This is a genomic window from Flavilitoribacter nigricans DSM 23189 = NBRC 102662 (assembly GCF_002646595.1).
Lineage (GTDB): Bacteria > Bacteroidota > Bacteroidia > Chitinophagales > Saprospiraceae > Flavilitoribacter > Flavilitoribacter nigricans.
This window is the reverse complement of the sequence record NZ_PDUD01000049.1, coordinates 1-57671: the sequence shown is the minus strand read 5'-3', so window position 1 is coordinate 57671 and position 57671 is coordinate 1. Positions and strand designations below refer to the sequence as shown.

Genomic DNA, 57671 nt, shown 5'->3' with positions numbered 1-57671 from the left:
ACCTGCTCATTAGCCTCCAGCCCCAGAAAGGGAATGTGGCGTTGCCCCAATCGCTCCGGAGCACCTACCAGAAAGAAATCCACGAAGTTGTCTTTGGGGTTCCAGATATAGCCCGCAAAAGTCCGAAACACGATGGAAGCCTTGCTGTGCACCGGAATAAAGCTGTTAAGCTGCAGACTCAGCTTGAAGTAGGGATCAAAACTAAAAAGTGTATCCGGGTTAAACGGGATATTCACATTGGGTTCAGTCAGGCGAAAACGGCTGTTGTTCACCAGTTTGCCCCGGGCCTGCATTTGCACGCCCCTACGGGGAAAGATATTGCGATCCAGCGAATTGATGTCCAGACCGCCGTATACCAGATGATTCGTAAAGACCAGTTTTCTGAAGCCCGGATCAATCCCGGAACGGGGTTGAAACACCAGACGTTCCCGCTGCACACCGGTGGAAAAAAGTACATTGTGCCCAAATCGATACTGCCAGCCCACATCGAAAACGGATTCCGTCAATTTAAATTCCTGCACGGTGATGCCTTTCTGGTAGAAGGGTAGTTCATCGCGATTGACGCGAAACTCCGCCGCCAGGGAGGCCCGTTGGTTGCGGCTGACGTACTTCAGGTAATTTGCGTTGAGGCGGTAGTTGTCCGCCAGTTTGGTCACCACCACCAAACGGGATGCCGGCAGCCAGAGGTTGCGGCGGATGAGCCCCAGCAGAAAGCCGGCCTCGTGGTAACTGTCGTAATTGATCGCTGCCTTGAGAATGGCCTGGGATTTCTCCTGTACATCGAGGGTCAGAAAATTTCGATCCCCTTCCCGTTGCACCCGGTAAGTCACCTTTTCGAAGGCATTGGTCCCGAACAGCCGGTCGATCCCCGCGTCGATATCGTCTACGGTGATCGGTTTGGCCATCCGGATATCGAAGCGGCCGGTGATCTCATATCCGGTGAGGCGTTCGTTTCCCTGTACATCCACCCGGTGGATGACCAGAGGATCAGGAGATTCCAGAGCGGGGACCTCCGACGGAATTGCATATTGCCGCAGCGAATCGGCCAGTTGCCGCAACTGCGGCAACGCCCGGCGGGCCGCCAGTTCGCCCATGTACATAATGGAATCGGCCTCGTAAAACTGGGAGGCGCTATAGTTGCGTAGGTCCGGTTCGATGTAGATATCGATCAGATCCATTTGTTTTTCCGCATCCTCGATGCCCATCAGAAAGAAGGACTGCAACAGTACATCGGACAAGCCGTCCATGTGTTCCGGAGCCGCTTTCTGCCGGCCGGTATAAACGCCGATCACAATATCCGCTCCCATGTCCACGATCTCGCGCACGGCAAAATTGTGCACCAGGCCACCGTCGACCAGCACCTGTTCCTCACTCCGGATGGGGGTGAAAACGGTCGGGATCGCCATACTGGTCCGCATGGCTTTCGCCAGGTCTCCTTCTTCCAGGACCACCGATTTACCACTGATCATATCCGACCCGTTGCACACAAAAGGAATGGGGAATTTCCGAAAATCTGACTCTTCCATGGCCGGCAGGGTCAGGCGGCTCAGTAGCTTGGAGATCTGCTGCCCCTGGTTGAGGCCGCTGGGCACCTTAAATTGCCAGTTGCCGATATCGAATTCGGCCAGCTGATTTTCAAAAAAGGGTTTTTCTTCGAAGATGACATTCTGCAGAGGCATGCGGTCACTCAGTACCTCGGACCAGTTTTGGTCCAGGATCAGACGCTCCAGGCTATCCGCCCGGTAGCCGATCGCGTAGAGGCCACCAATGATACTTCCCATGCTGGTGCCGGTAATAAAATCCGGCCGGATCCCTACTTCCTCCAGCACTTTCAGCACGCCGATGTGGGCCATTCCCTTGGCGCCGCCACCACTGAGTACCAGGCCGATCCTGGGTCGCTCCGGGGTCCGGAGCGTAGTATCAGGAGTTTGGGCCCGCAGTACAGGTGTTAAATAAAATGGCAGGAAGCCCCATAGGAAGAAGAATAACAGGCGATATTTCATCGGTAATCTGAAATGCGTAGGTGTTCTCCAAAAATACATAAAAGATCAAAGGAAGAACAGCGTCTTTTCGAGCAACGTCCCGATTACCGGGACCAAAAAAATAAGCCGATCAACCAAGGCTGACCGGCTATTATTTTCAATTTGCTAAAACTTCAGATTAACACTGGAGGTCATCCAGACTATCCCGTGCATCTTCGATAGCTGCATCGTACGCAGCCTGATCCGCCGCCGGTACACAGAAATCAATGTCCTCGGCTGCATCCAGGTAATCCTGATAGGCATCCTTATAGGTATTGCAATTTTCTGTAGTCGGGTCCTGTGCGTAGGCCTGGGCAGCGTTGCTCAGAACGTTTGCCTCATCCTGCAATTCCACGGTCCAGTTAAAATTAGCGGCACAACCGCCGGGCCCCGGATTGTCCTTACTGCAGGCAGTGCTCAGGGTGATAGTAAAAGTGATCAATAAGAAAGCGGAAAACTTCAAAAATGAAGACATTTAGAATATGGGTTTTTGAGTTAAATAAAATGTATATACTTTTATACTACCAGAAACCGATAGGTTACTGACAAAACCGTAATTTTTGGAAATGCTAAAAAAGATTTCCTTTATAACGCTGTCTCTGTTTTTGATCTGGCAGTCCTACAAGCTGGTTGGCCATCTGGGACAGGTAAGCATCAATTCCTTTCTGCTGACCATTTTTCTGGCGTGGATAATCAATATGTTTATTACGGGAATATTTGCTTTTCCCGGATTTGTGCTTCCTACCCAAAATCTATTACCGGAAGCTTATTACCAGATCCACTCTCCCGATGTTTTGAAGTCCTGGTTCGATCGTTTAGGCGTGGAGACTTTCCGAAAAATCTTATTGGCCACACTGTGGCGCAATCAGGAACAGCGTAAAGGTTATTTTAATGGCAGAAAAGAAGGGATGGATCAGCTTTGGACAAAAAGCAAGAAATCCGAATTTGGTCACCTTTTGCCCTTCATCATTCTAAATGGTGTAGCCGTTTTCTTTTTATTCCGTGAGCATTATCTTTTGGCGATCGCTACCGCATCTATCAATTTTCTAGGAAATTTTTATCCAATTCTTCTGCAACGACACCATCGAATGCGCCTTACTAAATTGAGGAAATTAAGCGTTTAAGATATCAATTTCAAATTGCTCCTCCGTTTTTCACCTTGATCAGCTCGGCAATAATGCTCAGGGCGATCTCCCGGGCGGAGCGGGCGCTGATATTGACGCCAATGGGCCCGTGTATCCGGGCGATCGCATCTTCACTGAAACCGGCTTTCTGCAGGCGGGCCACCCGCTTGGCGTGGGTACGGCTGCTCCCCAACGCGCCGATATAGGCAATATCCGAATCCAGCAGCAAATGTAGCGCCTGATCGTCGATCTTCGGATCGTGGCTCAGCAAAACGGCGTAGGTATAGGCATCGAAATCGTAATTCGGAAGCACCTCCGCGGGCCAGTCCCGGATCAATTCCTTCGGAGGCGTGCTGAAAACCGTCCGGTCGGTGAAGATACCGCGCGGATCGATCACGATGGGTTCGAACCCAAAATAATGCGCCAGGTGGACCAGATCCACCGCAATGTGCGCCGCACCAATGATGAGCAGGCGGCTCGGACGCGGATAGATCCGAATGAACCAATTGCCCGATCCCAGCTCGGCCTGCCGGCTTTTTCGGCTGCGGTAGGCATCCAGGGCTTCTTCCGCCACTTCTTCCGGCACGGTGCTTCCCATTTGGCTGCCGTCGGGAAAGACCAGACTACGCTCCAGCTTTTCGTTCTGCAGGTGACTGACGAGGATACAGGGCTCGTGCCCTTCCAGACAGGAAAAAAGCTTTTGATTAAGTGCTTGCTGGCGACTTACCGGTTCCAGAAAAACGGTCACCTTACCGCCGCAGGTCAGACCTACCGACCAGGCCTGATCGTTGCTCACACCGAAGGCCAGAGTCTTCGGCCGACCGCTTTCCATCACACTTTTTGCTTCCTTAACCACAGCACCTTCCACGCAACCGCCGCTCACACTACCGGCCATATCCAGGTTCTCGGAAATAGCCATCACTGAACCTACCGGACGGGGAGCGGAGCCCCAGGTTTGAATAACGGTGGCCACGGCATAATCCAGCCCTTGCTTTTCCCAGGAGCGTATGGTATCCAGTATTTCTTCCATTGCAAGTATGTTTTATATTTGGTTAGTTATCATTGGCAACAGTAGCGCCCCGCCAACAGTTTAGCTACTTTGCGGATATTTCCGGGCCAGACGAAGGATTCGTCACGCTTCCGGTAGAATGTAGGTTTCCAACACCGCGATCAGTCCGTAGATCGAAACCGTCAGGACGGACACCCACCAGATCCAGAGCGGCCGTTCGGGGTATAGCCATACCGCCAAAAATACACTGATCAGGCATAATATGGTATTGATTAAAATCACCCATTTGAACCGGCGGGCCCGACTGGGATAGGCGAATTTGATGGGCACAAAATGTAATATGGCAAAAGCCAGAATGAGTATGGCATTGCCCCAGGGAGAAAAATCAAAGATGAAATACAGAAAAAGGACCACCATGTTCCACATCACCGGAAAGCCGACGAAATGCATGCCGTCGGAAACCATACCGTCCAGACCGTAGTACAGGGCCGATACGAGTAAGATGGCAAAAGTGAGATAGAGGTCCCAGGGAGCCGGCACCAGTTCGGCACTGTAAAAAAAGTAGGCCGGGATAATGGCGTAGGTCGCAAAATCGATCACGTAGTCGATCGTTTGTCCTTTTACGTGAGGCAACACCTCCGTCACCCGAAACATTCTGGCAAAAGTACCGTCTACTCCATCGATGAGCAGACACAAAAAGAGCCACAACATGGCTTCCCGGAAATTGCCCGCATCGATCGCTATTATGGCCATAAAGGCCGAAAGTAAACCGCTGGCCGTGAATACATGTACACTCCAAGCTAAGATTTTTGCCATCATTGTTATTTTGCTGTCCGGCTCGAATTTAAGGAAAGCTTGTAACTTCACGCTATGAATTTGAAAAATCCATCTATCTGGCGCCCGATGCTCGGGCTGTTTGGTCTCTTTATACTCATCGCGCTCTACCTCGTCCTCAGCGACACGCAGGATATTTTCTGGCCCGGTTTCCTGGCCATGGCGTTCTTTTACGCCCTGGTCTTCCTGCTGGGTGCCTACGCGGCCAGTTTGCGTAAAGACGAAGGGATCAACGGCATGATGCTGGCCGACCGCTCCGTACCGCTCTGGCTGGCCATCTTTACCATGAGCGCTACCTGGGTAGGTGGAGGTTATATCAACGGTACGGCGGAATATACGGCCTCCAGCGGGCTCGTCTGGGTGCAGGCCCCCTGGGGTTACGCTCTGAGCCTGATCATCGGCGGCCTGTTCTTTGCCCGCAAAATGCGCCGGTACCGCTTTCGCACCATGCTCGATCCATTGGAACAGCGATTCGGAAAAAGGATTGCCGGACTGCTTTTCCTGCCCGCTCTTTCCGGAGAGATATTTTGGACGGCGGCCATCCTGACCGCGCTGGGTACTACTTTCGGTACCGTGCTTGGACTGGATACGACCACGTCCATCATCCTTTCCGCGCTCATCGCCATTGCCTATACCGCACTCGGCGGGCTGTGGGCTGTGGCTATTACCGATCTGTTGCAAATGATCATCCTTTTCGGCGGTTTGTTCCTGGTTCTGCCGTTTGCGTTGAACACGGTCGGTGGCTGGTCCAAAATATGGGGCGACTATCAGGAAAGTTTCGGGGCGGCCGCCAGTCTGCTTCCGAGTCGGGAAGCCCTCGGCTCCTATTATTGGAACTGGTGGGACTTTGCGCTGCTGCTCATGTTTGGCGGTATTCCCTGGCAGGTTTACTTCCAGCGGGTACTGTCCTCCAAAGACGAGCGCATCGCCCAACGCCTGTCGATCATGGCGGGCCTGGTTTGCCTCCTGGCGGCCGTTCCGCCCATCGTGATCGGAGTGATCGGTCAACAGGCAGACTGGGTGGCCATGGGACTGAATCCGCCGCCTGATGCCGCCACTACCCTACCCTGGGTGATCCGCTACCTGACCAATCCCTGGATCGCTACCATCGGCCTGGGAGCCATTGCCGCCGCGGTGATGTCTTCGGTGGATTCTTCCATCCTTTCGGCCTCTTCGATGCTTTCCTGGAATGTCTACCGGCCGCTCATCCGGCCGAACCTTTCCGAGTTTCAGTTGAAGAAAGTCATCCAGCGCTCCATCTGGATCATCGGTATTGCCGCCCTCTTGCTGGCCCTGCAGGTGAAGAGTGTATACGAGTTGTGGTTCCTGTGCAGTGATTTTGTCTATTGCCTGTTGTTCCCGGCGCTGGTCTGCTCGCTGTTCGACCCGAAAGCAAATGCGCCGGGGGTACTGGCCGGATTTTTGGTAGCTTTTGTTCTGCGGTTCGGCGGTGGAGACGCTACCCTTGGGATACCGATCATACTCCCCTACCCGATGGTCGAAGATGGGGTGGTACTGTTTCCCTACCGGACCCTGGCGATGGTTTCCGGTTTGATCTCTATTGTAGTCGTATCCCGGCTGACCCAGCAATACCGGCCGGCCAAACCGCTGGTAATAGCCGATAATGATTAAGCCTGGCAACTAATCCCCTGAAAGTACGTACAGGGTATAAATGTCTAAGGGAATTCATATCTTACAGACAACCAGCAACCTGATAATGGACATCGACCAAAGCCTCAAGGAACAGATCTTACAGCTAGTTGCCAAAAACGAGATTGACCAGGTTTTTGAATTACTGGCCAAACGGCAATTTTCCACTTTGGATAAAGAGCTGATCCTGCTGAATAGCCGGTACAATAAGCTCAAGGAAGAAATGCGGATGGATGTCATTTCCAAAGAGGAAGCCAATCGGGAAATGAACCGGATCACCGTAGCCCTGGTAGACCTTTCCTCTCGTATCCAACAACCCGCGCGGACCGGAGTCGAAACTGGTGTCCGGAGCAATAAGCTGTTGCTCTACCTCCTACCCGTGGTCCTTTTACTGCTGGCGGGCGGTATTTACTTTTTCATGCAGGATCGGGGTGCCACATCCAGTCCGGGCCAGCAGTTTACCGAGATCGGCCCCGCCCCCGATGAGGCCGGTGACGATAAGCTTTGGCAAAGAACGCTGTCGGTTAACGATCTGCGAGCTTACAATACCTACCTCGATGTATATCCCAACGGAAAACACGCAACGGAAGCGCACCAGAAGATCCAACAGCTCGGTGATCAGCCGTACTGGGAGCAGGTACTGGAAGTGCGCGCCCTCGGTGCCTACAAAGATTACCTGGCCGAATTTCCCGATGGCCGGTTCCGTGCCGATGCCGAAGACAGCATCCGGGTGATCGAGGCCAAAGATGATCTGATCCGGCAGGACAATCTGGACTTCGAAGCGGCGGCCCGGCAGGAAACGATCGCGGCCTTCCAACAATACCTGGACCAACATCCGAACGGACAATTCGTGGGACTGGCCCGGGCCAATATCCGGGCCCTAGAGGCGGAAAAAGAATGTTTCTGCAAGGCCCGGACCTTCAAGCAGGTTAGCGATCATACCTGGGTAGAATTCCGTATGCCCCGCCTGAAAATAGGCTCCACCATTAAGATCCCGGAAGGGGTTTACAACAAATACGTATTCCCCAAGTGCAATCGCGTTTGGTGGACAGATCTCGTATTCACCTGTAATCCGACGACCTGCCAGTGGGAAAAGGTAAGCGGCCGCTACGATTCGGATGCACTCTGCCACGGGGGCTATACGGAGCATCGCTACCTGGTAGTGGGTACCAAATAAAAACCGGGAAACAGCCATCAGACTATTTCCCGGTTCGATCATTGCTTTTTCTTATCTAATTCTGTAACTCTTCCATTTTATTCCCAGCCAAAGATCTGCGTCAGATTGGGATTAACCGTTACGTGGGTTTGGGGAATGGGGCGGTAGTAATACTTCGGATCTTCGAAAGTCCCTCTTTCCCGCACGGTCTGTATCGTTCCGCTGGTGCCGTTGGCCAGGTAGACGTTGGCATCCGAACCCTGTTCGCCGGCGCGGTAGTAAATAAGGGCTACGCCATTGGAATTGACCTCCTTATCATCACCCGTCGGAACGGATTCCGTCTGATCGATCAGAATGATGTCTTCTACTCCGTCGCCGGTCAGATCGTATTTGCCCAGGCCGGGGAAGTACAGTCCTTCCGGTTCGTTTTCCACCAGTTTGCCGGCACCCCAACGCATAAGGTCATCAAAACGATAGCCTTCCATTGCCAGTTCGATCCGGCGCTCCCGGCGGATCTCCAGGAGCAACGGGTCGGAAATACCCGGATAGCGGGCCTCCTGCAGCCGGTCGCTGGTAGCATCCATGGTCATGGCCGGGGTGCCTACGCGGGCACGCAATACGTTGACCGTAGCGTCCAGGACACTTTGGTCCAGAGCGCCCAGTTCGGCGTTCGCTTCGGCGAAGATCAACAGCACTTCTGCGTACCGCAGTACCGGCACGTCTACATTGTTGATGACGTCATCATCCCGGTCGTTCACGTATCCTTTGATCTGGTGGTAACCGGAGAAGTTCTTGGACAACTGCTGCACGTACACCCCACCGCCCTGAGCGTAGGTGCCCGTTCTGATCAGTTCCCAACCCGGATAGGCGTAGGTCTGAGCCAGTCGCTTATCGCGATTTTCAAACTCTTCGACGAACAGTTTGGTGTCGTAACCCTCCATCTCGGAATAAAACGCACCGTCGAGCATCAGGTAAGTCTGCAGGAGATCCTTGCTCGGACTGGTCTCGTAGTTACCGAAAATGGTACCGGAGTTTCCACTATTCTTAAGGTTGGTAATGGCAATATTATTCAGAATGACTTCGGGGTTTCCGTTGAGATTGGCATTGACAAACAAGTTGTAATAATCCTGATCCGGATTCCCGGTGCTGTAAATGCTGAACCGTCCGGTATCCATGATCTGTTTGGCCAGATCCCGCGCCAGTTCGATGTAGGCGGTGGCAGTGCCCTGCAGATTCAGTTCGGGATGATACTTGCGGTAAGTTCCTTCGTAGAGGGCATAGCGCGCCATGTAGGTCATGGCTACCCATTTGTCCACTGCTCCATCCGGCTGGTCGGTACGGATGTGGTCCACGGCAAACTGAAAATCTTCAAAGATATGGTCTACTACCATGGCGCGGTCGTCGCGGCCCTTATACAACTTATCTTCGTCATCGGTGCCCAAAACCTGGTCGTACCAGGGCACATCGGAGTAGCGTTGTACTTTATCTACGTAAAAAAGGGCCCGGAAAAAGCGCGCCAAACCTTCAAAGTGATCCAGTGCTTCCTGCGGAATATCCGCCTTTTCAAAGTTCTCCAGGAAAAAATTGATGGTACGGAGCCGCCCCCAGTTCCAGCCTCCGGTAATAGTTGCTGAACTCGGATTGGTCGTCATCATCGTTTTCAATTCCGTGTTACCCGTATTGGAGGCATTATCGGTGGTGGCGTAGCCATCGGCCACGTAGATGCCCCATCCGGGAAAATTGTACAGGTTGTTCATGTAAATGGAGAGGTCTTCTTCGGAATTGAAGAAATTCTCCTTTCCAATGGAGGTCTCCGGGAAGCGATCCAGGAACTCATCGTTACAGGAAGTGCCCACCAGCAGGATGGCGACACCGATGATTGGAAATAATATATTTTTCATGATTGTTAGTTTCTTTTACCGCAATTAATTCATTAAAAATCAACATTGATGCCCACGGAATACCGGCGTTGGAACGGATACTGGTAACCGCTTCCGTTCTGGCGCCCAACGGACAAACTCGGATCGATGCGAATATCGCTGTCGCTGATCGCTTCCGGATCGAAATAGTCGGCCACGCCGGACCATTCCGTGATGTTCTCGCCACTGAGGAAGACCCGGATCCGGGAGATGTTGATCCGGCTGGTCAGACTGTTCGGCAGCGTATACCCGATCGTCAGATTCTTAAACCGCAGATAAGCGGCATTCAGGAGGTAATCGGATTGGGGAATCGCCAGGCCCTGCGCCTGGTCGATCCGTTCGCCCAGGTTCCGGTCTGCGAGCCAGGCCTGCAGGTGCGGGTACTGCGCGTCGGTATTGGCACTCGCCAGACCGGCATCGATATAGGCCTGTGAGTGTTTTGCCATATCGGTCGGACTGTCGTCCGCGGCGCGGTAATAGTCCATCAGGTGCACGTAACCTCCGGCGTAGGGTTGCTGGTAAAAACCCCAGTAAAGGTAATCCTGCGGGTAGTAATCCCGTTTGCCGATGCCCTGGAAGAAAGCATTGACATCCAGTCCGCCCCACTCAAAACCGAGGTTCAGGCCATACCGGAAGCGAGGCAGCATATTCCCTATGACTTTCAGGTCTTTAGGGTCATCTACCGTATTGCCTTTCTCAATAATGCCGTTACCGTCCTGGTCGACGTATTTCGGCCAGCCTTCCGTGATCGTCAGTGCGCCCCACGGAATGATGCTACTCTGATCCAGCTGATCGATCTCGTCCTGGGAGCGGAAAAGACCGTCGCTTTCCAGTCCCCAGATCTCGCCGATCTCCTGGCCTACGTAAAATTGGGTCAGGTTCAGGTTGGGATTGTCAAAACGGGTAATAAAGGAACGGTTATCAGACAGGACGAATTTGGCGTCGAAGCGGAGGGGTTTGCGTCCCACATCGAATGAGTTGCGGTAAGTGAGCCCCAGCTCCCAGCCTTTGGTTTCCAGATCTGCGGCATTTTCCAGCGGCTCGTTCGCACCCAGTACATCCGGAAGATCCCGGCCCAGTGTAAGCATTCCCTTGGTTTCCCGCACGTAATAATCGAAAGTAGCCAGCAGGCGGTCTTCCTTGATCCCTACTTCGAGACCGAAGTTGCGCGAAGTCACATCTTCCCAGGTATAGTTGGAAGAAACGATGGCGGGCGGCTGGATCCGCTGCGGTAATTGATCACCGAAGATATAGAGACCGTCGGTGGCGCTCATCGTCGGAATATATCCGTAGTTGCTGACGAACTGGTTACCCAGGCTACCGTAGGAAGCACGGAGTTTGAGCAGGCTGATCAGCCCCTGATCCTGCATGAATCCTTCCTTATCAATTCTCCAGGCTGCCGAAGCCGACGGGAAGAAACCGAAACGCTTGTCCTGCGGGAAACGGGAAGAACCGTCGTAACGGCCGTTGAATTCAACGATATAGCGATCCTTAAAGATATAGTTTAGGCGGTAAAATACCCCGCGAACGGCCCAATCGGAGATCGCTTCGTCCACTTCCGCCGTACCGGTGGCCAGCGCGATGGTCGGCAAACTGGCCGAGATGATACCGTCCCGGTAGGCATCAAAGCGTTCGGTGCGGTAGTACTCCTGGTTGAAACCTCCAATAACGGTCAAGGCGTGATCCTGGCCGAAATTGGTATTGAAGGTGGTATAGACATTGAATACATTGTAGTTATCCTTGATCGAACGGCGCAGGGCGGCGTTGGAGCCCTGCTCCCGTACATCGTCCGGCCCGAAACCGACGGAATACTTCGTCCAGTAAGTATTCACATCCAGGTTGCCCTGACGGATGGTGTAATCCGCATTCAATTTCAGGTGATCACCGATCAGTTTGAATTCGGCGGAGATCGTGTTCTGCAAACTGTTATAATCGCGGGTTGAATTTCCGCCGTCGGTTAGCTTTGCGGCCGTTTGGCCTACCGCCGTATTGGCCCAGGTCCCGTCGGGGTTCTTATCCCAGTCCGTCGGAAAAAAGTTATACAGATCCCAGAGACTGAAGTAGGAAGGATTTTCCCGCTGGGTGCCCGTGAGATAAGTGTTATTGCTGATGGAGATCCAGTCGTTCACCCGGAAATTCACCTTGCCCCGGAGCGAATAGCGATCAAAGTAATCGTCGGCCAGGGTCAGCACACCGTTTTGCCGATTGAAAGATCCGGACAGCAGGTAGCTCGTCACGTCGGATTTTCCACTAATGCTGAGGTGGTGATTTTGCGCGTTGGTATAGTTGGTCATGAAATAATCGGTCCAGTCGCGTCCGCCCATATATTGCCAGGAAGTCGCGTCGTTGGGATTGATCCGTACACCCGGCGTATTTGGGTTTTCGGAGCGTTCCTTGGCCCAGGCGTAGGTTTCATCACTGTAATTGACGTAATCCCAGGGCGTATTATCGGTTGCCGTTTCCAGCATCCGGGAATAGATGTAGGGATCGGTGATCTTATCCGGTAGAATGGTAGAAGTACCGGTGGAGAAGTTGGAGTTATAGCTTACGAAGACACCATCCTGCCGACCGGTTTTGGTCGTAATCAGGATCACGCCGAAAGCGGCGCGTGCCCCGTAAATAGCCGCAGAGGAAGCATCCTTCAGCACCGAAATGCTTTCTACATCCTCCGGAGCCAGCCGGTTCAATTCGATAGCATCCGAAGGCACTCCGTCGATCAGGATGAGCGGTTCGCCGCCGTTGATGGAGGTCAGTCCCCGGATATTGATCTTGGCGGCCTGCCCGGGAGCTCCGCTGTTGAAATCGATGTTCAGGTTGGGTGATACGCCCTGCAATCCCTGGGCGAGGTTACTGATGGGTCGGCTTTGTATCTGTTCCGGAGTGATCTGATCCACCGCTCCCGAAAGGTTTGCTTTTTTCTGCACGCCGTAACCGACCACCACTACTTCGGATAAGCCAACCGCATCCTCGGACATACTCAGGTTGATGGTCGTCTGGCCGTTGATCTGCACTTCCTGGGCCTGCATACCGACATAAGAAAAGATCAGGGTGCCGTCTTCCGGGGCTTCCAGTGCGTACCGGCCATCCAGGTCGGTGACCGTTCCGGTAGTCGTTCCCTTCACCGTTACGGATACCCCAATGAGCGGCAATCCGCTTTCATCTTCTTGCACCATGCCGCTCACCCGCAGGGTTTGAGCAGACAGGCTTAACAGTAAAATGCTACCTACTAACGTAAGTAGCCACTTCCTTCCGAAAGTAAGGATAGTTTTCATAAACTAGATGCTTTACATGAATAGAAAAACGTTGGTCGGACAAAGGTGAGGAAAAAATTGCGAACTCTTAATCTTCTTGTCTTTAATCACTTATGACTTTTGTATTAAGTTTGTATTAATAAATCGCAGGGCTGGAAAGAATCAGGAAATTTCTCCCTACATTCCGGCCCATTCCCCTACACTTAGCCTATGCATAGCAAGCGGAAGAACTATTTCCTGATCCTTTGTTTCCTGTCCTTCGTACCGTTATTGCCGGCCCAACTGGAGGACTGGGACAGCGATCAGGACGCGATGCCCAACGGCTATGAATTCTACCGGGGACTCAATGTGGACGATCCGCGGGATGCCTGGCAGGATCCGGACGAAGACGGCATCCTGAATATCTACGAATATTATCTGGGTACGGACCCGCAGGACAAAAGCCAGCCGCGAATCGTTCACCTGGAAGCGGGTGAAGATCTGAATGCCATGATCAGGACCGCCGAACGGGGTACCGTGATCCGCATCCCAACCGGTTATTATCCACTCAATTATCGTCACGACAGTCAGGCCGAAGCGCCCCGTTTGTTGCTGCAGGGCGGCTGGAATACCGATTTTACCCAACAGGACCACTGCCGCTACCCTACCGTGCTCAGCGGGGAGGAACAGGGGGCCCTGTTCGATCTTCTGATCACCAATGGCAATTCCACGGCCCTGCTCATCGATGGGTGTACGCTGCAGAACGGCAGTGCGGGAGCGATCCAACTGACCGCCTACCTTTCCAAAGTACAGCTCCTGCTGGCCAATTGCCGGATCATTAACAATTCTGCCCATCGTGCCTCAGCCATACTGAACTTTCGGGACGGGGAAAATGCCACCCTGATCTCGGACCTGATCCTGGTCAATACGGTGTTAGCCGGAAATCGCGGTACGGCGGTCCGCACCGAGCAACACGCCACTCGTACCAATCTGAAATTGCTCCATAGCCTGGTAGCCTTCAACGAATACGCTGATAATGACGTAGCGCCCTATTCGTCGGGCCACGGACTGGATGTTTATCCGGATTCCGACTCGACCTTCTACCTGCAGATAGCCAATTCCATTTTATGGAAAAATGCCAACACGGAGTTCCGGATCGGAGAGCTGGAGGAACAGACGCTGGAGGTGAGTAATACGAACAACCTGCTCAATTTTATTGAGGAAGAGACGAGACAGGCACTCTTCGCTCATCCGAGCAACCGGAGTCTTGATCCCCAACTGGAGAGCGACGGTGATCTGTTTTTCAGACTGGCAGCGACCAGTCCGGCCATTGCCGCCGGCGTGGACCTGGGATTTTTTCCGGCGAGTGATCCGGATATCGGGACGAGCCCCTGCGTTGCCCCGCTAACGACGGTATCAGCAGCGCCGGAAGCAACCGGGCCTACCTGGACGCTTTACCCCAATCCGGCCCAGCGCAATCTTCACTTATCCGGAAATCTGGCCAAAAGCCAAACGGTGGAATGGTATCTGTTCGACCGCATAGGACGAAAAATTTCCGGCCGCAACCTGGGACCGCTACCGGCGGGTGCCTTCCACTGGACCTTATCCGATAACTTACTACTGGAATCGGGTATCTATCTGCTGCAGATCAAAGCGGGAAAACATCAGCAACTCAAACGATTTACCATAATCCGGTAGGCTATGCGGACTCGTTTACGGTATTTCAACGCCGCCACTGCTCACAAGCGGAGCGGACTGTTTCCACGCTTCTTTGATCCGCCTCATTTTGACCACATAGGGGATCAGAACCAGCAGTTCCAGACGAATACTCGTACCGAAACCATCGTAGAGCACCGGTAGAATAAACATGATCACAACATTCACTACGATACCGATAACCCCATCGATCACGGCCAGATCAACGGCCCATTCCTTTTCCGTCCAGAGGCCCAGGGAAACGGCTGATTTCAGCATAAATAAGAGGATGATCAAAAGCCCGAGAGCGGACGCGGGCCGGGCAACTTCCAGGCCGTAAAGGGATAAATTGACGGGGATGCCAAATAAGGCCAGTACCAGCACCAGGGGAACCATAGCTCCAAAGATCAGAAAGATCCAGATGAAGACCTTTATCCAAAGCGGTAAGAGGTCCCGTCTGCGCACCGGAATGTCCTTCGGGCTTAAATCCAAAATACCTTCATTCATGAAATTGCGTTTATGGTCAGCCGGAACACCGGCTCAATGTCTTGAATCATCACCCTAAGATCGGAAATTTTCCCGGATACCTATTGGTATAATTGTTTCCGCAGTTGAACCAGTAAAGCTTCGATCCGATCCATGTCCGGTTCGGCGGGTAAGGTACTCTCCCGGTAAGCGGTTTCCAGAACATCCATTTTTGCCTGGGCTTTCTCCAGTAACTCCTCGTAAGCCCATGCACCGTGGCGGATGGTGAGTAATTCTTCGCGATTCGGCCGGTGCACACGGATCGCTCCCTCCCGCAGGATCTCGATCGCCATGTCCAGCAGACGGAAGGTATGCATCATGTTCTTGGAATCGTAATCTTTGCCGTGGGCGACATTATTCTGGTACCGGTGCTCGTTGCGGTTTTCGACCCACTCCCAGTATTCACGGTAATCCCTGCAGTATTGCACGTAGCCGTCTTCGTTGAAAAACAGGTGCGCGCGCGGCGCTTCCACTTTCGGCACGCTGCTGAGCAATACCTTGGTGGCATTGTCTTTGCGTTGTATTCCCCGGTACGCCAGGGTCCCCGATGGGTCGTGAAACAAGGCGTATACATCCCGGCAATGCGGAATATTGACCAGTCCGCAATCTTCCTGCCGGATGTGGTATTTCTTAAGCCATTTGGGTAATTGCATGGATCCCTGACCGTAGAGGATATAGCAGAACTCCAGAATACTTTTTTTCCGTTTTTCTACCGGGTTGACGATCTTTTTTTTCAATCCACGTGCTTTCCGCACCTGGGTGAAAGCGTAGCCACCAAAAGTATCCTTGCATTTTTTGGACAAAAATAAAGAAGGGTCGATCCGGTCCATGACCGGGTGTTTGTGGAGCACCTTATCCTCCGGCGTGGCCAGCAATTCCAGAATGTTGGGATTGTTCTTACTGAGCAACTCCATGAAGCGCCCCAATTCGTAAAAGACCAAATCGTTCGTATCGTCGGAGACCTGCGGCGTGTAGTGCATACCGTAGAACTGTTCCCGGGGCAGCATAAAAACACCGCGGATGTCCGTATCGGATCCGGGTACGTCCAGGCCGTAGGCTTTACTGCCGGAAATACATTCGAAAAGGATCAGATCCTGATCCCGCAGATCTTGGATAGTCAGTTCGTGGTTCATACCGGCGTGCTCATTTCTCACTTTTAAACTTAAATGGCTGGATCAGTACCCCTCCGCTTACCCGCAGATCGGAGCTGAGGACCAGCACTTCCTCCCGGGTACCGTCGTCAATGGATACCGCAACGGTATTGGGCGTAATATCGCCCAGATCATCGGCGTGGATGATCAGGAGATTTTCCTCATCGGTGAGGGTGACCGGAATGCTCCATTTGCGTTTGCTGACCCGGTATTTGGTCACGATCTGTTCGCCGTTCAGGAAGACCGTTACGATATCTCCGTCCACTGTGCCGTTATCCCAGACCCGGATCCGCAGCTTATTGCTGTTCACCTGCAACACGCGGTCCACCCGGACCTTCCGGTCCTTTTCCTGCTCGTAAATCGCCGACTGGCTCAGGATCTCCGCCTGGCTTTCCACCCGGACGACGGGCTTTTCCAGATACATTTTCCCGGACGCACAGGCGCCGTCCCGCAGCGTAAAGCCTTCGATGAAGCCCGACCAGTCGCCGGAAAGTCGCTGCCGCCCCGGTTCCCGCACCAGCTGCAGCTCGGCCTGTTTGATGCACCACGGCCAGTTGGGATCGGTTTTCTCCAGCACCTTGCGTTCTACGATGGTAATGACCTGTCGCACACTGTCCCAGTACCATTCCAGTTCGTGGCGGGCCGTGCCGCCGCTTTCTTCCGATACGATCTGCGAAAAGCCCTTGCCGTCTCGCTGCAGATTTACTTCGTAAAAAAAGCCATATTCGCGATCAGCCTGATCCAGATGTCCCGTCCAGCGTCCGTAGCGACTGGCGGTTGTATTTTCGGCGGTAATTACGTTATTCTCCTGAACGGGATAGAGCCAGAGTTTACCGGGATTGCATCCATCCGCCCGCCAGTTGCCGGACAAAAGTTGTTGCCCCAGTCCATCTTCCCGCAGATTGAGTTTTACGTACTTCAGGCACCAGCGTGGAGTTGCCGGCGCTTCCTGTTTCCATTCCTGCAGGAGCATCTGCTGCCCGTCCCAGGTGCCTTTTACCGCAAACTGGACCTTTACCCCTTTCGCATTTACGGAAAAAGCTTTACCGCTGAGTTCGTTCCCTCTTTGTTCCAGATGGAGCTCGTAGGAAAACGTATCCGGAACCCCGACCTGGGTCAGTCCGCCTTTCCAGATTGCAGCGGGCAGCTGGGCATCCAGCTTTCCCATACAACACACGATCAAAAGGATAAAAAAACAATATCTCATTAAAAAGAATTCTTCTGGTAATTATGCGAAAATACAGGAAATAATGGTGATGTGGTGGAGCGATCCTGCGTTTTGGTGTACCTTATTAGGGAGTTTGAAGCCTGTTGTCGGGTGCCTTTCGTGTTTTTTTGGGCAGAATACGGCCGTAATCCGGGCCGGAAAGGGGGTGCCACATCAAAATGGGGTTTCAGGAACCAAAAAGCACCCCTATATTTGTGGCATAGTGATCGAAACAAACATCGTCGACAATTGGTCGACTTAAAGAATTAGGGGGACTTTTAACGCAGATAATGATGCAAACTCATGAGCCTGGCTTCGTCCAGGCTTTTTTTTTGCCCCTATCTCAGCACGCCTGGAGTGTTTCTTAATCTTCCCGTTCCGGATCCGGTTGAAAAATACTGAAGATCGTTTTCCCGTAGTTCCGTTCCTGCCAGTACTTCGGATGGGCCTTAAAATCGTGATTCGGATTGTGTTCGAGTACCAGCCAGCCTTCGGGCTTCAGTAAGTCTTTTTCAAATATGCGATCGGGAATACTGTCCAGCGTCGGCAGACCGTAGGGAGGGCCGGCAAAAATATAGTCGTACTGCGTACCGGCAGCGTTGATAAACTGAAAGACATCTCCCTTGATGATATTGATGTAGTCCTCGATCCCCAGGGTAGCGGCCGTTTTTTTGACAAAGGCCACACAGCCCGGGAATTTATCCACGTAGGTAACGTCCCGGCAGCCCCGGGAAATAAATTCGTAGCTGTGGTTGCCCGTACCGCCGAACAGATCGAGCACCTTCATTTCCGAAAAATCAAAATGATTGGTCAGGATATTGAATAGTCCTTCTTTGGAAAAATCCGTAGTGGGTCTGGTCGGCCAGTTCTTGGCCGGTGGGTTGAAGCGTCTTCCCTTAAATTCACCCCCGATAATGCGCATAATGAATCGCTTTAAAATTACCTGCCGGAATTAGCCAGAGCGTGCAGGTCGAAGAAAAAGTGGGCCGGATGGCGCTCCAGTTGCGGACCGATCTTGGTCCGGTCCGGAGCGAGAAAGGACAATTTCCGGATATAACGGATCAGCAGCCTGTAAATATCGGAATCTTCCAGGATCCGGCCGGCCAGGTATAAAGGAACGCCTCCGGTCTTCAGTCCGAGCTGTTCGTAAACCAGCAGGACATAGTAGAGAAAATCCTGAGCCGAATTGTATCGATAGGCATTCAACAGCATCAGGTTGGTGCGGTCGAAGGCATAGATCAGTAACTGCTTTTGCGTAACGTGGACAGCAACGTGGTAAGAAGCCTGAGTGGCGGCGTGACTGCGCATGGATTCCAGGAGAATGGTGTGCAGGTTGCGCTTGGGCGCCCGGGTAAAATACCGGTCGATCTCCTGCAACGCGGATTCTTCTACCTCGTAAACGAGTTCGGCCTGGTGCTGGGAGATGTTGTCCGAAAGGATATTCCCGCTGCGGCGGATCTTGGCCAGATGGCCCAGGTAGGTCGCCTTCTCCTCTTCCTGAAAAAGCCGTTGGGGTACCATACAGAACACCCCTTTGCTAAAGGCTACCTTAACCTGACGGTAATTGAAATGCAGCTTTTCATCTTCTTCCAAAAAAGTAGCTTTCTGCTTGCCGTCCTGCCAGTGGTATTCCCGTAGCGCTACAACCGTACCTTTTGCGTCCTGAATTATATACGCAAAACTGTCCACCCCGTACAGGATGGACAGTTGGTATTGTTCTGTATCTTTTCTCGAAAAATTATATTCTGTAATATCGAAGTTGATCATTCCCAGTTACCGGAAAGCTGCGGTGAGTTCATGCTACCGAACTTCAACGGCTTCTCCGGATCGTATTTTTGGTCGTAACGTGCAAATCGCTTGTCAGCGTAGTTACCCATGAAGACTTTTCTTTTCACACCGACCTCAACAACCGGCACGATGGTCTTCTGATAGGTAATGGTATCCGCTGCGATGTCAAAGGTAGCCCCATTTCCGTAAGGAACCAAAGGCAGAGAATCCAGGTTGATCCCCAGCGCGCGAATAGAGTCGATGGCCGGAGAGTAAGTGGTATCATAAACGATCTCTCCCGTAAAATCAGGATCATCCGGGTCACCGATCACACTCACGATGGCAAAATTGTCATTCTCCAGTACGTATTTCAGTGAATCGAAATTAGGTGCAAAACCTTCGGTAATATTGCGGAAAAGATCCTGCGCAGTACGGATTTCCATTAATTTGTCAATCACTGCACGTTCCCTTCTGTCTTTTTCCGCCTGGAAAGCAATAGGCTCACGAATGCTGCTGATCAATAACCAGACTAACCCAATTACGACCGCTGCTAAAAACAAGTTGATAACTAATCTCATCTTTCGGTTTGTTTTGATGCAATTATAAGGTTTTTATTCAAAAACAAACATACAGAACCGCTAAATAAAGTTTGCAGGTGCCGTAGTTTATTCCTGAAACTCCCTATTTGGCTGGGCTTGGGCAAGAAAATGAACAGGGAGCATTCCTTCCCTCGAAAGCTGCTCCGGGTTCTTTTCATTTAGTCCGCACAAATTACGAACTTTGCCTTTCATTACAGATTCCTGACGGGAAAATTTCATTTCCTTTCAGGTATAAAGCCTTTTCGTAATATAATGTACACGTAACCGGCAACCGCCGGATGACGGACCATTTTCGGCTTTATCCTTTATAGATGATAACAATTGAATTTTTGGTGTGCGAACGATCATTTTAGCTATAGAATCTTCCTGCGACGATACTTCTGCCTCCGTTATTGCGGACGGTGAGATCCTGAGTAACTGCGTGGCCAACCAGGAGATCCATCGCCTCTACGGCGGTGTGGTCCCTGAGGTGGCCTCCCGGGCCCACCAGGCCAACATCATTCCGGTGGTGGACCGCGCGTTGCGGGAAGCCGGTGTCGACAAAGCGGAACTTTCCGCCGTGGCCTTCACCCGGGGGCCCGGTCTGATCGGTTCCCTGATCGTCGGAGTATCTTTTGCCAAAGGGCTGGCCATGAGCCTGGGGATCCCGCTGGTGGAAGTCCACCACATGCAGGCCCATGTGCTGGCGCACTTTGCGGAAGCTCCGCGTCCGGATTTTCCCTTTCTCTGCCTGACGGTTTCGGGTGGGCACACCCAGATCGTGGTGGTGAGGGATTTCCTGGAAATGGAGGTGATCGGCAGTACGATTGACGATGCCGCTGGAGAGGCCTTCGATAAAACCGGTAAGTTACTCGGGCTGGATTATCCGGCCGGCCCCCACATCGACCGGCTGGCCCGGCAGGGAACGGCGCGTTTTGAATTTCCCGAACCCCAGATCCCCGATCTCGACTTCAGTTTTTCCGGCCTCAAGACCTCCATTCTGTATTTTCTGAAAAAAGAGCTGAAAAAGGATCCGGATTTTATAAAGGACAACCTGGCCGATATCTGCGCTTCCGTCCAGGATCGAATTGTGAGTATACTAATGAAAAAGCTCCGGCTGGCGGTCGAACAGACCGATATCCGAGAAGTGGCAATTGCCGGTGGGGTATCCGCTAATTCCGGGCTGCGCAATGCCCTCGAAAGTACCGGCAGAGAACTGGGCTGGCGGACCTACATTCCCGCCTTTGAATACTGCACGGACAATGCGGCCATGATCGCCGTCACAGCTTACCATAAATATCTGAGAAAGGAATTTGCCCCCCTGGACATCCGTCCGGTGGCGCGCTGGGAAATGGGTTGATCCCCTGCCTCCCGGTAGATGTACCGGCGGGCAGAGGATGACCGGCCCGGCTTAAGCCTGAGCCGTGGGCGTATTAAAGCCCATTGGGAAAGGAGGGTTGCCGGAATCCGGTTCTTCGATCTTGCCGAAGCGAGCCTCGTATTTCTCCACGTTGTCGGCCAAAGCGCGCAACAGGCGCTTGGCGTGGGCGGGCGTGAGGATGATACGGGCCTTTACCTTGGCCTTGGGCGTATTCGGGACCAGGCGTACGTAATCGACCACAAATTCGGAATTGGAATGGGAAATGATCGCCAGGTTGGAATAGATCCCCTCCGCTACTTCTTCCGGTAATTCTATGTTGAGCTTATTGCCTTGTTTCTTTTCTTTACTATCTGCCATTATGTTCTTTGGTATTGAGACGCCGGGGACGCTCGACCGCCCGGAGGCTTTATGCGGCGTCCCTGACGCTGTTGGATACGAAATGATCGTGCAGGACTTTCAATTTACTTCTTCTTCGCCGTAGTCTTTTTGGCCGGCGCCTTTTTAGTAGTCGTTTTTTTCTTGGTCGCCTTTTTCTTCTCCTTAAAGGCATCCGGGATCTCGGCGGTAATGAATTCCTTGACCTGTTCGAGGGTGAATTCCGCCGCCATTTCCGAAGTAACCCGCTCTCCGTCGACCTTCGGAATCTTCACGTTCTTCTTACCGAAACGGATGAAGGGGCCCCAGCGGCCGTTCTCCACGGAGATCTTTTCATCCTCCCATTTGTGGATGTAGCGGTTCGCCTCTTTTTCGAGTTTGGCCTCAATGAGTTCAAAGGCTTCCTCCGGCGTCAGTTCCTCGGGATTGTACCGGCGGGGAATGTTGACGAACAGATCTTTATATTTTACAAATGGTCCGAAACGGCCCTTGCCTTTGTAGACCGGTTCTCCTTTGTAAGAAGTGAAAGGAGCGTCGGCCTTTTGTTTTTCGATGATGAGTTCCTGAGCCCGTTCCATGGTCAGTTCCAGCGGGTCCTCCCCTCTCGGGATGGACACGTATTTATCATCGTGCTTGACGTAAGGTCCGAAACGGCCTACCCCTACGCTCACCGGCTTGTTCTGGAATTCGCCCAGATCTTTCGGCAACTGGAATAATTTCAGCGCTTCTTCGTAGGTGATGGTCTCCATCGACTGGCCGGGCTGCAAATTGGCGTATTTCGGCTTTTCGTCTTCCTCCAGTTCATCGGGAGCACCGATCTGGATAACCGGCCCCCGACGGGACATCCGCGTGAGTAAGGTACGACCGGTCTCGGGGTCCTTACCCAGGATGCGTTCCCGGCTCGGACGTTCGGCGTTCTCGATCGTTTCTTCCACCAATTCGTGAAAAGGTGTATAAAACTTCTTCAACATTTCCGTCCACTCCTGGGAGCCTTCGGCAATATTGTCAAATTTCTTTTCAATATCGGCGGTAAAGCTGTAGTCCATTACCCGCTGGAAATGCTCGTCGAGGAAGTCGCTCACCGTGATCCCCATATCGGTGGGGAAAAGGCGGTTCTTCACCGTACCGGTAATTTCCGACAGGGTTTTGGCCGAGATATCTCCGCTTTTCAGCGTGAGTTCCTGGTATTCCCGTTCTTTACCTTCCCGCGTTTCCTTGACGACGTAGCCCCGGGCCTCTTCCATGATCTTACTGATGGTCGGAGCGTAGGTACTCGGACGACCGATGCCCAGTTCCTCCAGTTTGCTCACCAGTCCGGCCTCCGTAAACCGGGCCGGCGGACGGGTAAAGCGCTCGGTGGCGGTCATATACTGCAGCGGCAGTTGCTGGCCCACCTTCAGCGGCGGCAGCATTCCTTCGGCTTCCTCCTCGTCGTCGTCATCTTTTGATTCCAGGTATACTTTCAGGAAACCGTCGAATTTCAGCACCTCACCGGTGGCCTGGAACTGCGTATCCTTAACGGTCGAGATCCCGATCCGGACAGTGGTCTTTTCCACGATCGCTTCGGCCATCTGGGAGGCGATGGTCCGTTTCCAGATCAGTTCGTACAGGCGTTGCTCGTCGCGGGTACCGTTGGTCTGGTGCTGATCGATATAGGTTGGGCGAATGGCTTCGTGAGCCTCCTGCGCCGAAGAGTTCTTGCTCTTAAAGCGACGCATCTTGGCGTAATTCTTTCCGTATTGATTGGTGATCTCCTGTTCGATACTTTGCAGTGCCACTTCACTCAGGTTGGTGGAGTCGGTACGCATATAGGTGATCTTACCGGCTTCGTACAGGCGCTGGGCGACCTGCATGGTCCGCTGTACCGAAAAACTCAATTTCCGGCTCGCTTCCTGCTGCAGGGTTGAAGTGGTGAAGGGAGCGGTGGGCTTGCGCTTCAAAGGCTTAACGTCGATCTCGTCGATCTTAAAGGTAGCGTTGGCGCAGGCTTCCAGAAACTGCCGGGCATCCTTTTCATCATCGTAACGGCCGGGAGCTTCCGCCCGCAAGGTGATCTCTTTCCCCTGTTCACTGACCACCGTAAAGTAAGCCAGTACCCGGTAAAAGGGCGTCGGCGTGAATTCGTTGATCTGTCTTTCCCGCTCTACGATCAGTTTTACGGCTACGGATTGTACCCGCCCGGCGGACAATTTGCCCCGGATCTTTTTCCACAGCAGTCCGGACAGCTCGTATCCGACCAGGCGGTCCAAAATACGACGGGCCTGCTGGGCGTTCACCAGGTTTACATCCACACGGCGCGGATTCTGGATCGCGCTCTGGATAGCCGGCTTGGTGATCTCGCGGAAAACGATCCGCTTGGTCTCTTTTTCATCTAATCCCAAAACCTGACATAGGTGCCAGGAAATGGCCTCTCCCTCCCGGTCTTCATCCGTCGCGAGCCACACGTCGTCTACCTTCTTGACCAGGTCCTTGAGCTCTTTTACCAGTTTCTTTTTATCCGGGGTTACAATGTAGTTGGGTTCGAAATTATTCTCAACGTCGACGGCTCCGTCACTTTTGGCCAGATCCCGCACGTGGCCGTAGCTGGACATCACCATATAATCCTTCCCCAAAATTTTCTCGATGGTCTTGGCTTTCGCCGGAGACTCCACTATTAAAAGGTTCTTTGGCATTTTACATTTAGAGTTTTGAATGAGAGGCGCATCAGAAATACACCGTACGGTAACCTGCCTGGTTTTTCTGGTACAAATTCAGGACCAGTGGTGCATCTACTACTATAATCAGAACTAGAATAAAGTCGATAAAATGTGTTACCAGACGATTCAAATCTTCGCAAAATTCGTTGAATTCTGGCATAATCTAGCCGCGAAGTACACGATTTTTCACGAATATTGGAAAGTATGCCATCGAAAATTGTAGAAAACCCAGGTAAGTTGCCACTTCAGGTTGAACGAATTAAGCGGCAAAATAGTTGACTAATTCAGGAGTTTTCGATAAACTTCCAATTGTCTGCGCACACTTTTTTCCAATCCGAAATGTTCCGCAATATGTTTTTTGGCGGCTTCGCCCATACGCCGGCGCAGTCCTTCGTCGGTGGCCAGTTCGGTAAGGGCATCGGCCAGTGCGGCAGCATCTCCCGGCGGCACCACATATCCGCTTTTGCCCGGTTCGGCCAGCCCCTTATTACCTCCGATATTGGTCATAATGACGGGCTTACCGAGAAACATCGCCTCCAGGATCACTTTGGAAAGTCCTTCCCCCCGAATGGACGGCAGGATGCTGATGTCACAGGCCTTGACCAGCTCCAGGACATCGTCCTTGCGAAAGCCGGCAAAGCGAAAGCGGTCACCGTAGGGCGACTGTTCCAATTCCCGCCGGACCTCCGGTGTGTCCATTCCCCGACCGATGAGCAGAAAGTAAACAGGCAGATCCAGAGACAACTGCCGGGCGGCCTGCAGCAGGTACGGCAGCCCTTTCATTTTCCGGGCATTGGCCACCATACTGACCACGATGGCCTCCGGTGGCAGGTCAAACTCCGCCAGAGATGCCGGCTGGATATCCGCGTACCAGGCCGGGTCATGGCCTTTGTGTACGAGCATCGCCTTGGACTGGTCGAAAAAGAGCTGCCCTTCAAAAGATTCCCGGACGGCCTCCGAAACGCAGGTGATCGCATCTACCCGTGGGTTCAGATGGGTGAGGTAGGCGGAGGGATCGTACCAGTGGACATTACCGGTATAACCGCGGTACGTGACGACCTTGACGGGCAGCCCCTTCGCGGCGCGAATACCGTTGATGATGGCTTTGTTGTTGAAAAGATGAAGGATATCGTAATTTCCGGCAAGCAGTTGCTCGCGGATAAAGGCGGATTCTTCCCGTTTGAATTTATGTTTGGGGTGAAAATCGATCACCTTCAGGCCTTCGGAGCGGAAACGGTCCGCGTAGGGGGAATGGCCTTCCGTCATAATGGTTACATCCTCGCCCAGATGATGCAAACCGATAAAAAGTTCGCCCTCGGGCCGAACGGCATTCCATATCTCATCGTAGGAACTGATCACCAATATTTTCATGCCAGCTTTTGCGTAGGTTTGATGCCCCGCAAAGGTAGTAAAATACGCCAATCAAAAGGATACGCGCGCTTTCGGACGGCCCGGGAATGCCTCTGGTGCTGATTTTCGCTGAGTGGGGTTTCACGTTTAGCCGGCAACTGAGATTATTGGATCAGAGCCCCAACCCAATAGTCCGGTCGGCCCAATATCCAACGCTTTACTCCGACTTACTGATCACATAGTAGTATACCGAGCACTGAAAGGTGCGCAGGCGCTGATTGGGGTTCCCGAGTTGTGCGGCTTTACTACCGGCGGGCAGGGTGCGGTATACCGATTGAAGGCCCCAACCGTAAGTGAATTTGATGCGAAAGGCAGGATTGAAACGATAGGCCACGCCGAGATTCGCACTCACATCCAGCGTCGTCCACTGATCGCGAACGTCAAAGTCCAGTTCTTCTTCCTTATAATTAGCGGAGAGCAGGATCCCGGGTTCGAGTCCCAGCAGGAGATCAACCGGCCCGTCGAGAAATTGAGCATTCAGGATGATCGGAAAACTGAGGTAATCCAGACTAAAGGAGGCCGGCCGGTATACCGGCACAAAAAATCCTTTTCGGCTGTAAATCACATCCGTATCCAGACTCACCCGCTTTCCCAGGGTATGATTGGCCGTCACCCCGACCAGGTAGCGATTCATCGGACTGCGGTAGCGATCGATCAGGTTATTACCGATATTTACAAAGCCATAGGGCTTTACTTCCGATATCTGCAGGCCTAATCGCACACCTACGCGACTTTGTGCCGTCAGAAAATGACCGGAAACTATAAAGAGCAGAAAAAACATCAGAGTGACTCTGAGCATACTTTTTATTTTTATAACGAAGCATTGCCAGGCCTATTTCTACAGGAAAACTTTTAACTATTGCTATTTTCCGCTCCGGAATCTATTCCATCGAACTTTAATTCACTGCCCGCAACCAACAAACATGAAATCCAACTTTACCTTTTTGCTTTCACTACTATTTCTGCTAAGCTTGATCGCCTGCCGGGAAACAGCCGAAGAAAAAGAGCCGCTCAACGTAGTTTTCATCCTCGTGGATGACCTCGGCTGGAAAGATCTCGGCTGCTACGGTAGTGAATTCTACGAAACACCCAATATTGACCGTCTGGCCGCTTCGGGCCAGTTGTTCACCAATGCCTATGCCGCCAGTCCGGTCTGCTCCCCTACCCGGGCGGCCATTCTGACCGGTAAATACCCGTCGCGGGTCGGGATTACCGACTGGATCAAGGGCAACGATCCGAAAAACCGCCGACTGCTCGGTCCGCAGGACCTGCACGAACTTCCACTGGAAGAGGTCACTATGGCCGAAGCCTTTAAAGAACACGGCTACCATACTTTCTTTGCAGGCAAATGGCATCTGGGAGATGAAGGCTACTTTCCGGAACAACAGGGGTTTGATTTCAACCTGGGCGGACACCATATGGGGCAACCGCCGGGCGGCTACTATTCGCCCTATAAAAACCCCAAGCTATCGGACGGTCCCGAGGGCGAATACCTCACGGACCGCCTGACCGACGAATCCATCCGCTTTATCCGGGAGAAGAAAGACCAACCCTTCCTGCTCTACCTGTCCTACTATACTGTGCATACCCCCATCCAGGCCAATCGCACCTATGTGGGTCGTTTTCAGGAGAAAAAGAAAAGCCTCCCCGATACCGTTAATATTCAGACGCCGGAACACGATGCGTCGACCATCACCCGGCAAACCAATGCCGACTACGCTTCGATGGTCTACGCTCTCGACCAGAACGTCGGTCGTCTGCTGGATACCCTTGAAAGTCTGGACCTTATGGACCACACTATGGTGATCTTCACTTCGGACAACGGAGGGCTGTCGACCCTGGCCAATCCCAACCGCATCGCGCCCACTTCCGTACGTCCCCTCCGGGCCGGAAAGGGCTGGTGTTACGAAGGAGGGATCCGGGTACCACTTATCATCAGTATGCCGGGTGCAGAAGCCGGTGGGGAGATCGCAGAACCGGTGATCAGTACCGATTTCTATCCGACCACTCTGGAATTTGCCGGTTTAGCCGCCCGCCCCGATCAGCACCAGGACGGTCTGAGTCTGCTACCGATTCTAAAGGGGGAAAACACCTTGGACCGGGAAGCGCTCTACTGGCATTATCCCCACTACCACGGCAGTGGCTGGAAAGGAGGTTCTGCCATTCGCGTAGGCAACTGGAAACTGATCGAATTTTACGAGGAAGAAAAAATGGAACTTTACGATCTCAGTCAGGATCTGGAAGAGCAGCACGATCTCCTGGCCGAGAATCCGGAAAAAGCCAGGGAGTTGAAAAAGCAACTGGAAGCTATTCAAAAAACGACCAATGCGCAGTTCCCAACGGAAAATCCGGAATTTGCCGGCGAATAGCGATCGCTTTATTCAGCGCCGAATTTCCGCAGCAAAGCCACCAACCCGGACTGCTCTTTACCATCCAGTATCCCGAGGGCTTTCCGCCCGCTGCCGTCGATTACATTGGGATTGGCACCGGCTTTTAGGAGTAATTCCATCACTGCCGGTTGCTCCCTCCGGTTGGCGGGATTGGCATGCAGCCAGCCGTTGATGGCCCAAAGTAAAGGCGTAGAGCGGAATTCGTCGCCCTGATCATCGATGGCTACCTCTTCCGCGAGCAGACGTTTGACGACTTTCGCCGAACCGGTCCAGGCAGCCCAGTGGAGGGCCGTGCCCCGGTGGGTGCCGCGAAACGACACATCTACGCCCCGATCGATCAGATAAAGCGCAATATCGTCACAGTATAAGCTGGCGGCGGTAATCAGCGGCGTATCGGCCGTAGTGGATCCGGAATTTTGGTCATTGAGATCCGAGCCGGCCTCAGCCAGGAGACGGACCATTTCCAGCGCGGTCTTCTCGCTGATCTTTTTCTCAAATACACCGTCGCAGACCAAATGGATGGGATGCACCCGGTGGGTAGGATGGTCACCCTGGGCTACGGCCTGATCCGCCAGGGTGGGATCCGCCTGCAGTCTGGCATTTAGGGCAGGGATATCTCCCCGCAATAGTATCGGTCCGATCATATCTGTTTTTTAGGGTGTCTACGCTTCCCGGGCCCGCCTTTTGGCGTAAGCTCTGGCCCCCCGGTAGATCATACCGGCAAAGAGCCCCACGCCCAGCACCAGATAAAGATAATTGAGTTGACCGGATTTTCCCAGTACTGCGATGAAAGCAATGGCGACCAGAAACAAGGTAGGTACTTCGTTGAGTAAGCGAAACTGCCAGGGCGAATAGGGAGAAGCGCCCGTTTCGAGTTTGGGGATGATCGTTTTGCACCAGCCGTGATAGCCGGAAAGCAATACGAGCAACAGCAGCTTCAGGTGCATCCAGCCCGGGGTGCCCATAGCGAAATAATTCGGTACACCGTCGGACCACAGGCCCAGGCCCAGCATGCCTAATCCTGCCACCCAGGTAATGACCATGGCCGGGGTCAGGATGATCTTATACACCCGCCATTCCATACCGGTAAAGTAGGGCGCCAGTACGGATCGTTCCGCAGCGGGTTTATCAAAAGCTTCGGCGTGGTTGACAAAAATGCGCACCAGGTAGAACTGGCCGGCAAACCAGGATACAAAACCGACAACGTGCAGGGCTTTGAGTAAAAGCAGGACTTTCATGATGGATCGATTAGATCGTAAAAATAGAGAAAATTCCTGCCGGGAAGTAGGGATGTGAAATTTGCTACACAAATATGACAAGTCCGGTTCCGAGGCACCAAAATTTTGGACGGAAACCGCCAAGGAGATCGTATAAGATGTGTTGGTCCGTACTATTTCCGGACCAACACACCTTAGGGCTCGTCATACGTGCGTGGGCTACCAGTCCCAGTCGTGATCGTAGTCACCAAAACCACCGAAACGGAAGGTAAGGATACCGATCGGACTGCTGAAGGAACTGTTATCCAGACCCGGCAACTGCGAGATACCATTCACCCAGCGGTAGCCACCGGTGAGCGCCAGTTTGAAGAAATCGGTCAGGTTGACCTCTACCCCCAGTTCCGGGGTCATTACAAAGTTGCGATCCGAATAAAGAGCGTCCTTGTCCACGCGCAGTTGGGATTTACCCCAACCCACCTTGAGGCTGGAATACAGGTGTACCAGTTTATCCTGATCGGTCACATAACCGAACCAGAGCCCGCCGTGTTTGAAGCGGATGTTGTACTGCCCGGCATCTTCTCCGTCGTTGATCGTATACTCGGGATAATCCGTTCCCATGCCGTAACCGCCGATAAACAGCCGGTCCATTACCAGGGCGCCGCCACCACCGACATCAGCGCCGATCTCGCCGTTGATAGAGCCGATCTCCACGATCGGGCTACCGAATCCGCCGATCACGTCCAGGTCATCAAATAAAGTCTCTTGCTGTGCCTGCAACGTAAAGGCCAGGCCACAAAACAGTAGGGTAATGATCTTATTCATAAAGCCGTGTTTTTAGAGTCTGTTTGGGAATTGTTAATCGGGCTGCAAACGCCACTTTCCCGTTTACACTTCAGCTATTTTTCAGTCCGTACCCGCCAGGTATGCACTTCAAAATAGCTATCGTCTAAACAAAAAATTGACCGTTTTCGCCTCAAAGAAAAAATCCCAAACACACTCTTAGTTTTTCTGATCAAACTTTTTCATCCTTAGGATGTAATAATAATCGGAAGTCCCCTATGCGGGGCCAATATTTTGCTTACGACCGGTATGACGAGATAGCAGGTAATACCGTTACAAATAATTCGCGCTTATGGAAACCACTATGAATTTTAAGGAAGCCGTTCTGGATCGCAGTCAGGAAAAACCCGTTTTGGTTGATTTCTGGGCCCCGTGGTGTGGCCCCTGCCGGGTACTGGGCCCGGTGATCGAACAGATCGCCGCAGAACAGCAGGACCGCTGGGAACTGGTTAAGATCAATACCGAAGAGGAACAGGAGATCGCCCAGGAATACCGCATCATGAGTATTCCAAATGTCAAACTTTTCCACCGCGGAGAGGTGATCGCTGAGTTTTCGGGAGCGTTGCCCCGGGCCTCCCTGCTGCGCTGGCTCGAAGAGAACCTGCCCGATGATCGCAAAAATGATCTGGAGCAGATCTTGTACCAACTGGAAAATTCAGACACCATCGATCCCCGCCCGCTGGAGACTTTTGTTCAGGAGCACCCGGACATGATGGAAGCGAAACTCAATCTGGCCCGCCTGCTGGTACTTTCCGAACCGGAACGCTCCCGCGAACTGGTGGAAGAGATCAAGCTGGGTCATCCCCTTTTCGATGCGGCGGAGGATGTGCGCCTGCTGGCGGAACTGCACGGCCTGAAAGCCAACGGAGCGGTCGCTGAGAAACTGATCGAAGCCCGCACGGCCTTACTGCAGGATGAAAATAGTACCGCCATCGAAAAGATCATCGAGGCCGTTGAAATGGATAAGACTTTTCAGAATGATCTCCCCCGCCGGCTGGCGATCGCCCTCTTCCGGAGCTGGGGTCCCCAACATCCGCTGACGAAAAGCTACCGGTGGAAATTCGATATGGCTTTGTATTAAGGACGTTTGAAGGTGGTGACGTTTGAAGGTTTGAACGTTGGGTGGTTTGGAGGTTTGGGATTCCGGTACTCCAAATTTCTTAGTATTTGAATCCTTCCAGGACCAGTCGCTTATATTCCGGATGGCGATGGATGTATCCTGCAATGAACGGACAGAGCGGCATGACCACCAGACCTTCCCTTTTGGCAAATTCCAGAGCCGTGAAGGCCAGTTTGGAAGCGATGCCGTTGCCTTCCAGTTCCTGGGGCACCTCGGTATGGGTGAAAATAATGCGGTCCTTTATCCGCCGGTATTCGGCTACGGCCAGAAATCCCCGAACGTTTGCTTCAAATTGTCCCAGTGCTTCGTTATTATTAATGACGATCTCTTCCTTTGGGATGTTCATAAGATGGTTTTAGCGTGATTTTGAAAGGTATATTTGTAGAAATAACCGCTGAGATCAGAAAGAGTTTTGGGGATCAGTCCGGCAGCCTGATCGACCGTAGGGCCAGCACTTCCCGTTCCAGTTCCGTTGGGTTGAGGGCCGTAACGTTCACCAGACGGAATTTTCGTCCTTTGCTGAGTGCAGTCCAGCGCCAATGCCATTCCTCCACCGTACGTTCCCGACCGCTGTCGAACCACCAGGCAGTGTACAGCCGATCATTCCCCTTTTGCAAATGGGCCGTGTAAAGCAGTTCCCCACCGATGGCCCGTTTTTCGATATGAGTAAACTCGTAGCCCGTACCCCGCCAGCAGATCCGCGGATCGTGCGTAGCCTGAAAAGGTTTGGATCCCGGCTTGATGTAAATGAGTGCACCGTCATTTTCCAGCTTCAGTACGCCCCCCTCTACCAGCTCGGATCGGAAACCCGGCAGCTCAATCTCGGCAATAGACTGATCCGGCACCACCCACGGCTGCTGGAATTTGGGTCCGTTGCAAAGGAGGAGGACCAGGATACTGGCCCCGGCCAGCAGGTCCCATTTCATTGCAGATCTGCGCCTGGGCGTCAGGGAAGTCTTCTCCAACTGCGGGTCCCTTTTCCGTAAGCTCAGCTGCAGGTAGAAATAAAAGGGTAGCAACACGTACACCACCAGACTGAAGAGACCAATGGCATCGTGCGCCGGATTGTCCGGCATGATCCCGAAGACCAGTAAAGCCAGCAAGCGGGTGAAATTGGCCAGAATAAGCAGTAAAAACACTCCAGACAGATAGGCCATGATTTCCGGAACGGAAAATACCCGGTTCAACTTTCTTTCAAAATGGGCCAGCATGAATAGCGCCAGCAGGCTACCGGTCAGCAGCATGCTCAGCCCCATGCAGGCCGGATCGACGGAAAACTCCTGCCCCATCAAAACGATCACATTTCCCTGTGCAACGGCTTCCCAACCGGCCACGGAAAGCACATCGGCGGCCCACCGGCTTAGTTGCAGACGGATCGGGAAGCTCCAGATATAGGCGACCTGACTGGCCAGCGTGGACAGCAGCAGCATCAGGAATACGGGTAGATTGTTCAGTCGCCCCCAGGTACTTTCGAGCAGGTACAGCACCGAAAATCCGCAGAAGAAATAGAACAGACTCGTACTGTGCCGAAAGCAAAGGATCAATCCCAGCGGCAGAGCTACCCACAGCCAGCGCCGGCTCGGATCGGTGCCTACCCGCCGCACAATGTAGGGCGCGAAGATGAGGCCCAGCCAGAGGGTAAAGGAGTAATATTGATTGTCGAAATTGAAATAAGCGTACCCGCCGACGATCAGCACGATCATAATCAGGGCCAGGGCGCCGTGGATGCGCCCGCCTGGTGCTCTGAGTATATTTGCTATCGCCTGCATTTATTACTGATTATCGTTATTCAATCCTTCCGGCTTCCTACAGGCGCCATCTGTCCTTAAATAGCAAATAAGCCGCTACCGCCAGACTCAGCAGGATCAACAGCCATTCACGGGGTTCGGGAACGGAACCGGAAAGGGAGATGGCGGCATTTTGCAGACTGTTCCGGCTTTCCTCAATATCAAAACGTTCGTAATCAGCCTGCGTTTCCAGGACGATCAGGCTGGATACCGGGCTGAGTACATACGCTTCCTGCGCCATTGCGATCAGATCATCCGCCCGGTCCTTTTTCGCAAAAAAGTCATTACCCAATTTCCGCATCAGGTCGTTGTATACGTACAGTCGCATCAGGTGATCGGGCGCCGTCCCGCCGTCCTGGTCGCTTTCGCTCAGATTAATGGAGGTGCCGGAATATAAATTGAGAACCTGATCTTGACCTTCCACCCAGCGGTAAAAACCCGCACCGGTCAGGGAGGCGGTCAGTTCATCACGGTCGCCGATGGAGTAATCCACCTGTCGCAACTCCCGCAACGTTTTCCAGTATACCGATAATTCCGGTCCCAGGTGGAAGACCCGGACCGGCCGCCGGTTGCCGGCCATAAAATGGCGGAGACTGTTCGCAAAACTGCTGGATCCGAGGTCCTCCAGCGTTGGGGTGACCGCCGCACCGGTAGTGATGACCAGGGCCCGTTCCGGATCACGGATCTCGTGCAAGGGAAACAAACTAAAATTTCGGTGGCGCAATTGACGGAATAAACGCTTCCGGTTGTCTTCCGTCATCCGCACGAGCCGATCGGTATAGACGTAGACCTCCCGCCCCGCCAGTGCGGACCAGACCTTTCGGAAAGTACTGCCCGACCAGCCCTGATTGATGTCCAGATAGATCTCATCGGGCTTGAAGAGTTCCTGTCCGGCGGAAAGGTCTTCCAGATGAAAACGCTTGCCATTGAAACTGAAAGTCTCCGTGGCGGGCGGCAGCGCCGGAAGCTGCAGTTGCCAGTCGGATCGATACTGCCCCTGGTAGGTCAGGCCTTCGGCCGAATCCCTGAAGCGCAGCGAAGATTCCAGGCGGTCGGGTAAGACACCCACCACCGTTATCTGTTCGTGGGCGTGGCGCCAGTTGGGCCCGAGAAAATCAATATTATGGTACGTCAGCTCACCTTGCTGGTCGTACCGAAGCGGACTGGTAATCCCCAGCTTAAAGCGCCGGTCTTCTTCCGGAGTGCAGGGAAATACGCGAACGGTTACCCGGTTGCCCTCCTGCCAGTGGACCAGCATCGGATCCCGCCGTTCCCTGCCCACGATCTGGGTATAGGCGCTATCGGCTTTTTCCTTAGTCGTCAGGTAGGCCGGGCGTTCTTCTCCTTCAATCCAGAGGGAGGCCGAGGTTACTACCGAACCCTCCGGCAGGAAAAACGTGTAGAGGGCTTCCTGGGTGGTATTCCACTGATCGGGTCGCAGCTGGTTGCGGATCGTCATTACCTTTTCCGTATAGGCCAGCCGGTATTTCGGAAAGAGTTCCACGCGGGTGACGATCTCCGAAGTTTTGAGGTTGTCGCCCCGCCAGAGCTTACGTTCCATCTGATGACGTTGATCAAATACCGCCCGCAGGAGGCTGATCCGGTCCTCCATGGATATCCGGCTCAGATCTCCGGTAAACAGGGAGGCCAAAAAAACCAGGGGATCGTGTTGCTGCCGCTCGTTCAGGAACCCTCCGCGGGGTAAAAATCCGTCCATCCCGAAATTGGCGGCCGTCTGGTAAACGATCTTACTTTTCAGAATGCGCTCGCTGATCCAATCCCGGGGCAATTCCTGGCTGACCTGCACCCAGGCCGGCAGTTCGGTGTTTTCCGACTGCTTCCCGGAACGGGCAAAATGGGTGTATATGCGTTCCTGCAATACGGACCATCTGATCGTAAACAGCAGGACCATGATCAGTGGAATAGCTACTCCGAGGATCGCTACCGGCCGGAAACGGCTCGATTCGTCCAGGTATTTTTTCACAATTTTTATACTGGAAACCAAAAACCAGATCGGTATAAATATGTGCAGCGACAGGCCGAAAAACCAGAAGGCAGCGATGCCGATACCGTAGTAGGGCAAAGTGTAAAAGGATTCGTAAAGCTGGAAGAAGACACCCGAGGCGATCACCAGCAGGATGGTCAGATTGATGCTGTCCGGCCGCCGGTGTTTCCTCAGTATGAAAAGTAAAATGGCGATATTGTAGATCAGCAGATAGTTCACCAGCCAGTCCGTTGAGATCTCAAAAACCGGCACATTGCGATTGAGCGAATAGGCACTGATATTAGCCAGTTGCAGCAGCAATAAATTGTAATCCAGACTTTTAAATCGTAACATCCCGCCAAATTGTCTCCTGTTCTCCGTCAGCAGATAAATGAAATAGGCCAGGAAAATGAGGTAACTGAGCAGGAAATTCACCGATAATAACTCGAAACTGGAACCCTCCATCTGCATGGTGGCCGCAAAGGAGAGGAAGGAAATGCCCAGTGCTATAAAACCGGTCAGCAACACGGGATCATCAGAGGGACTGCGAAAGCTTTTCAGGAGCTGCATTGAGTTTAATTTTATTTCTATCCAAGTACTTTGAATTACAAAGCTAACTCAAAATGTAACACAACGCAAGACCTGCCCCGGAAAAATTAGCGATATCCACGAGATGGATTTTACAGCTTTTATCTATATTTGCCGCACACCCTTACGGTATCCGCCATGTTGTAATAAATTTCCCGGATGCCGAAACATCTTGTACCGGTCCTTTCGGGAATGGATCTGAGCTGAATTAAAACGACTATGAACTTAACACTACTACGGCCATTTTAAAGGTCAGTCTCTCTCATTTACTACACTGGGCAAATTACAAATCCACGCCGCTCTGTTTTAATCAAGTCTCTAAATAAAGACGGAAAGTAAAGTTTACGAACAAGTATTCGCATTCTCAATAATTTTCCTATCTTATACCTGGCTAAAATTGCTTTTTACCAGGCAGTCCCCCTCAACCGATTGACTTCAGTTGTCGACTTGACGTTCCCTCAATCATCGTTCAGATCCATCTTTCTATTCAGTAAATCAGGAGCAGATGAGCAACACCTTTTCCCTACCCCTTTGGGTTGGATTAATTATCTGGACCACTGCGCTTTCCGGGCAGGACATCCAGCGGGAAGTGGATCAGCAATGGGAGGCCTACTGGCAACAGAACGACCAATACAAGCAGATCGACATTCTCAATGAGATCAGTTACGCGTACCGGCGGGTCAATCCGGATAGCGTCTTGAAATACGCCGATATGGCCATTAGCCGTTCTGAGGATCTGAACTATATCCGGGGACTGGCTTATGCCCTCAAGAACAAGGGGATCGCCTACTACAAACTGGGCGTCCATCCGGACACCATTATACAGTATTACGAACAGGCCATTGATTACGCCGGCCAGGTCAGTGATTACTACACCCAGGCGGCCTGTCTGAATAATATCGCACTGATCCAGATCTATAACCTTTCTTACCATGAGGCCATAAAATCATTGTTGAAAGCAGTTGATATCTTCGATGAACAGATCGAAGAAGACAACCGGCTGAAAGCGCTGATCTTGGGCAACCTCGGAACCGCCTACCACGCCCAGATGGAATTGCCCCGATCCATCGAATATTTTGAACGGGCACTGGCCGTCGGAGAGCAGTTAGAAGACAAGACCATTGCGGCTATGTACGTCGACGAACTGGCCACCGCCAAGATGAAAAGCGGCCAGACCCAGGAAGCTTACGAAGATGTGATCCGGGTATTGCCACTTGCCGACGAGTTGGGGGATATGGAGTCCAAAGCCAGTTTTCTGATCACGTTGGCCGAGATCGAGGGCCGTTTGCTCGATTTTGAATCCGCCCGGGGGCATGCCCTGGAAGCGCTGCAGATCGCCAAACACCATAACTTTACGCGAAAGATCATTCAGGCGCTCACCACGCTTAGCCAGGGATACGCCGAAACCGGACGGATCGACCGGGCCATATCGCACGCAGAAGAGGCCCTGTTCATTTCGCGGGAAGCCAAAATGTACTGGTACGAGGCCAAAACCCTGCTGCTGCTTTCGAACCTCAGCGAGAAGAAACGCAATTACGAGCAGACGGTAGAATACCTGCGCCAGTACCACCTGGTTCACGAAAGGAACCGCGATCGGGAAAGACAGGAACAAACCGCCCGGCTGGAGGCCGGTTATCAGGCCAAAGAGCGGCAAAACCAGATCGAACTGCTGCAACAGGAACAGATCGCGCATAAGAATCACATCCGTTTGCTGTGGTTCGCCACTACGTTCTTTCTACTGCTGCTGTTTGTGGGAGGCTATGTTTACTTTGTGAAATGGCGCACTTCACGGGCCCTGAATGCCAAAAACAGCGAACTGGCCAATGCCGAGCAACAACTCTACGAAAAGAACAGTCAGCTGCAGGCCTATATCGAATCCAATATGCAGCTAGAGAATTTCGCCCATCTGGCTTCTCACGACCTGCGGGAGCCCATGCGAACCATCGTCAGTTTTTCCCAGTTGCTGGAAAAAAGAGCAGCCCAAAAGCTGAGTGGCGATGAGCTGGAATACCTCAATTTTATCCAGGAAGGTACCCGGCGGATCGAAAAACTGATCAACGATCTGCTCACCTACGCCAAGATCAACAACTCTCCGGCCAGCATTGAGCGGGTCGATCTCAATAAGATCATCAGTCAGGTACGTCAGGATCTGCAAAGGCTGATTAACGAAAAAGAAGCGGTGATCCGGGTCAATGCTCCCCTACCGGAATCCATGCTCAGCGATCCGGCACGCATCTATCAGCTCTTCCAGAACCTGATCACCAATGGCATTAAATACTGCCACGATGATACGCCGCCCGTCATCGATATCAATTACCATCTGAAAAACGATCAGCACCACTTTAGTATCCGGGATAACGGCATTGGGATTGCCCGGGAATTTTACGATCGTATTTTTCTATTGTTTAAAACGTTGAAAAACAAGAGCCTTTCCAATAGTTCGGGCATCGGGCTCGCTACCTGCAAAAAGATCGTAGAACAAATGGGAGGAAAGATCTGGCTGGAATCCGTCGAAGAAGAGGGCAGTACCTTTTACTTTACGCTACCTGTCCATCCGACCCAAAACGGGCTCGCCGTCCGCAAGCGCCTCCTGGAAGAAGCCTGACCGTACTCTAGAAGCTCACGGCAAAAGCCAGCAGCAACAGTACGGAATACGTCAGCAACCAGCGCAGATCCGTATAGCGCTGCCAGGGAATGCGATAGCGATAGTACACATAGCCGGTGATCAGGATCTTTTCCAGGGTGATCGCCAGCAAGGTTCCCCAGGCTACTCCCGGCAGGCCCACCTGCCGGATCAGCCACCAGGATAACAGTATATTGGCCAGTAATTCGACCAGGGAAATGATCAGAATGACCCGATTGTCCTGTAATCCCACCAGAATGGTCCGGGAAAAGATCAGGCGGCTGATGATGACCAAAAGAAAGATATTGAAGATCAGTACGCTGTCGCGAAAATCGGCATTGAACACCCAGGGAAAGAGCCACTTACTGGTAAGCATCAGGCCGATGGATACCGGAAACAACAGGTGAAAGAGTTTGCGGGATTTGCTTTTGATCTCACTCAGGGCCAGTTCCAACTGATCGGCTACCCGTGGCACCAGGGCCGTTCCCAGGGCCGCCGAAAGCGCGATCACAAAGGGGAGCTCCCGGGCTCCGTAGCGAAAAATGGCGAACTGGGTTTCATCTCCCCGGTAATATTGTCCCACCAGCCAACTGTCAAAGGAAACATTGATCCCGGCCAGCAGCGCGTACAGGATCAGCGGAAGCGAGATCCACCACCACCGACGCAACAGATCGGTACGCAGCTGCCAGTTGCCCCGTCGAATCACGAAATACAGGAGGTACAGATGCCGGCAGGCCGCAAGTACGATCAGCCCGTAAAAGCTGTAAACGAAGTCCAGGGACAGCCAGGGTGGGATCACCACCACCGCCACCATGGGCAGAAAGGAGATCAGTCCGTAGAAGAAGTTCTGCTGCGGCCGCTTCCAGAGCAGAAAGAAATTTTCCAGTAAGAAAGGAGGAAAGTTCAGCGCCAGATAAACGAAGAACAACTGGTAATAATCCAGTTCCGGCTGACCGGTCAGCCAGGGTAACAAGTAGTTTTTGCCGAGGATCATGACCGCACTGATCAGTAATCCCAGCAACAGGAAGGCCCCGTAGGCATTGGTGATCAGTTGACGCTGTTCGGTTTCCGGCAGCCGCGGATATTCACTCAGAAAACCCTGTACCAGCCCCTGTATCCAGAAAGCGCTGACCAGGGTGCCCAGATAGAAGAGCATCTCGTAGGTGCCGATCACCTGAGTGGCAAGGCCGGTTTTGGTCAACAATACCGCGATCAGTATCGTTGCGCCCTGCCGCATCAGGTGATAGGCCTGCAGCGCTTTGACATCGGTAAAGAGAAAAGTGGAAATTCGCCGAAGGATCAAACGGAAATTACTTTTTCCTCCTCCTTGAAGTCCACGCCGTATTCTTTCAGTTCGGTAAGCACCGGATTGTACACTTCCGGCATTACCGGAATATTCACGCCTTTGGAATTGATCTTACCTTCCATGACCAGACGCACAAAAATACCCATCGGTAAACCGACCAGTTTCGACATCGCGGTGTTCACGTCGTCTTCGCCCTTCATCACCAGGGTCGAGGTCAGTTGTTTGTGCTCGCCCTTCATTTCGTACTCGAACTGGTGCTGCATGACGATCATATCTTTATCGCCGGTAGACAGCTTCCACTTATCGAGCAACAGGTTTTCCAGGATCAGCGCGGGTGAGGCATTCGACAGTTTGATCTTTTTCTTGCGGAATAGTCCCAGCCATTCCAGTTTTTTCATCACGTCCGAATCCACATCCACATCGATCATGCGGGCTACCCGTTCCTTTACGGAGCCGCTGCCGTTGGGCGGTACATAAGCTTCCATAAATTCGTGGTAGGTGATATTGCCGGAATCCAGGATCGGGAAGGAAGCATCCGTCAGACCGATCCGCACCAGTGCGTGCCAGGCATCGCAGAAGCCGCGGGCGCGAATAGTGCCCCGCAGGATATTGGGAATTTCGTCCAGACCGTAGACTTCGCGGTACAGGAGGGAATCGCGGTTGGCGTAGGCCTCATATTCACCCATCCCCGGAATTTCGAGTGTCCGGTATTCTTTGAACAGCCGGTTGTAGGGGATGAATTTCAGTTTGCCATTTTCCAGATACTGAGCCGTGCCCTGCCCGGCCAGTACCACGTTGCGCGGATTCCAGGAGAACTTGTAGTGCCAGGGATTGGTATCGCTCTCCGGCGCTACCAGGCCTCCGGTATTGGAGACAAAGGAAATGAGTTTCCCGCCGTCGGCCTTGATCTGGTGGATCCGCTGCATGGCGGACATATGATCGATACCCGGGTCCAGCCCCATTTCGCCCATGAAGATTAGTTCCCGGTTGCGGGCTTCATCACCCATGCGGTACATTTCCTGAGAAACGTAAGAAGCTGTGATCAGGTGTTTTTTCAGTTTGATACAATCGTGCGCTACCTCCAAGTGGAGGTGGGCCGGCAGGAGGGAAACAACCACATCGGCCCGGCCTATAGTTTCTTTTCTGTCATTCGATTTGGTCACGTCGAGCCAGACTGCTCTTCCGTTCGGATGCCCATTCACCTTTTTGTCGGCCAGGCCGGGATCTGCATCCGCTACAATTACATACCAACCCCGCTCCTGCGCTTTATTCAGCACGTAGTTAATTAGAGCTGTAGAAGATCGACCGGCTCCAATAATGAGAATACTTTTCATAAATTTGGTCTTAATACATTTGTTCGTTAGGATACTCTATTCCATACCATGCGGACAATCAAAACATTTCGGTCAGCGCACCGGTTCCTATTGTTACGCATACTAACTTAATAAATCAGCTCAGCTCCAGTTTCTTTTCAGGCCACAAGATACGCACTTTGCGACTAAAAGTCCGGGCTACAAAATTTTATTTTGTGTTATTTATTTGTAATCCATGAAACTAGAAAATCTCTCCATTTCACTGGAGGTTTACCAGAACGAATCCGAACTTTCCGACGACGACCAGCAACTGTTGGCGCGGGCCGCCGAGCAACTGAAATATGCCTATGCACCTTACAGCCGTTTTAGGGTCGGCGCGGCGCTGTTGCTGGCCAACGGAGAGATCATTACCGGCAACAATGTAGAAAATGCCGCCTACCCCATGTGCCTCTGCGCCGAGCAAACGGCGATGGGAGCAGCAGCCTCCCGTTTTCCCGATGTCCCGATAGTGTCACTGGCCGTAACCGTGCGTAACGAAGCAAAACTGATCGACACCCCGGCCGGCCCCTGTGGTGCCTGCCGGCAGATCATCAGTGAAGCCGAAGACCGGCACCGACAAAAGATCTCCATTATTATGCGGGGGGAAAGTGGCCCGGTCTTTAAACTGCAATCTGCTAAAGACCTGCTGCCTGTTTCTTTCTCCGGTACGTTTTTGCCCTAAACGGGAGTACCACGAAATTGTTGAAGCGAGTAAACCGAGAAGTTCCGGTTTTCCGTAAAAGTTATACAACAGCATTATCCTGCCAAAGGATCAGTGCCTGGCTCACTAATTATTCTTTTTTTCCTTTCCATCGATTTTCAATCAATTTTTTGTTTTAAAAATAGATTTAGGCATAAATTTTGCTACAAAAAATTTAAAAGCAACGCCCCTATTCGGTCGCCAAAGCAATTATAACCCATGTACCAACGAGCCGTACTCCACCTGGATATGGATACCTTTTTCGTGTCCGTGGAACGAAAATACAACAGTGAGCTACTGCAGCGGCCCGTCATCATCGGGGGCGGCAGCAATCGCGGGGTTGTATCCTCTTCCAGCTACGAAGCCCGGCGCTTTGGCGTGCGCTCCGGTATGCCGATGGCGCTCGCCCGGCGATTTTGCCCCGAGGCGGTCTATCTGCGCGGTGATATGGACCTCTACAGCCGGGAATCCCGCCTCATTACCGATATCATCACTGAACAGGCACCTGTGTTTTCCAAAAACTCCATCGATGAGTTTGACATCGATCTCAGCGGGATGGACCGCTATCTCGGCGTCTGTAAGTGGTCCCGCGAGCTCCGGCACCGGATCATGCGCGAATCGGGTCTGCCGGTCTCTTCGGGCATTTCCGCCAACCGCTTCGTTTCCAAAATGGCGACCAATGCTGCCAAACCCTGCAATGAAAAACAGATCCCGCCCGGAGACGAGCGACCGTTCCTGGCCCCCATCCACATCGCAAAAATGCACGGTGTGGGCGAGGTGAACGCCCGCAAGCTGATCTATATGGGCATTCGCCACATCGGCACGCTCAGCAAGATCCCCCGGCGTTTGCTGCAGCGCGAGTTCGGTAAATACGGCGACTACCTCTGGGAGCGCGCCAACGGCATCGACCCCTCCGTGATCACGCCCTACCGCCGGGAAAAGTCCATTTCCCGGGAGCGCACCTTTCAGACCGATTCCATCGATCCGGTCTTTCTGCGGGCCCAGCTTCTGGATATGTGCAGTCGCCTGGGTTTTCAGTTGCGCGATGCCGGCAAACTGGCTTCCTGCGTGACCGTCAAGATCCGTTACAGTGACTTTCAGACCTATACCCAACAGCGCAAGATCCCCTACACGGCGAACGACCGGGATCTCCGCCGACAGGTAGAGGAACTGTTCCGGAAACTATACCAGCGGAGGCAGCGCGTGCGTCTGGTGGGAGTTAAACTGTCCGGCCTGGTGAGCGGCAGTTTCCAGATCAGCCTGCTGGACGATACCGCCAAAGAGATCGAGCTCTTGCTGGCCATGGACCGGATCCGGAAGCGGTTCGGGGAAACGGCGGTCCGCTATTGTGATGCCATGATGGTCTGATAGCTGCAGGAGGGCGCCCGGCGGATACGGCGATGCACCGGAGCTTTTACCGTATTATCCCTGCATCGCGCCATCCCTCCATCGATCAACTTTGTTAATTTTTCTTAAATTGCCCGCAATAACACAATCATCGTAATGGTTCTAAGTGTTAAAGAGATAAATTCGCCCGCTTGCTAAGCCTAGTGGACCCGGATTAACTACTCCTATTACAAATAGGCTATCCATTCCGGCAACTGGCAGTTTTCGTCGACCCGCAATTGACCAGGTGAACACCACCCTACTCACGACTGATCACTGACCATCACTGCCCGGACCCGGCTGGACAGTCCAACAACCAGATACTCATGAGAACAAGACAGTTGCTGTCACTATTCGCAGCCCTTCTATGTAACTTCAGTTTGATAGCGCAATCGACTACCGTTTACACGGAGGCGAACGAGGCGTTCAAGCGGGGAGAAGTCTTTATGGAGCAGGGGCTATTCGAACAGGCCCAAACCGAATTCCAGAAAACGATCGATAAACTAAGACCGGTCAACGAAGCACGGGCGGAACTACTAATGACCAAGGCGGAATTCAACTACGCCAAAGCCGCCGTGCAATCCGACGCGCCCGACGGAGAAAAACTTATTCTGGACTTCATCCGGAAATACCGGCCGGACCCCATTGCCAACGACGCCCTGATCGAGATTGCCAACTACTACTACAATGCCGGCAAATACGAACAGGCGGTCGACTACTTTTCCCAGGTACCCACGCTGGGGATGACCAAGGAACAGAAGTCGGAAGTGCGCTTCCGCATGGGGTATGCCTTTTTTGTACAAAAGGAATTTGAAAAGGCCAAGGCTAACTTCAATCAGGTCAAAGATTTTGAGAACGAGTACTACTACCCCACCAACTACTACCTGGGGCTTTGCTTTTTTTACGAGGGCAATTACGACGAGGCCATCCGGCAGTTCCGCATCGTGGAAAAATCAAGGAAGTACCGTTCCTACATTCCCTACTATCTGGCTCAGATCTATTTTGCCGAGCGCCGGTTCAGCGAGTTGATCTCGTACGCGGAACCGCGACTGTCCGACTCCCGCCTGCGCAATGCCAAAGAGATCCAGCAACTGATCGGCCAGTCTTATTTCGAGACCGGCAACTACGAGCGGGCCCTGCCCTATCTGCAGTACTACGCCGATCGCAGTGGCAAACTGCGGGAAGAGGAATGGTTCCAGCTGGGATTTGCCCTCTATCAGACGGGAGACTTTGAAGGCGCTGCGCGTGCTTTTTCCGAGCTCGCCACGGTCGATTCCAAGATGGGGCAATCCGCCAATTACTATATGGCTATCTGCTATCTGCAGCTCGGAGACCGCCGTTCGGCCCGGGCCGCATTCGGTAACGTCAAGCGGATGAACTACGACCCCGAACTGCAGGAAGAGGCCAACTGGAACTACGCCAAACTTTCCTACGAACTGAAGGATCCGCGGGAAGCGGTGACCGCTCTGCAGGACTTCACCCCGGCTTCGCGTTACTACCTCGAAGCCCAGTCCCTCATGAGTGAGATCCTGCTGACCTACCGCGATTATAAACTGGCCCTGGACATTCTGGAAAGAATGCAAAATAAAACCCCGCAGGTACAGGAAAGCTACCAGAAGGTCGCCTACCTGCGCGGGCTGCAACTGATGCAGGAAGGCCAGTACGAAGAAGCCAAACTGCACTTTCAGAAATCTCAGCAATACCCGGTTGATCTGCGCACCAAAGCGCTGGCCATCTACTGGATGGGCGATATCGCTCACCGCGAAGGAGATTATCCCTCCAGTATTCGGGATATGAACCAGTTCCTGACCGTAGCCAAAACGATGAATAACCTGCCGGATGAGGCGTCGATCTTCACCGGAAACTACATCCAGGGCTACAACTATCTCAAACAGGAGAACTATACCGCCGCGCTGGGCTTTTTCGAAGAGACGGTCAACGGCATCCGGCGCAACCAGAGCTTTATCGGGAACCCCGATGTCAAGACCCAGTTGCTGGGCGACGCTACCCTCCGTTCCGGTGACGCCTACTTCAAACGCAACCAGTACGCCCAGGCCCTGCGCTATTACGACGAAGCGATCAACCGCCGCTACGCCGGTTTTGTTTACGCCATCTACCAGAAGGCGATCATCGAAGGGCTGCAGGGAAGAAATACCGAAAAGATCCTGGCGCTGGAGCGTATCCCGCAGGAGTTTTCCAATTCCGAATACGCGGATGACGCGCTGCTGCAACTGGGGATCACCTACCAGGAGATCGGCCAGTTGAGTAAGGCAGCCGCTCCGCTGCAGAGACTCGTAACGGAGTACCGCAATACCTCGCCGCTGATCAACCAGGCCCTGCTGCAACTCGGTCTGATCAGTTACAACCAGGGCAACCTGGAAACCGCCATCAATTACTACAAGCAGATCTTCAGCAATAATCCGGAACCGGGTGAAGCCAATCTGGCGCTGGCCGCGCTGGAAGAGATCTATATCGATGACCTCGGCCGGGCGGATGACTATTTCTCTTTCCTCGAAACAGTACCCGGCTACAAGGTGGACAATATGGCTAAGGACTCCATCAACTTCCTGGCCGCCGAATCGCAATTTGAAAATGCGAACTACCAGCGGGCCATTCAGGGCTACACGGAGTACCTGCGCAAATTCCCCAACGGCCGGTATACCCTTACCGCTACTTACCACCGCGGGGAGTCTTACAGTGTGTTGAAGCAGTATTCCGAAGCGCTGCGCGATTACGAATTCGTAGCGGCCCGCGGCCCCAGCCGTTTCTACGTGAAAGCGCTGGAAAAAGCCGCCATTATCGCCTACAACCACGAACTGAATTTTGATAAGTCCTACCAGCTGTACCAACAACTGGAACTGGCCGCACAAGACCCCGATACGCGCTTTGAAGCGCAGTTGGGTGCACTGCGATCGGCCTACCGCACCAATAACACCCAGGCGGTGTACACCCTGGCCGGTAAAGTGGCCAATAGTCCGAATGCCTCCCAACAGCAAAAGGCTACCGCCAATTTCTATCTGGGTAAGATCGCTTTTGATCGCCGCGATTACGACGGGGCGCTAAACTCGCTCAACTCCGTGGTACGTAACAGCGACAACGAGCAAACCGCCGAAGCCCGCTACCTCATCGCCTACATCTACTATCTGAAGCGCGATCTGGCCCGGGCTCGCGAACTGACCCTGAACGCCAACAAGGAAAGTTCGGCGTATCCGTACTGGGTAGCAAAGAGTGTGATCCTGCTCTCCGATATCCTGGCCGAACAGGGTGACCTGTACAACGCCCGGGCGGCGCTGGAAGCGCTCCTGGAGAACTACCGCGAAGATCAGGAACTGATCACGATCGCTCAGACGAAACTCAACCAGATCAACCAACAACTGAACAACTCCAGCAGGCTGCAGGCACCGAGTGACCCGAACCGGCTGGAAATGTTGGAAGAAGGCGGAAACTAAGGTGGCGTAGAGCCCGGAGTAGGGCGCTTAAAGTTCCCTGCTGCGGGCCGCTCCCCTTTTGCACTTTGCCTATTTAATAAACAGCTAACCACAAATCTCAAGATGAATATCAATTCAATATACCGGCCACTAGCCCTTTTGATCTTTGCACTCGGTGCACTGCAAACGGCCCAGGCCCAGGACTTACCCGGTGGTGAGGTAGATGTTATCAAAAGTTTTGATGCCCGTCTGCTGGAAACCGATAAGATCAACATCCGTCCCGAATTACCCCCACTGGATACCATTACCCGCCTGCAGACTTATTCGGCGCTCAATAAAACCCTGGAGGTGGAATACCTGCCGCCCAAGATCCGCCCGCTGGCGATGAGCCGCGACGGTCTGCCCGAATCCTACAACGGTTTTCTGAAAGCCGGCGTCGGTCTGCCCAATGCATTTTACGGGGAGGGTTCCTACTATGTGACTTCCGTCAAAAATCTGGACCTGGGACTCTACGCCCGGCATTTTGCCGCCAACAACAGCAAGAAAGTAGAGAACCAGCGCTTTAGCGAGACCAACGGCGGCATCGACGGTACCTATTACTTTGATCAGGGTTTTGCGGTCAACGGTAAACTCAAATACAATCGCGATGCCCTTTATTTTTACGGCTATAATGAGCTGAACGAGCAGCTCGATACCAGTCGGACACCGATCAGTTTCGAAGCCGAAGAGATCAAGCAGCGGTTCAATATCATTGATGCCAGCGCCTCTATTTTTAACGGGGAGCGTACGGAAGCGGATTTCAACTATTTTGCCGGCGTAGAGACCTATCTGATGCGTGACAACTATGCCTCCCGGGAAAACGGGCTGAAGCTGACGCTGAACGCTATGAAGTGGTTCAATAATTCGGATCCGCTGCAGTTGAAACTGATCACTGATTTCACCAGCTTCAAAAATTCCGAAAAGCAGACCCTGAATAACTTCTATCTGCAACCAAGCTATACGTACCACGCCGATCGTTTCAAGGTAAAAGTAGGAGCCAATATCGTTTCGCACGAAGACAACTTTTCTTTCTTTCCCGATATCGAAGCCAGTGTCAATATCATCGAAGGTCTGATCGGAGCTTACATCGGGGCCGGTGGTGATCTTCAGAAGAACACCTTCCGCAGTCTGAGTGATTACAACCCCTTTATCGAATCGAAGGTCCAACTGGAAAATACGCGCTATTACCACTTCTACGGCGGGATAAAAGGGAACTTCAAAGGCGTGGACTACAACGCTCAGCTGGGTTACAAGACCGCCGAGGACCTCGCGCTGTTTGTACTAAGTGACCCGATGGATTCCATCGTTCGTTTCAATCCGGTGTACGACTCGGTCGACGTATTCCTGTTCAAGGCATCATTGTCCGCTCCGATCTTCAAAGGTTTCGAGCTGATCGGTTCCATCAGTCAGAGTATCTTTTCGCCCCAGCGGGAAGAAAAAGCCTGGCATCTGCCCACGCTTTCCGTCAACGCAACGGCCCGGTACACCACGCCGGATCAAAACCTGCGGTTTACGGGCGAATTCTTCCTGGAGAACGGTGTGCCTTTCCTGAACCGGGAAGGCATGGCCGACAACCTCAACGCGCTGTTCGATGTGAGCGTCGGGGCGGAATATTACTTTACCAAAAATATCGGAGGTTTCGTCCAGATCAACAACCTGGCCAATAACCGGCGACAGCGCTGGCAGGATTATCCTACCTTCGGTCTGAACGCCCTCGTCGGTGTTTCTGCGAGGTTCTAGCGGGTATCCGCCCTCTTGCTTAAGCAGTACAAAGCCTGCCCGGTATATCGGGCGGGCTTTGTGTTTATAGACCCCGTTCCTACTCCTCATTTCTGCCGCCGGTAGTCATCCAAACAGCAAGTTTTTTGTAAAATTTTCAACGGTCGTCCGGCTCGCGCCCAGAGGTGTTTCCCTTCTCCCAATTTAGCCCCATCACAGTTGGCAAAAGCAGTAATATTCACACATTAATTTCACCCTAACACGGTTTACCCAAATTTATAGTTGTCAATGATCTTTATCATCGAAATTTTATTCACTTTTTTAGGTTTAATTTTTGATTAAACCGGGAAAGCGTGTAAATTAGTAGGGCTATCACTTAAGGCTATTTCTTAACCAAATAGAGTGCTTATGAATATTACTTTCAATGAGCTACGGAACATCAAACACCGCCTCCCGACCGGCAGCGTCGGTCGAATCGCCAAAGAGCTAAACATTACCGAGCAAACCGTAAGAAATTATTTCGGTGCCAACAAATTCAACGAGGGTGATCTTACCGGAAAGCATTATCAATCCGGACCCAACGGTGGCATCGTAAACCTACAGGACACCACCATTTTAGATCTGGCATTAAAAATTCTCAGAGAACACAACGCAACCGTGGTTAGTTGACGATTAAAAACGGGAAGTTATTCAACATAACTTCCCGTTTTTCATTTTCGCTTTTCCCAACAATCAGAGATAGAAGTCTTCGGTCAGCGCCCGGTAAGCTGCGGTGCGCTCCTGGTCTTCGTTTGCCTGAAGAACGAGCTGTTCGACGAGTCGGTCCTGTTTTGTCCGGCCGAACTCCAGCAGCAGGCGTTCAACGGGTCTATCGGCCCGTGACTGCACTTCAGTCATCCGGAAACAGTACAACTGGTAGGTCGCCGCCAGCTCGCAGAATCGCAGACCTTCGATGTAGGGCAGGATCACCGCAAAGTGACCCCGTTCGTTCAGCAATTTCCGCACCGCCGACAGGAGGTCCTGATGCGGCAGTTTAACGGTATGCCGTACGGAGTTGCGATCCTGGTTGTAGGAAAGGTTGCCCCCGGTAAAGAAGGGAGGATTACTAACGATGAGATCGTAACGGGTAGTCGTTGCCTGGGCGAAATCCTGGATGGAAGTATGAAAAGCCTCCAGTCGCTCGCTCCAGGGAGATCGGGCCATGTTGGTGCCGGCCTGTTCAAAAGAAGGCTGATCGATCTCTACCCCGTCTATCCGGGCCGTTTCATTGCGTTGGGCCAGCATGATCGCGATCAGGCCGGACCCCATCCCGATATCCAGTATGTGCCGGGCTTCATTAACTTCCGCCCAGGCCCCCAGCAACACGCCATCGGTCCCTACTTTCATACTGCAGCGATCCTGCTCAACGGCAAACTGCCGGAAGCGAAAAGGTTCGTCTTTTGTTTTCGTTTCCATGCCGCAAAACTAAGGATTATAGTTGTAAATAAGCCTGTTTATATTCGGTAGGGCTCAGGCCGTGAATAGACTTAAATTGCCGGTTGAAATTGGACAGCGTGTAAAACCCGCTTTTAAAGCAGGCCTCGGCAACGCTCATCTCCTTTTCGATCAACAGCTTGCTGGCGTGCCCGATCCGGATCTCACTGAGAAACTGGGAAAAGGTCTTGTTGGTATGCGATTTGAAATAGCGACTGAATGAAGACGGGGTCATATAGGCCAGCGCCGCCACTTCTTCGAGTTTGATCCGCTGCTGAAAATGCGCCATGATGTGATCGTGTACGCGATTCATCCGGTCGGTATCCGAGCGCTTCAGGGTGTTGCTGTATCCGTCGCTGGACAGCAGATCATATTCCGTAGACTGGGAAAGCAAATGCAGGATCTCCATTAACTTGATCACCGATTCAAAATCCTGTAATCCCAGTATGCCGTTCATCATCTGCCGGATCCGCCGGGAGGTTTCTCCGAGGATCTTCAGCCCTTTGGTCGCTTTGGTCATTAATTGCCGGAGACTGAAAGCTTCGTTTTTTTCCAGCAGCGCGCTACCCAAAAAATTATCGTGAAAATAAATGACGACCCCGCGCGCCCGGAGATTGCTGTTGCCGACGAAATACTCCTGATCACTCCGCCAGAGGTGCGGCAGGTTGGGACCGGTAAAGACCAGATCTCCCGGCCGGAATCGTTCAATACTGTCCCCCACAAAACGGGTTCCCGTCCCTTCGAGCACGACGAACAACTGGTACTCCGGATGAAAATGCCAGTTGGGATCAAAATAGGGATCATCCAGCCGACGGGCGATGAATGCCTGGGTTGCGGGAATGGGGGATTTCTGTAGTGCTGTTTTCATAAACTGTTCGTTCGCTAAAATACCGCCGAAATGATGGCGCGTGTCCTCCGCAGCGGGTCCGATTGGAAAAGCAATCTCTTCCGGTGTTTACCCCCTGATTGCCGCAGGGCTGTTCAGTTCTATAAAAACGCAATGCGAATTTTTCAATTACAATGTCAAGCACAATAGCAATAGCAAGCAAAAGGCAGCTTTCTGCTCCGATTTTGACCTTTTCGCCAGATTTTGACTTATTGAAATTGCTATTGCCATTTTTTATAATCAATAATTTGGGAACTGAACAGCCCTACCCTGATTGCCGGGCATTCAGGTTTTTACCTCAGGAAGAAGGTGTATTTCACTAACCACAAATTTACCATCATATCCCTGTAAAAATAGAAATAAATGACAAAATACAGTCAGTGATAGGTAAAATTCAGTCAGTAGATTAAAAATATAATTCTGAACTTTGCTGTTAGTACAAAACAAAAAACCATGCAACAAACCTCCCTTCCAATAATTCTATTCATTCTGATCTTACTGGTTGGATGTCAGAGCAAAACGACCGTTTCGGACGATACTGCTCCCCGAAAGATAGAGATATTGTTTCTGGGGCACGATCAGCAGCATCACAACAGTGCGGCCTATGCGCCCATTCTGGCGTCTGCCCTGGCCAAAGACGCCATCAACATCAACTACACCGATGATACGGACGTACTGGCGGATGAAGAGGAACTCGCCAAATACGACGGGATCATCCTCTACGCCAATCACGACGAGATCAGTCCGGAACAGGAAGAAGGCCTGTTCAACTTCATAGAGAGCGGCAAGGGATTCATTCCCCTGCACTGTGCCAGTTACTGCTTCCGCAATTCGGAAGAATTCGTGGAACTGGTCGGCGCTCAGTTTAAAGAACACGGCACGGGTGTGTTCACCACCACGATCGTCAATGCCGAGCATCCGATCACGATGGAACTGGACACCTTCTCCACCTGGGATGAAACCTACGTACACGACAAGCACAACGATGACCGCGAGTTGCTGATGGTGCGCGAGGAAAACGGCGAAAGCGAGCCGTGGACCTGGACGCGTACACACGGTGACGGCCGGGTATTCTACACCGCCTACGGACACGACGAACGGACCTGGAACAATCCCGGTTTCCAGAAGCTGGTTAAAGAGGGTATTCTCTGGGCCGTCGGCGACCGGGTCAAAGGTCTCTGGGAAACCTACCATCAAGATATGCCGACGCTGGAATACCAGGCCGGAGCGGGTCCGATCCCGAATTACGAAAAACGGGATCCCGCCCCCCAACTTCAGGCACCGCTATCACCGGAAGCTTCCGCGAAACTGACCCAGGTACCTCCCGGGTTCAGTCTGGAACTCTTCGCCGCTGAACCGGATGTGATCAATCCCATTTCCATGACCTGGGATGAAAAAGGCCGGCTGTGGGTGATCGAAACGGTAGATTATCCGAACACGGTGCGGGAAGATCGCACGGTGGGTGACGACCGGATCAAGATCTGTGAAGATACCGACGGAGACGGCAAGGCGGATAAATTCACCATTTTTGCCGATCAGCTGAATATAGCGACCAGCCTCGTGTTCGTCAACGGTGGCGTACTCGTTGCCCAGGCGCCCTACTTCATCTTCCTCAAGGATGATAACGGGGACGATAAAGCCGATACCCGCGAGATCGTAATGGAAGGCTGGGGCACCTTTGATACACACGCCGGGCCGTCCAATCTGTTGTACGGTTTCGATAATAAGATCTGGGGGGTTGTCGGGTACTCCGGTTACGAAGGCACGGTCGGTGACAAGACTTTCCAATTCCGCCAGAGTATCTACCGCATTTCCCGGGATTTTGACGATATGGAAAAACTGACCAATACCAGTAACAATACCTGGGGACTTGGTTTTACGGAAGATAACGATGTATTCGCCTCCACGGCCAACAATACCCACAGCGTTTACCTCAACGTAGCGGACAGCTATCTGGATGAGGTGAAAGGTATACCGGCCGGCGGCAGTATGAAGATTGACGGACACTACGCCATGCACCCGATTACGATGAACTACCGCCAGGTAGACGTTTTCGGCGGGTTCACTGCAGCGGCCGGGCATCATTTTTATACGGCTCGCAATTATCCGGAAAAATTCTGGAATAAGATCGCTTTTGTCTGTGAGCCTACCGGTGGCCTCGTACATTCCGCGGTGATCGAAAGAGACGGTGCCGGTTTTGCAGAAAAAGACGGCTGGAACCTGTTCGCCAGCGCCGACGAATGGTCCTCTCCGGTGGAAGCCAAGGTGGGTCCCGACGGACAGGTCTGGGTAGCCGACTGGTACAATTTCATCGTTCAGCACAACCCCACTCCTACCCCGGAACGCGGTGGCTTTGAAGGAGAGAACGGCGACGGTAATGCCCACGTCAATCCGCTGCGCGACAAATCCCACGGCCGGATCTGGCGGGTGGTCTATAAAGGCAATCCTGCGGGAGAAATCGAGTCTGTAGATAAGAACAGCGGGGATGAACTGCTCACGGCTCTTCAATCTGACAATCAGTTCTGGCGCATGACGGCCCAGCGCCTGCTGGTGGAAAGAGGCAAAGAAGATGTTGTACCGGAACTGCTTTCGATCATCAAATCCAATAAGAACAAATCGGGGCTGCACGCCCTGTGGATCCTCGACGGTCTGGAGATCATCGATCGGGATAACGTTAAAGAAGCGGTAGTCGCCGCGCTGCAAAACAGCGATCCGGCCGTGCGCCGGGCTGCGATCCAGATCCTGGATAAAAACGATCTCCTGAAAATGGATCAACTGGATGCCGAACTGGCTAATGAAAGTGATCCCGGTGTGCAATCCGCCATTATGCTGGCCCTGAGCAAGCAGGATGCTAACGGATCCGTAGGGAAATCACTGTATAAGGTCAGCCAGCGGGATGCGGTCGCCAAAGATCCCTATCTCTCGCAAGCGGTTTACGTGGCTGCCGGCAAACACCAGGCCGGATTCATTTCCGCCTTTTTGGAAGACCATCCGAATTACGGTGAAAATGACGACGAACCGGCCAACCTGGAAGTGACTGATCTGGACGATTCCTCCTGGAAAGAAATGAAATTGCCGCAGTTCATCGAGCAGGCCGGCGTAGAGATCGACGGTGAAGTGTGGTTCCGGACCAAACTGGAACTTACGGCCGAAGAAGCGGGCCGCGGTATCACTCTGCTGCTGGGAGCAATTGATGATTCCGATGAGACCTGGGTGAACGGTACCCGGGTGGGCGCTACGGAAGGTGACTGGCGCAAGGAAAGGGAATATAAGGTATCCTCCAGCCTGCTCCAGGCCGGCGCTAATACCATTGCCATCCGCCTGGAAGATGAACGCGGCGGTGGCGGTTTCCGCGCCGATAAGGAAAATTTTGTCTATCAGTCCGGCGACGAAAAGAAAGCACTTCCGGAAACCTGGAAATACAAAGTTACCAAGATCACCCGCACCTCCGGCCGGAACCTGTTCGGAGAGTCCAGTCTGGCGGAAGTCCTGGTTAAATCTTACTGGGACAACTTCGATCCGGATGCCGTTGCGGCTACCATGACCGGTGACGCCCGTAAGATCGAACTCGGCGTGATCAAAAACGAAATGAAGTACGACACCAAAGAAATTACCGTCAAAGCCGGCGAAATGATCGAGATCGTGTTCAAGAACGACGACTTTATGCAGCACAACCTCATCATCGGTCAGGCGGGTACGCTGGAAGTTATCGGTGCAGCGGCGGACAAACTGGCGGCAGACCCTAAAGGTTCGGAACAGAATTATGTCCCGCAGATCCCGCAGGTCCTGCACAATACCCGTTTGGTCAACCCGAACGAAACGGTAACCCTTACCTTCAAAGCTCCCGATAAACCCGGGGACTATCCTTTTGTCTGTACGTTCCCCGGCCACTGGCGGATTATGAACGGCGTGATGAAAGTGGTGGCGGGTGATGCTATTTGATGGGGAGTGAGGAGGTGTCAGGAGTGAGGGGTCAGGAGTCAGGTGTCAGGTGTCAGGGGGCAGGAGTCAGAATAAGCTACACCCCTGACACCTCGCCCCTCTCTCCTCACACCTGACACCTCCCACACCTGACACCTCGCCCCTGACACCTGCCCCCTCATACCCAAAATCTAAAATAAAACAATGAACGATTCGCTTTCTTTTGCCGTAAGCACCTGGCTTTGGACTTCTCCTTTTACCAATGACACCATTGGGTTGTTTCCGAAGATCAAAAGTATGGGTTACGATGCGGTAGAGATCCCGGTGGAAGATCCGGGACTTATTGACAACAAATTGATCAAACAGGCGCTGGCGGACCACGGCCTCCGTGGAATTGTCTGCGGGGCGTTCGGCCCGAGCCGCGATCTGACGAATGAAGATCCCGGTGTACACCAACAGTGCTTTGACTATATCCAGGAGTGCTTTGAACTGTGTAACGAACTGGGGGCAAAGTTTCTCGCCGGCCCAATGTATTCGGCTGTGGGAAAAGCCCGCATGGTATCTCCCGAACAACGCAAGCAAGAGTGGGACCTCGCCGTGAACAACCTTTACAAAGTCTGTGAAATTGCCGCTTCCCGGGAACTTTCCGTTGCCCTGGAGCCGCTTAACCGTTTTGAATCGGATATGGTCAATACTGCCGAGGATGTAGCCCGGCTGGTGCGGGACATCAACCATCCGGCCGCCAAGATCCTGCTGGACAGTTTCCATATGACAATCGAAGAGCGGGATATCGAGCAGGCCTTCCTGACCGCCGGTGATAAACTGATCCATGTACAGGTATCCGAAAACTACCGGGGCACACCCGGTACGGGGCTTACGCCCTGGGGAGCGCTCAAAAGCGGGCTCGAAAAGATCAACTACCGGGGTACTATTTCCATTGAAAGTTTTACGCCGGAGATCAAGGAGTTGGCGGGTGCCGTCTGCATCTGGAAAAACCTGGCGGACAATCAGGACGATTTTGCTTCGGATGGCCTCCAATTTTTAAAACAACTTTTTAACTAAAATTGACCGGGTAAAGCGAAACGCCCGGAGCCGGCCTTTTCCCACCGGGGGAACAACACGCTTCCGGCTCGTTTTTGCGGTTTCCTTTATCACATAAAAACCAATAACCTACCTATGAGTGAAAAGAAATTTAACATAGCGATTATCGGACTCGGTTTTGGTGCGGAATTCATTCCCATTTACCAGCGACATCCGAATGCCAATATGTACGCGATCTGCCAGCGCACCACTTCGGCCCTGAATGAGGTCGGTGATCAATATGGGATTGAAAAAAGATATACTTCCTACGATGAATTACTGAAAGATCCGAATGTGGATGCGGTACACATCAACACTCCCATTCCCAATCACGGAGAACAATCCATCAAGGCGCTGAAGGCCGGCAAACACGTCGCCTGTACCGTTCCGATGGCCACTTCCGTAGAGGAATGCGAAGAGATCGTGAAGCTGACCCAGGAGACCGGCCTGACCTACATGATGATGGAGACCGTGGTGTACGCCCGGGAGTTCCTGTTCATGAAAGAGCTGTACGAATCCGGTGAACTGGGTAAGGTCCAGTTCCTGAAAGCCAGTCACCAGCAGGATATGGACGGTTGGCCCAATTACTGGCCGGGACTGCCGCCCATGCACTACGCCACGCACTGTGTGGGCCCCGTACTGGGTCTGACGCGGGCGGAAGCCGAATATGTTTCCTGCTTCGGTTCGGGAACCATCCGCGAAGAGCTGCACCATCACTACAATTCCCCGTTCGCCGTAGAAACGACCCACATTAAATTCAAGGATTCAGATCTAAGTGCACACATCTACCGTTCACTCTTCGATGTGGCCCGCCAGTACCGGGAAAGCTTTGAAGTGTACGGTTCCAAAAAAGCGGTGGAATGGCCGTTGGTGGAAGGCAATCCGCTGGTGGTGCATACCGCCAAACGTCCGGAACCCGATATTCCCCAGCGGGTAGAGTGCCCGGATTACGCGCACCTGTTGCCGGAAGAGATCCAGCCGTTCACGACCGGTGGGGTTTACGATTCGGATGACAATCAGCACCTCTCCTTTACGCAGGGAGCCGGTCACGGAGGCTCACACCCGCATCTGGTGCACGAATTTCTGGATGCCCTGGTGACGGGACGTTCTCCTTATCCGAATGCTGTGCAGTCCGCCAATATTACCTGTGTGGGTATTCTGGCGCACGAATCGGCCCTGAAGGGCGGTGAGATCATCAAATTACCGGATTTCACTTTGGCCTGATCATCAAACTAACCGCCAGAGTTGTCGGATGCCTGATGGTGAGAAAGACCCCTCCGGATCAGTCGATCCGGGTCTTTACCTTATATCGCTAATCAGTGCTCGCTCCTCTGGCGGTCCTATTTGCGCCGTACGGCAATATTCATTTACTGTGTTTGCGGAGCAATGGCTTGTACATGACCACCGCATTGCCGTCTTCCCGAACAGTACGAAAGCCGAGTTTTCGATACAGTTGCATGGCCCGGTTCCTTTTATCCACACTCAGGGAAACGGCGGGTACGCCCCATTTTTGCAATTCACTCATCAGCTTCGTGAGTAAGGCCGTTCCAATACCCCGGCCCCGATAGGCTGGCAGCAGGGCAATACCGATCTCCGGTGCATCTTCTTCTACAAAACCATACCCGGCATCCGATGCGGGAAAAAAACGGCTCCAGACTGCTCCAACGGGCCGATGGTCCATTTCTGCCACCCAGCCCAGGTCCTTTTTTCCGCCCCAATCCAGGTAATATCGAGCCAGATGTGGCTGGTCGATAATGGATCGGGGAAAAGGTGCTTCAGCCGGAGCCACGAAAAGGGAGGTATAAAACATCTCCCTGAAGAACGGAAGGTCCTCCGGAAGTAAAGGTCTGATCTGCAGTTCCGTGGTATTATCCATACTCATGAAGTCCCATACGAGTTATACATGACGCGAAGTAGTTTGGGATTTATGAAGAAACATTTATGGTTAATGACCTTTATCCAAAAGGGGCTAGATTTTCACCGCCAAGGTGCTGTGTAAAAAACCAAGAGTTCTTTGAAAAAAAAATATTAGTTTAAAGCTACCAAAGGAGGTTACTCTAGTAGTAATCATCCCGTGTAGGCAGGACTAGTTTCCTGCCTACTT

At 52.6% G+C, this 57671-nt stretch carries 43 protein-coding genes (1 of these 43 running past the window's edge); 16 read left to right on the top strand and 27 right to left on the bottom strand.

The window, feature by feature from the left end:
- Both CRP01_RS35450 and CRP01_RS35445 read right to left on the bottom strand, forming a co-directional pair.
- A protein-coding gene (locus CRP01_RS35450) for a patatin-like phospholipase family protein (protein WP_170110678.1) crosses the window boundary here: on the bottom strand, positions 1-2003 show its 5' portion. Its footprint begins 274 nt before the window's first position; only the first 2003 of its 2277 coding nucleotides appear in the window; its start codon is at positions 2001-2003; its stop codon lies off the left edge, out of view.
- 157 nt (positions 2004-2160) lie between these two features.
- Positions 2161-2496 (bottom strand): hypothetical protein, encoded by a 336-nt coding sequence (locus CRP01_RS35445; RefSeq protein ID WP_099154834.1) that lies wholly within the window; start codon positions 2494-2496, stop codon positions 2161-2163.
- A gap of 91 nt (positions 2497-2587) precedes the next feature.
- On the opposite strand from CRP01_RS35445, the gene CRP01_RS35440 reads away from it, so the two are divergent.
- Positions 2588-3145 (top strand): glycosyl-4,4'-diaponeurosporenoate acyltransferase CrtO family protein, encoded by a 558-nt coding sequence (locus CRP01_RS35440; protein ID WP_099154833.1) that lies wholly within the window; start codon positions 2588-2590, stop codon positions 3143-3145.
- A 10-nt stretch (positions 3146-3155) separates the two neighbouring features.
- On the opposite strand, the gene CRP01_RS35435 is transcribed toward CRP01_RS35440, so the two are convergent.
- Positions 3156-4175 (bottom strand): XdhC family protein, encoded by a 1020-nt coding sequence (locus CRP01_RS35435; protein WP_099154832.1) that lies wholly within the window; start codon positions 4173-4175, stop codon positions 3156-3158.
- Positions 4176-4277: 102 nt separating this feature from the next.
- Positions 4278-4970, bottom strand: coding sequence for a CDP-alcohol phosphatidyltransferase family protein (locus CRP01_RS35430; RefSeq protein WP_099154831.1), 693 nt, complete (start codon positions 4968-4970; stop codon positions 4278-4280).
- A 54-nt stretch (positions 4971-5024) separates the two neighbouring features.
- On the opposite strand from CRP01_RS35430, the gene CRP01_RS35425 reads away from it, so the two are divergent.
- Entirely contained in the window at positions 5025-6620 is a 1596-nt protein-coding gene (locus tag CRP01_RS35425; protein WP_099154830.1) for a sodium:solute symporter family protein, read from the top strand.
- Between the two features lie 85 nt (positions 6621-6705).
- A complete protein-coding gene (locus tag CRP01_RS35420; RefSeq protein WP_099154829.1) occupies positions 6706-7815 on the top strand; it encodes a hypothetical protein in 1110 nt (369 codons plus the stop codon).
- A 77-nt stretch (positions 7816-7892) separates the two neighbouring features.
- Here CRP01_RS35420 and CRP01_RS35415 read toward each other — a convergent pair whose 3' ends face one another.
- The gene (locus CRP01_RS35415) at positions 7893-9695 is read right to left on the bottom strand and encodes a RagB/SusD family nutrient uptake outer membrane protein (RefSeq protein ID WP_099154828.1); all 1803 of its coding nucleotides are present in this window, start codon (positions 9693-9695) and stop codon (positions 7893-7895) included.
- A 32-nt stretch (positions 9696-9727) separates the two neighbouring features.
- The gene (locus CRP01_RS35410; RefSeq protein ID WP_099154827.1) at positions 9728-12985 is read right to left on the bottom strand and encodes a SusC/RagA family TonB-linked outer membrane protein; all 3258 of its coding nucleotides are present in this window, start codon (positions 12983-12985) and stop codon (positions 9728-9730) included.
- A 189-nt stretch (positions 12986-13174) separates the two neighbouring features.
- On the opposite strand from CRP01_RS35410, the gene CRP01_RS35405 reads away from it, so the two are divergent.
- Entirely contained in the window at positions 13175-14641 is a 1467-nt protein-coding gene (locus CRP01_RS35405) for a T9SS type A sorting domain-containing protein (protein WP_099154826.1), read from the top strand.
- Positions 14642-14656: 15 nt separating this feature from the next.
- On the opposite strand, the gene CRP01_RS35400 is transcribed toward CRP01_RS35405, so the two are convergent.
- The 6 genes from CRP01_RS35400 to CRP01_RS35375 form a co-directional block, all read right to left on the bottom strand.
- Positions 14657-15145: a hypothetical protein gene (locus CRP01_RS35400; RefSeq protein ID WP_099154825.1), complete on the bottom strand. Its 489-nt coding sequence runs from the start codon at positions 15143-15145 to the stop codon at positions 14657-14659.
- 80 nt (positions 15146-15225) lie between these two features.
- Complete coding sequence (locus CRP01_RS35395) at positions 15226-16296, bottom strand: DNA polymerase beta superfamily protein (RefSeq protein WP_233752818.1); 1071 nt, start codon at positions 16294-16296, stop codon at positions 15226-15228.
- A 10-nt stretch (positions 16297-16306) separates the two neighbouring features.
- Positions 16307-17482, bottom strand: coding sequence for a hypothetical protein (locus CRP01_RS35390; RefSeq protein ID WP_099154824.1), 1176 nt, complete (start codon positions 17480-17482; stop codon positions 16307-16309).
- 403 nt (positions 17483-17885) lie between these two features.
- On the bottom strand, positions 17886-18443 hold the full coding sequence (locus CRP01_RS35385) for an RsmD family RNA methyltransferase (protein WP_099154823.1): 558 nt from the start codon (positions 18441-18443) through the stop codon (positions 17886-17888).
- A gap of 17 nt (positions 18444-18460) precedes the next feature.
- A complete protein-coding gene (locus CRP01_RS35380) occupies positions 18461-19288 on the bottom strand; it encodes a DUF3822 family protein (RefSeq protein ID WP_099154822.1) in 828 nt (275 codons plus the stop codon).
- Positions 19285-19731: a hypothetical protein gene (locus CRP01_RS35375; RefSeq protein ID WP_099154821.1), complete on the bottom strand. Its 447-nt coding sequence runs from the start codon at positions 19729-19731 to the stop codon at positions 19285-19287. Before CRP01_RS35375 ends, CRP01_RS35380 begins: the two co-directional genes overlap by 4 nt.
- A 490-nt stretch (positions 19732-20221) precedes the next feature.
- Here CRP01_RS35375 and tsaD point away from each other — a divergent pair, with 490 nt between their 5' ends.
- Complete coding sequence (gene tsaD / locus CRP01_RS35370) at positions 20222-21226, top strand: tRNA (adenosine(37)-N6)-threonylcarbamoyltransferase complex transferase subunit TsaD (protein WP_099154820.1); 1005 nt, start codon at positions 20222-20224, stop codon at positions 21224-21226.
- Positions 21227-21277: 51 nt separating this feature from the next.
- Here the strand turns inward: tsaD and CRP01_RS35365 are convergent, their stop codons facing one another.
- The 4 genes from CRP01_RS35365 to CRP01_RS35350 form a co-directional block, all read right to left on the bottom strand.
- The gene (locus CRP01_RS35365) at positions 21278-21604 is read right to left on the bottom strand and encodes a DUF3467 domain-containing protein (protein WP_099154819.1); all 327 of its coding nucleotides are present in this window, start codon (positions 21602-21604) and stop codon (positions 21278-21280) included.
- Positions 21605-21708: 104 nt separating this feature from the next.
- Positions 21709-24294, bottom strand: a complete 2586-nt coding sequence (gene topA / locus CRP01_RS35360; RefSeq protein ID WP_099154818.1) for a type I DNA topoisomerase — start codon at positions 24292-24294, stop codon at positions 21709-21711.
- Between the two features lie 303 nt (positions 24295-24597).
- Positions 24598-25689 carry a glycosyltransferase family 4 protein gene (locus tag CRP01_RS35355; RefSeq protein WP_099154817.1) on the bottom strand — a complete coding sequence of 364 codons (1092 nt, stop codon included), beginning with the start codon at positions 25687-25689 and terminating at the stop codon, positions 24598-24600.
- A gap of 196 nt (positions 25690-25885) precedes the next feature.
- On the bottom strand, positions 25886-26527 hold the full coding sequence (locus tag CRP01_RS35350; RefSeq protein ID WP_099154816.1) for an outer membrane beta-barrel protein: 642 nt from the start codon (positions 26525-26527) through the stop codon (positions 25886-25888).
- Between the two features lie 124 nt (positions 26528-26651).
- Here CRP01_RS35350 and CRP01_RS35345 point away from each other — a divergent pair, with 124 nt between their 5' ends.
- Positions 26652-28097: a sulfatase gene (locus tag CRP01_RS35345; protein WP_099154815.1), complete on the top strand. Its 1446-nt coding sequence runs from the start codon at positions 26652-26654 to the stop codon at positions 28095-28097.
- Positions 28098-28105: 8 nt separating this feature from the next.
- Here CRP01_RS35345 and CRP01_RS35340 read toward each other — a convergent pair whose 3' ends face one another.
- The 3 genes from CRP01_RS35340 to CRP01_RS35330 form a co-directional block, all read right to left on the bottom strand.
- A complete protein-coding gene (locus CRP01_RS35340; protein WP_099154814.1) occupies positions 28106-28762 on the bottom strand; it encodes an ankyrin repeat domain-containing protein in 657 nt (218 codons plus the stop codon).
- Positions 28763-28780: 18 nt separating this feature from the next.
- On the bottom strand, positions 28781-29356 hold the full coding sequence (locus CRP01_RS35335) for a CopD family protein (protein WP_099154813.1): 576 nt from the start codon (positions 29354-29356) through the stop codon (positions 28781-28783).
- Positions 29357-29554: 198 nt separating this feature from the next.
- A complete protein-coding gene (locus CRP01_RS35330) occupies positions 29555-30157 on the bottom strand; it encodes a porin family protein (protein WP_099154812.1) in 603 nt (200 codons plus the stop codon).
- Positions 30158-30467: 310 nt separating this feature from the next.
- Between CRP01_RS35330 and trxA the strand changes: the two genes are divergently transcribed.
- Positions 30468-31256 carry a thioredoxin gene (gene trxA, locus CRP01_RS35325; protein WP_099154811.1) on the top strand — a complete coding sequence of 263 codons (789 nt, stop codon included), beginning with the start codon at positions 30468-30470 and terminating at the stop codon, positions 31254-31256.
- 79 nt (positions 31257-31335) lie between these two features.
- On the opposite strand, the gene CRP01_RS35320 is transcribed toward trxA, so the two are convergent.
- The 3 genes from CRP01_RS35320 to CRP01_RS35310 all read right to left on the bottom strand — a co-directional run bounded on the left by CRP01_RS35320 (position 31336) and on the right by CRP01_RS35310 (position 35636).
- Positions 31336-31641 carry a GNAT family N-acetyltransferase gene (locus CRP01_RS35320; RefSeq protein WP_099154810.1) on the bottom strand — a complete coding sequence of 102 codons (306 nt, stop codon included), beginning with the start codon at positions 31639-31641 and terminating at the stop codon, positions 31336-31338.
- Positions 31642-31714: 73 nt separating this feature from the next.
- Entirely contained in the window at positions 31715-33064 is a 1350-nt protein-coding gene (gene xrtN, locus CRP01_RS35315; protein ID WP_099154809.1) for an exosortase N, read from the bottom strand.
- A 37-nt stretch (positions 33065-33101) separates the two neighbouring features.
- Positions 33102-35636 (bottom strand): XrtN system VIT domain-containing protein, encoded by a 2535-nt coding sequence (locus CRP01_RS35310; protein WP_099154808.1) that lies wholly within the window; start codon positions 35634-35636, stop codon positions 33102-33104.
- Between the two features lie 523 nt (positions 35637-36159).
- Here CRP01_RS35310 and CRP01_RS35305 point away from each other — a divergent pair.
- Entirely contained in the window at positions 36160-38259 is a 2100-nt protein-coding gene (locus tag CRP01_RS35305) for an ATP-binding protein (RefSeq protein WP_099154807.1), read from the top strand.
- 7 nt (positions 38260-38266) lie between these two features.
- Here the strand turns inward: CRP01_RS35305 and CRP01_RS35300 are convergent, their stop codons facing one another.
- A complete protein-coding gene (locus tag CRP01_RS35300) occupies positions 38267-39580 on the bottom strand; it encodes a lipopolysaccharide biosynthesis protein (protein WP_099154806.1) in 1314 nt (437 codons plus the stop codon).
- Positions 39577-40917, bottom strand: coding sequence for a saccharopine dehydrogenase C-terminal domain-containing protein (locus CRP01_RS35295; protein WP_099154805.1), 1341 nt, complete (start codon positions 40915-40917; stop codon positions 39577-39579). The genes CRP01_RS35300 and CRP01_RS35295 overlap by 4 nt, the downstream gene beginning before the upstream one ends.
- 214 nt (positions 40918-41131) lie before the next feature.
- Between CRP01_RS35295 and cdd the strand changes: the two genes are divergently transcribed.
- The 5 genes from cdd to CRP01_RS35270 all read left to right on the top strand — a co-directional run bounded on the left by cdd (position 41132) and on the right by CRP01_RS35270 (position 48876).
- Entirely contained in the window at positions 41132-41617 is a 486-nt protein-coding gene (cdd, locus tag CRP01_RS35290; RefSeq protein ID WP_099154804.1) for a cytidine deaminase, read from the top strand.
- A 237-nt stretch (positions 41618-41854) separates the two neighbouring features.
- Positions 41855-43003 carry a DNA polymerase IV gene (gene dinB / locus CRP01_RS35285; protein ID WP_099154803.1) on the top strand — a complete coding sequence of 383 codons (1149 nt, stop codon included), beginning with the start codon at positions 41855-41857 and terminating at the stop codon, positions 43001-43003.
- A 344-nt stretch (positions 43004-43347) separates the two neighbouring features.
- Positions 43348-46470: a tetratricopeptide repeat protein gene (locus tag CRP01_RS35280; RefSeq protein ID WP_099154802.1), complete on the top strand. Its 3123-nt coding sequence runs from the start codon at positions 43348-43350 to the stop codon at positions 46468-46470.
- Between the two features lie 102 nt (positions 46471-46572).
- Positions 46573-48228, top strand: coding sequence for a hypothetical protein (locus tag CRP01_RS35275; RefSeq protein WP_099154801.1), 1656 nt, complete (start codon positions 46573-46575; stop codon positions 48226-48228).
- A 387-nt stretch (positions 48229-48615) separates the two neighbouring features.
- On the top strand, positions 48616-48876 hold the full coding sequence (locus CRP01_RS35270) for a DNA-binding protein (RefSeq protein ID WP_099154800.1): 261 nt from the start codon (positions 48616-48618) through the stop codon (positions 48874-48876).
- Positions 48877-48939: 63 nt separating this feature from the next.
- Here the strand turns inward: CRP01_RS35270 and CRP01_RS35265 are convergent, their stop codons facing one another.
- Positions 48940-49662 (bottom strand): tRNA1(Val) (adenine(37)-N6)-methyltransferase, encoded by a 723-nt coding sequence (locus CRP01_RS35265; protein WP_099154799.1) that lies wholly within the window; start codon positions 49660-49662, stop codon positions 48940-48942.
- 16 nt (positions 49663-49678) lie between these two features.
- A complete protein-coding gene (locus CRP01_RS35260) occupies positions 49679-50548 on the bottom strand; it encodes an AraC family transcriptional regulator (protein ID WP_099154798.1) in 870 nt (289 codons plus the stop codon).
- 471 nt (positions 50549-51019) lie between these two features.
- Between CRP01_RS35260 and CRP01_RS35250 the strand changes: the two genes are divergently transcribed.
- From CRP01_RS35250 to CRP01_RS35240, 3 genes are all read left to right on the top strand, one after another.
- Positions 51020-54508, top strand: coding sequence for a PVC-type heme-binding CxxCH protein (locus CRP01_RS35250; RefSeq protein ID WP_099154796.1), 3489 nt, complete (start codon positions 51020-51022; stop codon positions 54506-54508).
- Between the two features lie 183 nt (positions 54509-54691).
- Positions 54692-55549, top strand: a complete 858-nt coding sequence (locus CRP01_RS35245) for a sugar phosphate isomerase/epimerase family protein (protein ID WP_099154795.1) — start codon at positions 54692-54694, stop codon at positions 55547-55549.
- Between the two features lie 114 nt (positions 55550-55663).
- Entirely contained in the window at positions 55664-56791 is a 1128-nt protein-coding gene (locus CRP01_RS35240; RefSeq protein ID WP_099154794.1) for a Gfo/Idh/MocA family protein, read from the top strand.
- Between the two features lie 139 nt (positions 56792-56930).
- Here CRP01_RS35240 and CRP01_RS35235 read toward each other — a convergent pair whose 3' ends face one another.
- A complete protein-coding gene (locus CRP01_RS35235; protein ID WP_099154793.1) occupies positions 56931-57449 on the bottom strand; it encodes a GNAT family N-acetyltransferase in 519 nt (172 codons plus the stop codon).
- Positions 57450-57671: the final 222 nt, after the last annotated feature.

What these genes read in the sequence shown, in the direction of transcription:
- CRP01_RS35305 (WP_099154807.1), top strand. Translation starts at nt 36,160, where the DNA reads ATGAGCAACACCTTTTCCCTACCCCTTTGGGTTGGATTAATTATCTGG.
- CRP01_RS35270 (WP_099154800.1), top strand. Translation starts at nt 48,616, where the DNA reads ATGAATATTACTTTCAATGAGCTACGGAACATCAAACACCGCCTCCCG.
- CRP01_RS35380 (WP_099154822.1), bottom strand. Translation starts at nt 19,288, where the DNA reads ATGATCAACTTCGATATTACAGAATATAATTTTTCGAGAAAAGATACA.
- CRP01_RS35435 (WP_099154832.1), bottom strand. Translation starts at nt 4,175, where the DNA reads ATGGAAGAAATACTGGATACCATACGCTCCTGGGAAAAGCAAGGGCTG.
- CRP01_RS35260 (WP_099154798.1), bottom strand. Translation starts at nt 50,548, where the DNA reads ATGAAAACAGCACTACAGAAATCCCCCATTCCCGCAACCCAGGCATTC.
- CRP01_RS35340 (WP_099154814.1), bottom strand. Translation starts at nt 28,762, where the DNA reads ATGATCGGACCGATACTATTGCGGGGAGATATCCCTGCCCTAAATGCC.
- CRP01_RS35385 (WP_099154823.1), bottom strand. Translation starts at nt 18,443, where the DNA reads ATGCGCATTATCGGGGGTGAATTTAAGGGAAGACGCTTCAACCCACCG.
- CRP01_RS35240 (WP_099154794.1), top strand. Translation starts at nt 55,664, where the DNA reads ATGAGTGAAAAGAAATTTAACATAGCGATTATCGGACTCGGTTTTGGT.
- CRP01_RS35365 (WP_099154819.1), bottom strand. Translation starts at nt 21,604, where the DNA reads ATGGCAGATAGTAAAGAAAAGAAACAAGGCAATAAGCTCAACATAGAA.
- CRP01_RS35400 (WP_099154825.1), bottom strand. Translation starts at nt 15,145, where the DNA reads ATGAATGAAGGTATTTTGGATTTAAGCCCGAAGGACATTCCGGTGCGC.
- topA (WP_099154818.1), bottom strand. Translation starts at nt 24,294, where the DNA reads ATGCCAAAGAACCTTTTAATAGTGGAGTCTCCGGCGAAAGCCAAGACC.
- CRP01_RS35405 (WP_099154826.1), top strand. Translation starts at nt 13,175, where the DNA reads ATGCATAGCAAGCGGAAGAACTATTTCCTGATCCTTTGTTTCCTGTCC.
- CRP01_RS35265 (WP_099154799.1), bottom strand. Translation starts at nt 49,662, where the DNA reads ATGGAAACGAAAACAAAAGACGAACCTTTTCGCTTCCGGCAGTTTGCC.
- CRP01_RS35425 (WP_099154830.1), top strand. Translation starts at nt 5,025, where the DNA reads ATGAATTTGAAAAATCCATCTATCTGGCGCCCGATGCTCGGGCTGTTT.
- CRP01_RS35320 (WP_099154810.1), bottom strand. Translation starts at nt 31,641, where the DNA reads ATGAACATCCCAAAGGAAGAGATCGTCATTAATAATAACGAAGCACTG.
- CRP01_RS35410 (WP_099154827.1), bottom strand. Translation starts at nt 12,985, where the DNA reads ATGAAAACTATCCTTACTTTCGGAAGGAAGTGGCTACTTACGTTAGTA.
- CRP01_RS35420 (WP_099154829.1), top strand. Translation starts at nt 6,706, where the DNA reads ATGGACATCGACCAAAGCCTCAAGGAACAGATCTTACAGCTAGTTGCC.
- CRP01_RS35415 (WP_099154828.1), bottom strand. Translation starts at nt 9,695, where the DNA reads ATGAAAAATATATTATTTCCAATCATCGGTGTCGCCATCCTGCTGGTG.
- trxA (WP_099154811.1), top strand. Translation starts at nt 30,468, where the DNA reads ATGGAAACCACTATGAATTTTAAGGAAGCCGTTCTGGATCGCAGTCAG.
- CRP01_RS35280 (WP_099154802.1), top strand. Translation starts at nt 43,348, where the DNA reads ATGAGAACAAGACAGTTGCTGTCACTATTCGCAGCCCTTCTATGTAAC.
- CRP01_RS35390 (WP_099154824.1), bottom strand. Translation starts at nt 17,482, where the DNA reads ATGGGAAAGCTGGATGCCCAGCTGCCCGCTGCAATCTGGAAAGGCGGA.
- CRP01_RS35355 (WP_099154817.1), bottom strand. Translation starts at nt 25,689, where the DNA reads ATGAAAATATTGGTGATCAGTTCCTACGATGAGATATGGAATGCCGTT.
- CRP01_RS35310 (WP_099154808.1), bottom strand. Translation starts at nt 35,636, where the DNA reads ATGCAGCTCCTGAAAAGCTTTCGCAGTCCCTCTGATGATCCCGTGTTG.
- CRP01_RS35335 (WP_099154813.1), bottom strand. Translation starts at nt 29,356, where the DNA reads ATGAAAGTCCTGCTTTTACTCAAAGCCCTGCACGTTGTCGGTTTTGTA.
- CRP01_RS35430 (WP_099154831.1), bottom strand. Translation starts at nt 4,970, where the DNA reads ATGGCAAAAATCTTAGCTTGGAGTGTACATGTATTCACGGCCAGCGGT.
- CRP01_RS35445 (WP_099154834.1), bottom strand. Translation starts at nt 2,496, where the DNA reads ATGTCTTCATTTTTGAAGTTTTCCGCTTTCTTATTGATCACTTTTACT.
- cdd (WP_099154804.1), top strand. Translation starts at nt 41,132, where the DNA reads ATGAAACTAGAAAATCTCTCCATTTCACTGGAGGTTTACCAGAACGAA.
- CRP01_RS35235 (WP_099154793.1), bottom strand. Translation starts at nt 57,449, where the DNA reads ATGAGTATGGATAATACCACGGAACTGCAGATCAGACCTTTACTTCCG.
- CRP01_RS35245 (WP_099154795.1), top strand. Translation starts at nt 54,692, where the DNA reads ATGAACGATTCGCTTTCTTTTGCCGTAAGCACCTGGCTTTGGACTTCT.
- CRP01_RS35375 (WP_099154821.1), bottom strand. Translation starts at nt 19,731, where the DNA reads ATGGAAATCCGTACTGCGCAGGATCTTTTCCGCAATATTACCGAAGGT.
- CRP01_RS35275 (WP_099154801.1), top strand. Translation starts at nt 46,573, where the DNA reads ATGAATATCAATTCAATATACCGGCCACTAGCCCTTTTGATCTTTGCA.
- CRP01_RS35345 (WP_099154815.1), top strand. Translation starts at nt 26,652, where the DNA reads ATGAAATCCAACTTTACCTTTTTGCTTTCACTACTATTTCTGCTAAGC.
- CRP01_RS35330 (WP_099154812.1), bottom strand. Translation starts at nt 30,157, where the DNA reads ATGAATAAGATCATTACCCTACTGTTTTGTGGCCTGGCCTTTACGTTG.
- CRP01_RS35350 (WP_099154816.1), bottom strand. Translation starts at nt 26,527, where the DNA reads ATGCTCAGAGTCACTCTGATGTTTTTTCTGCTCTTTATAGTTTCCGGT.
- CRP01_RS35440 (WP_099154833.1), top strand. Translation starts at nt 2,588, where the DNA reads ATGCTAAAAAAGATTTCCTTTATAACGCTGTCTCTGTTTTTGATCTGG.
- CRP01_RS35395 (WP_233752818.1), bottom strand. Translation starts at nt 16,296, where the DNA reads ATGAACCACGAACTGACTATCCAAGATCTGCGGGATCAGGATCTGATC.
- xrtN (WP_099154809.1), bottom strand. Translation starts at nt 33,064, where the DNA reads ATGCAGGCGATAGCAAATATACTCAGAGCACCAGGCGGGCGCATCCAC.
- CRP01_RS35295 (WP_099154805.1), bottom strand. Translation starts at nt 40,917, where the DNA reads ATGAAAAGTATTCTCATTATTGGAGCCGGTCGATCTTCTACAGCTCTA.
- CRP01_RS35250 (WP_099154796.1), top strand. Translation starts at nt 51,020, where the DNA reads ATGCAACAAACCTCCCTTCCAATAATTCTATTCATTCTGATCTTACTG.
- dinB (WP_099154803.1), top strand. Translation starts at nt 41,855, where the DNA reads ATGTACCAACGAGCCGTACTCCACCTGGATATGGATACCTTTTTCGTG.